This is a genomic window from Hydrogenophaga sp. L76 (assembly GCF_057654755.1).
Genome location: NZ_CM172807.1, coordinates 2331589 through 2387534, shown reverse-complemented (window position 1 = coordinate 2387534; position 55946 = coordinate 2331589). Strand labels below are relative to the sequence as shown.

General features: G+C 66.4%; 55 protein-coding genes (2 of these 55 only partly in view). 36 read left to right on the top strand and 19 right to left on the bottom strand.

What is annotated here, in order from left to right; translation table 11 throughout:
• A protein-coding gene (gene ychF, locus AC23D4_RS11435) for a redox-regulated ATPase YchF (protein WP_472887673.1) crosses the window boundary here: on the top strand, positions 1-858 show its 3' portion. Its footprint begins 234 nt before the window's first position; only the last 858 of its 1092 coding nucleotides appear in the window; its start codon lies beyond the left edge, outside the window; the stop codon is at positions 856-858.
• Between the two features lie 8 nt (positions 859-866).
• Positions 867-1640, top strand: coding sequence for an RNA pseudouridine synthase (locus AC23D4_RS11430; RefSeq protein WP_472887672.1), 774 nt, complete (start codon positions 867-869; stop codon positions 1638-1640).
• Here AC23D4_RS11430 and AC23D4_RS11425 read toward each other — a convergent pair.
• Both AC23D4_RS11425 and AC23D4_RS11420 read right to left on the bottom strand, forming a co-directional pair.
• Entirely contained in the window at positions 1625-2803 is a 1179-nt protein-coding gene (locus AC23D4_RS11425; protein WP_472887671.1) for an MFS transporter, read from the bottom strand. The genes AC23D4_RS11430 and AC23D4_RS11425 overlap by 16 nt on opposite strands.
• Positions 2804-2857: 54 nt before the next feature.
• Positions 2858-3343 (bottom strand): YqaA family protein, encoded by a 486-nt coding sequence (locus AC23D4_RS11420; protein ID WP_472887670.1) that lies wholly within the window; start codon positions 3341-3343, stop codon positions 2858-2860.
• A 136-nt stretch (positions 3344-3479) separates the two neighbouring features.
• Between AC23D4_RS11420 and dusB the strand changes: the two genes are divergently transcribed.
• The 3 genes from dusB to purH are packed head-to-tail and all read left to right on the top strand — an operon-like array spanning position 3480 to position 6395.
• Positions 3480-4520 carry a tRNA dihydrouridine synthase DusB gene (dusB, locus tag AC23D4_RS11415; protein ID WP_472887669.1) on the top strand — a complete coding sequence of 347 codons (1041 nt, stop codon included), beginning with the start codon at positions 3480-3482 and terminating at the stop codon, positions 4518-4520.
• Positions 4517-4756 (top strand): helix-turn-helix domain-containing protein, encoded by a 240-nt coding sequence (locus tag AC23D4_RS11410; protein WP_472887668.1) that lies wholly within the window; start codon positions 4517-4519, stop codon positions 4754-4756. Before dusB ends, AC23D4_RS11410 begins: the two co-directional genes overlap by 4 nt.
• A gap of 52 nt (positions 4757-4808) precedes the next feature.
• On the top strand, positions 4809-6395 hold the full coding sequence (gene purH / locus AC23D4_RS11405) for a bifunctional phosphoribosylaminoimidazolecarboxamide formyltransferase/IMP cyclohydrolase (RefSeq protein ID WP_472887667.1): 1587 nt from the start codon (positions 4809-4811) through the stop codon (positions 6393-6395).
• Positions 6396-6460: 65 nt separating this feature from the next.
• Here the strand turns inward: purH and hemL are convergent, their stop codons facing one another.
• Entirely contained in the window at positions 6461-7762 is a 1302-nt protein-coding gene (gene hemL / locus AC23D4_RS11400) for a glutamate-1-semialdehyde 2,1-aminomutase (protein WP_472887666.1), read from the bottom strand.
• A gap of 9 nt (positions 7763-7771) precedes the next feature.
• Positions 7772-8710, bottom strand: coding sequence for a bifunctional hydroxymethylpyrimidine kinase/phosphomethylpyrimidine kinase (gene thiD, locus AC23D4_RS11395; protein ID WP_472887723.1), 939 nt, complete (start codon positions 8708-8710; stop codon positions 7772-7774).
• Between the two features lie 144 nt (positions 8711-8854).
• On the opposite strand from thiD, the gene AC23D4_RS11390 reads away from it, so the two are divergent.
• From AC23D4_RS11390 to AC23D4_RS11365, 6 genes are all read left to right on the top strand, one after another.
• Entirely contained in the window at positions 8855-9028 is a 174-nt protein-coding gene (locus AC23D4_RS11390) for a rubredoxin (RefSeq protein WP_305361420.1), read from the top strand.
• A gap of 81 nt (positions 9029-9109) precedes the next feature.
• The gene (locus tag AC23D4_RS11385; protein ID WP_305361419.1) at positions 9110-9505 is read left to right on the top strand and encodes a response regulator; all 396 of its coding nucleotides are present in this window, start codon (positions 9110-9112) and stop codon (positions 9503-9505) included.
• Positions 9505-9870: a response regulator transcription factor gene (locus tag AC23D4_RS11380; RefSeq protein ID WP_305361418.1), complete on the top strand. Its 366-nt coding sequence runs from the start codon at positions 9505-9507 to the stop codon at positions 9868-9870. The genes AC23D4_RS11385 and AC23D4_RS11380 overlap by 1 nt, the downstream gene beginning before the upstream one ends.
• A gap of 40 nt (positions 9871-9910) precedes the next feature.
• Entirely contained in the window at positions 9911-10447 is a 537-nt protein-coding gene (locus AC23D4_RS11375; protein WP_472887665.1) for a chemotaxis protein CheW, read from the top strand.
• A gap of 87 nt (positions 10448-10534) precedes the next feature.
• The gene (locus tag AC23D4_RS11370; protein ID WP_472887664.1) at positions 10535-12784 is read left to right on the top strand and encodes a methyl-accepting chemotaxis protein; all 2250 of its coding nucleotides are present in this window, start codon (positions 10535-10537) and stop codon (positions 12782-12784) included.
• A gap of 34 nt (positions 12785-12818) precedes the next feature.
• The gene (locus AC23D4_RS11365) at positions 12819-19004 is read left to right on the top strand and encodes a hybrid sensor histidine kinase/response regulator (protein ID WP_472887663.1); all 6186 of its coding nucleotides are present in this window, start codon (positions 12819-12821) and stop codon (positions 19002-19004) included.
• 87 nt (positions 19005-19091) lie between these two features.
• Here AC23D4_RS11365 and AC23D4_RS11360 read toward each other — a convergent pair whose 3' ends face one another.
• Positions 19092-20603 (bottom strand): cryptochrome/photolyase family protein, encoded by a 1512-nt coding sequence (locus AC23D4_RS11360; protein WP_472887662.1) that lies wholly within the window; start codon positions 20601-20603, stop codon positions 19092-19094.
• A 63-nt stretch (positions 20604-20666) separates the two neighbouring features.
• On the opposite strand from AC23D4_RS11360, the gene AC23D4_RS11355 reads away from it, so the two are divergent.
• From AC23D4_RS11355 to AC23D4_RS11330, 6 genes are read left to right on the top strand one after another with little or no spacing between them, the layout of a single operon-like run.
• On the top strand, positions 20667-21257 hold the full coding sequence (locus AC23D4_RS11355; RefSeq protein ID WP_177131934.1) for a YqgE/AlgH family protein: 591 nt from the start codon (positions 20667-20669) through the stop codon (positions 21255-21257).
• Positions 21254-21661 (top strand): Holliday junction resolvase RuvX, encoded by a 408-nt coding sequence (ruvX, locus tag AC23D4_RS11350; protein WP_472887661.1) that lies wholly within the window; start codon positions 21254-21256, stop codon positions 21659-21661. The genes AC23D4_RS11355 and ruvX overlap by 4 nt, the downstream gene beginning before the upstream one ends.
• Positions 21658-22173 (top strand): bifunctional pyr operon transcriptional regulator/uracil phosphoribosyltransferase PyrR, encoded by a 516-nt coding sequence (gene pyrR, locus AC23D4_RS11345; protein WP_472887660.1) that lies wholly within the window; start codon positions 21658-21660, stop codon positions 22171-22173. Before ruvX ends, pyrR begins: the two co-directional genes overlap by 4 nt.
• 3 nt (positions 22174-22176) lie before the next feature.
• The gene (locus AC23D4_RS11340; RefSeq protein WP_472887659.1) at positions 22177-23133 is read left to right on the top strand and encodes an aspartate carbamoyltransferase catalytic subunit; all 957 of its coding nucleotides are present in this window, start codon (positions 22177-22179) and stop codon (positions 23131-23133) included.
• A 1-nt stretch (position 23134) separates the two neighbouring features.
• A complete protein-coding gene (locus tag AC23D4_RS11335; RefSeq protein ID WP_472887658.1) occupies positions 23135-24463 on the top strand; it encodes a dihydroorotase in 1329 nt (442 codons plus the stop codon).
• Positions 24460-25224 (top strand): lysophospholipid acyltransferase family protein, encoded by a 765-nt coding sequence (locus AC23D4_RS11330; protein WP_472887657.1) that lies wholly within the window; start codon positions 24460-24462, stop codon positions 25222-25224. The genes AC23D4_RS11335 and AC23D4_RS11330 overlap by 4 nt, the downstream gene beginning before the upstream one ends.
• A gap of 142 nt (positions 25225-25366) precedes the next feature.
• Here the strand turns inward: AC23D4_RS11330 and AC23D4_RS11325 are convergent, their stop codons facing one another.
• Positions 25367-26011, bottom strand: coding sequence for a glutathione S-transferase family protein (locus tag AC23D4_RS11325; protein ID WP_472887656.1), 645 nt, complete (start codon positions 26009-26011; stop codon positions 25367-25369).
• A gap of 96 nt (positions 26012-26107) precedes the next feature.
• On the opposite strand from AC23D4_RS11325, the gene AC23D4_RS11320 reads away from it, so the two are divergent.
• From AC23D4_RS11320 to AC23D4_RS11255, 14 genes are all read left to right on the top strand, one after another.
• Complete coding sequence (locus tag AC23D4_RS11320) at positions 26108-26500, top strand: DUF2946 domain-containing protein (protein WP_472887655.1); 393 nt, start codon at positions 26108-26110, stop codon at positions 26498-26500.
• A gap of 62 nt (positions 26501-26562) precedes the next feature.
• The gene (locus AC23D4_RS11315) at positions 26563-27216 is read left to right on the top strand and encodes an SCO family protein (protein WP_472887654.1); all 654 of its coding nucleotides are present in this window, start codon (positions 26563-26565) and stop codon (positions 27214-27216) included.
• A gap of 40 nt (positions 27217-27256) precedes the next feature.
• Positions 27257-27751, top strand: a complete 495-nt coding sequence (locus tag AC23D4_RS11310; RefSeq protein ID WP_472887653.1) for a copper chaperone PCu(A)C — start codon at positions 27257-27259, stop codon at positions 27749-27751.
• 32 nt (positions 27752-27783) lie between these two features.
• Positions 27784-28221: a hypothetical protein gene (locus tag AC23D4_RS11305; RefSeq protein ID WP_487623608.1), complete on the top strand. Its 438-nt coding sequence runs from the start codon at positions 27784-27786 to the stop codon at positions 28219-28221.
• 30 nt (positions 28222-28251) lie between these two features.
• A complete protein-coding gene (locus tag AC23D4_RS11300) occupies positions 28252-28641 on the top strand; it encodes a DUF2946 family protein (protein WP_472887651.1) in 390 nt (129 codons plus the stop codon).
• Positions 28642-28720: 79 nt separating this feature from the next.
• Positions 28721-29356, top strand: coding sequence for a cyclic nucleotide-binding domain-containing protein (locus AC23D4_RS11295; RefSeq protein WP_472887650.1), 636 nt, complete (start codon positions 28721-28723; stop codon positions 29354-29356).
• Positions 29357-29604: 248 nt separating this feature from the next.
• Positions 29605-31899: a TonB-dependent receptor gene (locus tag AC23D4_RS11290; protein ID WP_472887649.1), complete on the top strand. Its 2295-nt coding sequence runs from the start codon at positions 29605-29607 to the stop codon at positions 31897-31899.
• 46 nt (positions 31900-31945) lie between these two features.
• Positions 31946-34246 carry a TonB-dependent receptor gene (locus AC23D4_RS11285; protein WP_472887648.1) on the top strand — a complete coding sequence of 767 codons (2301 nt, stop codon included), beginning with the start codon at positions 31946-31948 and terminating at the stop codon, positions 34244-34246.
• Between the two features lie 9 nt (positions 34247-34255).
• The gene (gene exbB / locus AC23D4_RS11280) at positions 34256-34681 is read left to right on the top strand and encodes a TonB-system energizer ExbB (RefSeq protein WP_068167248.1); all 426 of its coding nucleotides are present in this window, start codon (positions 34256-34258) and stop codon (positions 34679-34681) included.
• 7 nt (positions 34682-34688) lie between these two features.
• Positions 34689-35054, top strand: a complete 366-nt coding sequence (locus tag AC23D4_RS11275; protein ID WP_472887647.1) for an ExbD/TolR family protein — start codon at positions 34689-34691, stop codon at positions 35052-35054.
• The gene (locus AC23D4_RS11270; protein WP_472887646.1) at positions 35051-35773 is read left to right on the top strand and encodes an energy transducer TonB; all 723 of its coding nucleotides are present in this window, start codon (positions 35051-35053) and stop codon (positions 35771-35773) included. Before AC23D4_RS11275 ends, AC23D4_RS11270 begins: the two co-directional genes overlap by 4 nt.
• 1 nt (position 35774) lies before the next feature.
• Entirely contained in the window at positions 35775-39962 is a 4188-nt protein-coding gene (gene cobN, locus AC23D4_RS11265) for a cobaltochelatase subunit CobN (protein WP_472887645.1), read from the top strand.
• The gene (locus tag AC23D4_RS11260; protein ID WP_472887644.1) at positions 39959-40474 is read left to right on the top strand and encodes a MotA/TolQ/ExbB proton channel family protein; all 516 of its coding nucleotides are present in this window, start codon (positions 39959-39961) and stop codon (positions 40472-40474) included. Before cobN ends, AC23D4_RS11260 begins: the two co-directional genes overlap by 4 nt.
• The gene (locus AC23D4_RS11255; protein ID WP_472887643.1) at positions 40467-40838 is read left to right on the top strand and encodes a DUF2149 domain-containing protein; all 372 of its coding nucleotides are present in this window, start codon (positions 40467-40469) and stop codon (positions 40836-40838) included. The genes AC23D4_RS11260 and AC23D4_RS11255 overlap by 8 nt, the downstream gene beginning before the upstream one ends.
• 43 nt (positions 40839-40881) lie before the next feature.
• On the opposite strand, the gene AC23D4_RS11250 is transcribed toward AC23D4_RS11255, so the two are convergent.
• The 3 genes from AC23D4_RS11250 to AC23D4_RS11240 form a co-directional block, all read right to left on the bottom strand.
• On the bottom strand, positions 40882-41556 hold the full coding sequence (locus AC23D4_RS11250) for a DUF2202 domain-containing protein (RefSeq protein ID WP_472887642.1): 675 nt from the start codon (positions 41554-41556) through the stop codon (positions 40882-40884).
• Positions 41557-41629: 73 nt separating this feature from the next.
• The gene (locus AC23D4_RS11245) at positions 41630-41992 is read right to left on the bottom strand and encodes a hypothetical protein (RefSeq protein ID WP_472887641.1); all 363 of its coding nucleotides are present in this window, start codon (positions 41990-41992) and stop codon (positions 41630-41632) included.
• Positions 41993-42014: 22 nt separating this feature from the next.
• Complete coding sequence (locus AC23D4_RS11240; RefSeq protein WP_472887640.1) at positions 42015-42428, bottom strand: hypothetical protein; 414 nt, start codon at positions 42426-42428, stop codon at positions 42015-42017.
• Between the two features lie 242 nt (positions 42429-42670).
• Here AC23D4_RS11240 and AC23D4_RS11235 point away from each other — a divergent pair, with 242 nt between their 5' ends.
• Both AC23D4_RS11235 and AC23D4_RS11230 read left to right on the top strand, forming a co-directional pair.
• Positions 42671-43429 (top strand): response regulator, encoded by a 759-nt coding sequence (locus AC23D4_RS11235; RefSeq protein WP_472887639.1) that lies wholly within the window; start codon positions 42671-42673, stop codon positions 43427-43429.
• On the top strand, positions 43426-44724 hold the full coding sequence (locus tag AC23D4_RS11230) for an ATP-binding protein (RefSeq protein WP_472887638.1): 1299 nt from the start codon (positions 43426-43428) through the stop codon (positions 44722-44724). Before AC23D4_RS11235 ends, AC23D4_RS11230 begins: the two co-directional genes overlap by 4 nt.
• A 7-nt stretch (positions 44725-44731) precedes the next feature.
• On the opposite strand, the gene AC23D4_RS11225 is transcribed toward AC23D4_RS11230, so the two are convergent.
• The gene (locus AC23D4_RS11225; RefSeq protein ID WP_472887637.1) at positions 44732-45856 is read right to left on the bottom strand and encodes an ABC transporter ATP-binding protein; all 1125 of its coding nucleotides are present in this window, start codon (positions 45854-45856) and stop codon (positions 44732-44734) included.
• Between the two features lie 196 nt (positions 45857-46052).
• Between AC23D4_RS11225 and AC23D4_RS11220 the strand changes: the two genes are divergently transcribed.
• Positions 46053-47660, top strand: coding sequence for an ABC transporter permease (locus tag AC23D4_RS11220; RefSeq protein WP_472887636.1), 1608 nt, complete (start codon positions 46053-46055; stop codon positions 47658-47660).
• 25 nt (positions 47661-47685) lie between these two features.
• On the opposite strand, the gene AC23D4_RS11215 is transcribed toward AC23D4_RS11220, so the two are convergent.
• From AC23D4_RS11215 to AC23D4_RS11180, 8 genes are all read right to left on the bottom strand, one after another.
• Positions 47686-48108, bottom strand: a complete 423-nt coding sequence (locus AC23D4_RS11215) for a VOC family protein (protein WP_472887635.1) — start codon at positions 48106-48108, stop codon at positions 47686-47688.
• A 149-nt stretch (positions 48109-48257) separates the two neighbouring features.
• Entirely contained in the window at positions 48258-48800 is a 543-nt protein-coding gene (locus AC23D4_RS11210) for a DsrE family protein (protein WP_472887634.1), read from the bottom strand.
• Positions 48801-48838: 38 nt separating this feature from the next.
• Positions 48839-50269, bottom strand: a complete 1431-nt coding sequence (gene cls, locus AC23D4_RS11205; protein WP_472887633.1) for a cardiolipin synthase — start codon at positions 50267-50269, stop codon at positions 48839-48841.
• A 193-nt stretch (positions 50270-50462) separates the two neighbouring features.
• Positions 50463-51308: a nucleotidyl transferase AbiEii/AbiGii toxin family protein gene (locus AC23D4_RS11200; RefSeq protein WP_472887632.1), complete on the bottom strand. Its 846-nt coding sequence runs from the start codon at positions 51306-51308 to the stop codon at positions 50463-50465.
• Positions 51305-51922 (bottom strand): type IV toxin-antitoxin system AbiEi family antitoxin domain-containing protein, encoded by a 618-nt coding sequence (locus AC23D4_RS11195; protein ID WP_472887631.1) that lies wholly within the window; start codon positions 51920-51922, stop codon positions 51305-51307. Before AC23D4_RS11195 ends, AC23D4_RS11200 begins: the two co-directional genes overlap by 4 nt.
• 110 nt (positions 51923-52032) lie before the next feature.
• Positions 52033-52494: a hypothetical protein gene (locus AC23D4_RS11190; protein ID WP_472887630.1), complete on the bottom strand. Its 462-nt coding sequence runs from the start codon at positions 52492-52494 to the stop codon at positions 52033-52035.
• Positions 52491-53192, bottom strand: coding sequence for a StbB family protein (gene stbB, locus AC23D4_RS11185; RefSeq protein ID WP_472887629.1), 702 nt, complete (start codon positions 53190-53192; stop codon positions 52491-52493). Before stbB ends, AC23D4_RS11190 begins: the two co-directional genes overlap by 4 nt.
• Positions 53189-53554, bottom strand: a complete 366-nt coding sequence (locus AC23D4_RS11180) for a hypothetical protein (protein ID WP_472887628.1) — start codon at positions 53552-53554, stop codon at positions 53189-53191. The genes stbB and AC23D4_RS11180 overlap by 4 nt, the downstream gene beginning before the upstream one ends.
• Before the next feature lie 315 nt (positions 53555-53869).
• Here AC23D4_RS11180 and AC23D4_RS11175 point away from each other — a divergent pair, with 315 nt between their 5' ends.
• Both AC23D4_RS11175 and AC23D4_RS11170 read left to right on the top strand, forming a co-directional pair.
• Positions 53870-54445, top strand: a complete 576-nt coding sequence (locus AC23D4_RS11175; RefSeq protein ID WP_472887627.1) for a hypothetical protein — start codon at positions 53870-53872, stop codon at positions 54443-54445.
• 16 nt (positions 54446-54461) lie between these two features.
• Entirely contained in the window at positions 54462-55430 is a 969-nt protein-coding gene (locus AC23D4_RS11170) for a relaxase/mobilization nuclease domain-containing protein (protein WP_472887626.1), read from the top strand.
• Positions 55431-55709: 279 nt separating this feature from the next.
• On the opposite strand, the gene AC23D4_RS11165 is transcribed toward AC23D4_RS11170, so the two are convergent.
• On the bottom strand, positions 55710-55946 hold the final stretch of the coding sequence (locus AC23D4_RS11165; protein WP_472887625.1) for a LysR substrate-binding domain-containing protein. It continues 672 nt past the right edge of the window; only the last 237 of its 909 coding nucleotides appear in the window; the start codon falls outside the window, past its right edge — the gene reads right to left on this strand; it ends in the stop codon at positions 55710-55712.

Sequence of the window (55946 nt, the reverse complement as noted above, 5' to 3'; positions counted from 1 at the left end):
GGTGCCAGCACCGGCGAAGGCCTGGGCAACAAGTTCCTCGCCCACATTCGCGAGACGGACGCCATCGTCAACGTGGTGCGCTGCTTCGAAGACGACAACGTGATCCACGTCGCCAACAAGATCGACCCGATCGCCGACATCGAGGTCATCCTCACCGAGCTCTGCCTGGCCGACCTGGCCGCTGTCGAGAAGGCCTTGCACCGCGTGCAGAAGACCGCGCGTTCGGGCGACAAGGAGTCCATCAAGCTGGTGGCGATCCTGGAGAAGTGCCAGGCGGCGCTCAACGACACCAGGCCCGTGCGCAGCATCGATTTCAGCAAGGAAGAGTTGCCGCTGCTCAAGCAGTTTTTCCTGATCACGGCCAAGCCGGCGATGTTCGTGGCCAACGTGTCGGAAGACGGCTTCGAGAACAACCCGTTCCTGGACCGCCTGCGCGCCTTCGCCGAGAAACAGAACGCGCCCGTGGTGGCCATCTGCGCCAAGATCGAGGCCGAGCTGGCCGAGATGGACGACGCCGACCGGCTCGAATTCCTGAAGGAACTGGGTCAGGACGAGCCCGGCCTGAACCGTCTGATCCGCGCAGCCTACAAGCTGCTGGGCCTGCAGACCTACTTTACCGCCGGTGTGAAGGAAGTGCGCGCCTGGACCATCCACGTGGGCGATACCGGCCCGCAGGCGGCCGGCGTGATCCACACCGACTTCGAGAAGGGCTACATCCGCGCCCAGACCATCGCCTTTGACGACTTCATCACCTACAAGGGCGAACAGGGGGCCAAAGACGCCGGCAAGATGCGCGCCGAAGGCAAGGAATACGTCGTCAAGGATGGCGACGTGATGAACTTCCTGTTCTCGTCCTGAACGCGCCCATGTCCGATACCGGTCGGTCCGAACCCCAACGCCTGGCCAAACGCCTGGCCGCTCAGCTGCCCTGTTCGCGCAGCGATGCCGAACGCTACATCGCGGGGGGCTGGGTGCGCGTGGACGGCGCGGTGGTCGAAGAGCCCATGGCGCGGGTGCACGACGGCCAGACCGTGGCGCTGGACCCCAAGGCCAAGCTGGAGTCGCTGGACTCCGTGACGCTGATCTGGCACAAGCCCGCGGGCCGGGCGCTGCCGGAAGGCTCTCCGCTGCCCGATGCGCTGGCGGTCGAACTCTTCACCAACGCCAACCGGTTCAAGGGCGACCGTTCGGGCGTGCGCCCGCTCAAGGCACACCGCCACAAGCTGCTGCCCGTGGCGCCGTTGTCCACGCCCATGAGCGGCCTGATGGTGTTTACCCAGAACCCCGGTGTGGCGCGCAAGATCAGCGACGAGTCCGCCCAGCTGGAACACGAGTGGCTGGTCGAGGTGGCCGCCGATCCTGAACTGGACGACGAAGCCCGGCGCGAAGCGGTGCTGAAGTCGATCGGCAAGGCCCTGTTTTTTGACGGCTGGAGCCTGCCCTCGGCGCGCGCCAGCTGGCAGAGTGAACACCGCCTGCGCCTGGCCATCAAGGGCACACGACCGGGCCAGGTCGAACACCTGTGTGAACGGGCGGGCCTGCAGCTGGTGGCGGTCCGGCGCCTGCGCATGGGCCGGGTTGCGCTCACGGGGCTACCCGTCGGGGAATGGCGTTACCTGCTGGGTTACGAACGCTTCTGAGCCCGAGCGGCCCACACGCTCAGGGCCATCGCGAGGATCAGCACCACCAGACCCACCTGGTGCAGACGCAGCATGTGCCCTTGCGCGATCAGGATGCCCCCCAGCGCGGCGCCCAGCGCCTGTCCGCCGTACATGGCCGATGTGTTGAGTGCGACCGTGGCCGGGGCCAGAGCCGGTGACAGGTGGACCAGCCGGGCCTGCTGCGCCGAGTTGCAGGCGAAACAGCCCAGCGCCCAGGGCACCAGGACCAGCGCCTGTTGCCAGATGCCGGCCTGACCCAGCGGCCAGAGCAGCAGCGTCAGCACCATGGCGCCGAGCGTGAGCAGCACGGCGCGCGGCGCGCCGATGCGGTCGATCCAGCGTGAAAGCCCCACGTTGCCGGCCAGGCCAAAGGCGCCGAACCACAGGAACATCAGCGAGAGCGCAGCGCCGCCCAGGCCGAGGGTCTGGAAGAAGTAGGGTGCGAAGTACGAAAACAGCGTGAACTGGCCGAAGGCCGAGAGCAGCGTGACGCCCACGGCGAGCATGAGGGGCGCCGAGCCCAGGGTCTGCCCCCAGGCCTGGCGCGACAGCGCCGCCGGGCGGATGCCGTTCGGCATTTCGCGCCACACCCAGGCGGCGCTGACCAGCGACATCAAGGCCACCAGACCAAAGGCCCAGCGCCAGCCCAGCGTGCCACCAATCCAGGCCGACAACGGCATGCCCATGACCGACGCCACCGACCAGCCCAGGAACACGAAGGTGATGGCGCGACCGCGCTGGGCCGGGGACACCAGCAGGCCCACGCTGGCGGCGGCCTGGGGCGTGAAGACGGCGGGCGCGATGACGGCGAGAACCCGCAGCGGCAACAGCGTGGCGTAGCTCGGCGCCAGTGCGCAGATGGCTGTGAGCAGGGCGTACCACACCAACGAGAGCGTGAGCAGGCGCCGCCGGTCCCAGCCCGCCACGAGCGTGGCGAAAGCGGGAGCGCCCAGGCCCATCAGGATGGCGGCCGCGGTGATGAGTTGGCCGGCCTGGGGAATCGACACATTCAGCGAGGCGCTGATGTCGTTGAGCGTGCCGGGTACCACCATGACCCCGGTGCCGATGACGAAGTTGCCCATCATCAGTGCCCACAGCGAGCGGGGCAGGGGATTGTCGGGCGGTGGAGCGGGTGGGGTCATGCCAGGGGATGTGAGGTGCAGCGCCCGAGTATCGGCGGCGACACCCCGGCCGTGTCAGAACGGCAGTCCCCCAGGGAACACCCACAGCAGGCCGGCGGTGAGCGTGAGGTAGCGCGCGAACTTGCCGATCGCCATGTAGCCCAGGCATGGCCAGAAGGGAAACCGCAGCCAGCCGGCCACCGCGCAGATCGGATCGCCGACGCCGGGCAGCCAGGACAGCAGGCAGGTCTTGGGGCCGAAGCGCTGCAACCAGTCCAGGGCGCGCACGTGGGTGGCATGCCCGTGCCGTGCTTTATCGACCACTCGGTGCGCGCCATAGCCCATCCACCAGCTGACGGCGCCACCCAGTGTGTTGCCCGCAGTGGCGACCAGGATGGTGGGCCAGAACAGCTCGGGGTTGAGCTTGATCAACGCAAACACGGCAGGCTCCGAGCCCATCGGCAGCAAGGTGGCCGAAATGAACGCGACCAGGAAGACCGTGCTCAGGCCGACCTCGGGCAAGGCCAGTGTGTGCAGCAGAGAAACGATCCAGGCGGGCATGGGCAGAAGAAGAATCTGTGGAATGCGAGAGCATATCGCCTGCTGAAAAAACAGGCAGATACAATGCCCATCCCCGCCTGCGAAATGTCCGCTCCGCGGGGGTCCCACCAAACCCACCATCCGAATCGCTCCCGCCATGCAACTGGGTCCGTTCACCCTGTCCAATGCCCTTTTCGTCGCGCCCATGGCCGGCGTGACGGACCGGCCGTTTCGCAAGCTCTGCAAACGGCTGGGGGCGGGTTATGCGGTGAGCGAAATGGTGACCTCGCGCCCGGACCTGCAGGACAGTCTGAAGACCTCGCGCCGTGCCGACCACAGCGGTGAGCCCGGTCCGATTGCGGTGCAGATCGCCGGCACCGACGCGGCCATGATGGCCGACGCCGCGCGCTACAACATCGACCGCGGTGCGCAAATCATCGACATCAACATGGGCTGCCCGGCCAAGAAGGTCTGCAACAAATGGGCCGGCTCGGCCCTGATGCAGGACGAAGCGCTGGCTATCGACATTGTTGAAGCCGTGGTGGCCGCCGCTGCGCCGCACGGCGTGCCCGTCACACTCAAGATGCGCACCGGATGGTGCGCCGACGTCAAGAACGCACCGACGATCGCGCTCGCCGCCGAAGCCGCTGGTGTGCAGATGCTGACCGTGCACGGCCGCACCCGCGAGCAGGGCTACAAGGGCTTTGCCGAACACGACACCGTGGCCCACATCAAGAGCCGCGTGAAGATTCCGGTGGTGGCCAATGGCGACATCACCAGCCCGCAGCAGGCGCGTGAGGTGCTGCGGCACACCGGCGCCGACGCCCTCATGATCGGCCGCGCTGCGCAGGGCCGACCCTGGATCTTCCGCGAGATCGCGCACTTCCTGGCCACTGGCGAAGCGCTGCCACCACCCGAGCTGATGGACGTGAAATTCTGGCTGCTTCACCACCTGGAAGACCACTACAACCTCTACGGCGATTTCACCGGCGTGCGCAGTGCGCGCAAGCACCTGGGCTGGTACGCGCAGTCGCTACCCATCCCGGCGGTCGAGGCGCAGGCTTTCCGGCAGCGCATCAACGTGTTGACGACGGTCGAGGCTCAGTTGCAGTGTGTGAGCGAAAGCTTCGACGCATGGGATGCCACGGGTTACGACAAGATGAATTATCAAGAAGAAAACTGGAAACTGGCCGCATGAGCTCCCACAACAACCTGCACGACTGTGTGCGTGCCAGCCTGGAAGAGTATTTCCGAGACCTCAACGGCACCGACCCCGCCGGCCTGCACGACATGCTGGTCAAGGCGGTCGAGAGACCGCTGCTTGAGGTCGTGATGCAGCAATCGCAGAACAACCAGTCGCGCGCCGCGCAATGGCTGGGCCTGAACCGCAACACGCTGCGCAAGAAGCTGCTGGAGCACAAGCTCATCGATTGAGCATCTGCGCTTTTGTACGAACCGAATTCAAAACCTCCCGAGACCCCTTCCCATGCGCGCACTCATCTCCGTCTCCGACAAGACCGGCATCGTCGAACTGGCCCAGACCCTGCACGGCCTCGGCGTGTCACTCATCTCCACCGGCGGCACCGCCAGGCTGCTGGCCGAGCAGGGCCTGCCCGTGACCGAAGTGGCCGAGGTCACAGCCTTCCCCGAGATGCTCGACGGCCGCGTCAAGACCCTGCACCCCAAGGTGCACGGTGGCCTGCTGGCGCGCCGCGATGTGCCCGAGCACATGGCGGCTTTGAAGACGCACGGCATCGACACCATCGACCTGCTGATCGTCAACCTCTACCCGTTTGAAGCTACCGTGGCCAAGCCCGGCTGCACGCTGGAAGACGCGATCGAGAACATCGACATCGGCGGCCCGGCCATGGTGCGCAGCGCGGCCAAGAACTGGAAAGACGTGGCGGTGCTGACCGACGCGGCCCAGTACCCGGCCGTGATCGATGAACTCAAGGCCAGCGGCAAACTCAGCGACAAGACCCGCTTCGCCCTGTCGGTCGCCGCGTTCAACCGCATCAGCCAGTACGACGGTGCCATCAGCGACTACCTCTCGTCCATCGAGTTCGAAGAGGGCGCCAGTGTGCCCAAGCGCGCCGAGTACCCCGGCCAGGCCAACGGCCGCTTCGTCAAGCTGCAGGACCTGCGCTACGGCGAGAACCCGCACCAGACCGCCGCCTTCTACCGCGACCTCTACCCGGCCCCGGGCTCGCTGGTGACAGCGAAGCAACTGCAGGGCAAGGAGCTGAGCTACAACAACATCGCCGACGCCGACGCGGCCTGGGAATGCGTCAAGAGCTTTGACGTGCCCGCCTGCGTCATCGTGAAACACGCCAACCCCTGCGGTGTGGCCGTGGGCAAGGATGCGCTGGAGGCCTACAGCAAGGCCTTCCAGACCGACCCGACCAGCGCCTTCGGCGGCATCATCGCGCTGAACCGTGTGCTCGACGGTGCCGGTGCCCAGGCCATCAGCAAACAATTCGTCGAGGTGCTGATGGCACCGGGCTACACGCCCGAGGCGCTGGAAGTCTTCAAGGCCAAGGCCAATGTGCGCGTGCTGGAAATTGCATTGCCGCCCGGTGGTCCGACCGCCTGGGACCAGGGGCTGAACCTCACCGACATCAAGCGCGTGGGCTCGGGCCTGTTGATGCAGAGCGCCGACAACCACGTGCTGCAGCGCGCCGACCTGAAGGTCGTGACCAAGCTGCAGCCAACCGAGCAGCAACTGGAAGACCTGCTGTTCGCCTGGAAGGTTGCGAAGTTCGTGAAGTCCAACGCCATCGTGTTCTGCAAGGACGGCATGACCATGGGTGTGGGCGCCGGCCAGATGAGCCGCCTCGACTCGGCCCGCATCGCCAGCATCAAGGCCGGCCACGCGAACCTGACGCTGCAGGGCACCGCGGTGGCGAGTGACGCCTTCTTCCCGTTCCGCGACGGTCTGGATGTGGTGGTGGACGCGGGTGCTTCGTGCGTGATTCAACCCGGTGGCTCAATGCGCGATCAGGAAGTGATCGACGCGGCGGATGAGCGTGGTGTGGTGATGGTGTACAGCGGCGTGCGCCACTTCCGTCACTGAGTCCACGGACTCTTTGCGAGAAAGGCCTTACTCACTCTCCCTCTGGGAGCGTGAGAAAACCCCGCTTACTTGCCCAGCAGCTTGAACACGTCCCGCGCAGCCGAAACGGTGTCGGCAATATCCTGCGCCGTGTGCGCCGCGCTCACAAACCCGGCTTCGTAAAGGGCGGGGGCGATGTACACGCCCCGGTCCAGCAGGCCGTGGAACAGGGTGTTGAAGCGCGGGCCGTCGGTGGTCATGACCTTGGCGTAGTTCTGCGGCAGTTCATCGAACAGGAAGAAGCCGAACATGCCGCCCTGGCTGTCGCCGCACAGCGTCACGCCTTCGGCCGCCGCAGCGGCTGTCAATCCACTCACCAGCGACTGCGTGGTTGCCGACAACGCCTCATAGAAACCGGGCTTCTGGACTTCTTTCAGTGTGGCCAGGCCGCAGGCCGTGGCCACCGGGTTGCCGCTCAGCGTGCCGGCCTGGTAGACACCGCCCAGTGGAGCGAGCTGCTCCATCACCGCGCGCTTGGCGCCAAAGGCCGCCAGCGGCATGCCGCCACCGATCACCTTGCCCATCACCGTCATATCGGGCTCGAAACCGGGGATGAGCTGGGCGTAGACGCTCTGGGCGCCACCGAGCGCGACGCGGAAGCCCGTCATCACCTCGTCGAAGGCCAGCAGCGCACCGTGCTGCGTGCACAGCTCGCGGCAGCGCTTCATGAACGGCACGCTGGCGCGCACGAAGTTCATGTTGCCCGCGATCGGCTCGATGATCAGGCAGGCCACTTCAGGTCCGTGTTCGGTGAACGCGGCCTCCAGCTGCTCGAGGTTGTTGTATTCCAGCACGATGGTGTGCTGCACCACCTCAGGGGGGACGCCAGCACTGGTCGGGTTGCCGAAGGTGGCCAGGCCCGAACCGGCTTTCACCAGCAGCGCGTCGGCATGGCCGTGGTAGCAGCCTTCGAACTTGATGATCTTCTTGCGGCCGGTGGCGCCGCGCGCCAGGCGGATCGTGCTCATGCCGGCTTCGGTGCCCGAACTCACCAGGCGCACCATGTCGATGCTGGGCACCAGCTTGATGATCTCCTCGGCGAGATCGACTTCGCGCTCGGTCGGTGCGCCGTAGGAGAAACCTTCCAGCACGGCCTTCTGCACCGCTTCCACCACGGCGGGGTGGCCATGACCCAGGATCATCGGACCCCAGGAGCCGATGTAGTCGATGTACTTCTGGCCGTTGGCGTCCCAGAAATACGCGCCCTGGGCGCGCTGCACGAAACGCGGCGTGCCGCCCACCGCCTTGAAGGCTCGCACGGGCGAGTTCACGCCACCGGGGATCAGGGCTTTGGCGCGGTCAAACAGCTCTTGGTTGCGGTCGGTCATGGTGCTCGTTCAATGTCTTGTGGTGTCGAGGGGGAAATCATTGGCGTCCAGGGTGCTGTCGGACGAGGTGTCGGCTGAACCCGCCTCTTCTTCACCGTCGTCGTCGTGGGCCCAGAACAGGCGGTCCGGCACGGCATGGCCCATGCCCGGCTGAAAACCGGCATCCAGGCACTGGTCCAGGTAGGTGAGCGCCTCGGCGCAGGCCGATTGCAGGTCCGAACCACCCGCGATCAGGGCACACAGCGCCGCTGACAAGGTATCGCCGGCGCCGCTGAACGTGGCTTCAAAGCGCTCGTAGCGCGCCGTGGCCAGCACCGTCTCCGGGCTGGCCAGGTGGCTTTCCAGGTATTGATCGGCGGCATTGAAGCCCGTCACCAGCGTGTAGGGCACGCCGTGCACCGCGGCCGCCCGCGCCACTTCGCGTGCGTTGGGTGCACGATCACCCTCCCATTCCGGCAGCAGCCAGCGGCAGAGGGTGCTGTGGTTGCCGACCAATACGGTGGTCTGGGGCAGCAGCAACTCGGCGCAGGCATCCAGGTAGGTGTCGATGGCCATGTCGTCCCACCAGGACAGGTCGGGCATGTAGGTGATCACCGGCACTTCGGCGTAGTCGGTGGTGATGGCAGCGATCGCGCTCAGGTTCTCCGGGCTGCCCACGAAGCCGACCTTGAAAGCGAGCACCGGCATGTCTTCGAGCGCGCAACGCGCCTGGTCGGTCACGGCTTCTTCGTCGAAAGCGATGTGGTCGTGGATCTCGGAGGTGTCGCGCACGTAGGTGCCGGTGACCACGGGCATGACGTGGGCCGATGCACTGGACATGGCGGTCAGGTCCGCACTCAGACCGCCCGCGCCGCTGGGGTCGTTGGCGTTGAACACCATCACGCAGGGCAAGGACGCTTCGCCAGCCGCGATGGCGGCGTCGGTCAGGGACTCGGGGGTGTCGGGCATGGAGGTGGTCAGGGTGTTCTGGGCGGGTTGCGCAAGGGCCGGCAGACGGCTGCGCCCATCAGGGAAGCGGGTGGCCAAGGCCCGACGGCGGCTTCATGTGGCTCGATACAATGATTGCATTCTAAGACAATGCCCCCTATAACCATGACCGAAACCAAGACTTGGATGTGCCTGATTTGCGGCTGGATCTATGACGAGGCGGCGGGGTCTCCCGAACATGGCATCGAGCCGGGCACGGCTTGGGCACAGGTTCCGATGAACTGGACCTGCCCCGAATGTGGTGCCCGCAAGGAAGATTTCGAAATGGTGCAAATCTGAGGATTGCGTCCGGCCCCCTCTGGCTGGTCGGGCTTCAAGGTTGTTGCTTCCCCCTGACACGTTTTCTGGAGCCCATCTACCGTGAGTACGACGTCTGTGCTGAAAGTTCTGGTGGTTGACGACAGCAACACCATCCGCCGCAGCGCGGAAATCTTCCTCAAGCAGGGTGGCCACGAGGTGCTGCTGGCCGAAGATGGTTTTGACGCCTTGGCCAAGATCAACGATTACCAGCCCGACCTGGTGTTCTGCGACATCCTCATGCCCCGTCTGGACGGCTATCAGACCTGTGCCATCATCAAGCGCAATGCACGCTTTGCCAGCATTCCCGTGGTCATGCTGTCGTCCAAGGACGGCGTGTTCGACAAAGCACGCGGCCGGATGGTCGGATCGCAGGAATACCTCACCAAACCTTTCACCAAAGACCAACTGCTGCAAGCGGTGCAGCAGTTCGGTAACCACCTCACCGGAGCGGCGTGATGTCCATTAAGAAAATTCTCGTTGTTGATGATTCCAAGACCGAACTGATGGTTTTGTCGGACCTGTTGGGGGAAAATGGCTACACCGTACGCACCGCCGAGAACGCTGAAGAAGCCTTTCGTCGGTTGAGCGAAGAAAAGCCGGAACTCATTTTGATGGACGTGGTGATGCCCGGTCAGAATGGGTTTCAGTTGACGCGGGCGATCGCACGCGATCCCCAGTACTCCAGCATTCCCATCATCATGTGCACCAGCAAGAATCAGGAAACCGATCGGGTCTGGGGCATGCGGCAGGGCGCACGCGACTACGTGACCAAGCCGGTGAATGTTGAGGAGTTGCTTTCCAAGATCCGGGCCCTCGGCTGAGGCCGCCGCACACCGCCAGCGACCGACCCACACCGAGCACATGGCCAACCGACAGTCACTCAAAGATCTTCAGGAACGTCTGGCCAAGCGCCTGAGCGCCGCCAAGACCCAGGCCATCACCGCCTCGTGGCTGGCGGTGGAAGTGGGCGGTCAGAAGTGCCTGTTTCCGCTCGTTCAATCGGGCGAGATATTTCCCTGGACGGTCGTGCAAACCGTGCCGTATACCAAGCCCTGGTATGTGGGCGTGGCCAGTCTGCGCGGGGGTTTGCACGGTGTTGTCGACCTGCTGCAGTTGCCCGGAATGGGTGGTGCTGGCAGCGCGACGGGCACTGATCGGGTGTCTTCCGAATCCCGTCTGGTGAGTCTGCACAGCGCGCTGGGGGTCAATGCCGTGCTTTGGGTGGATCGCTTGCTGGGCTTGCGCAACCCGTCCACATTCACCGCGCTGGGCGTCCGTCCGCCCGGTGCACCGTTGTACCTGGCACGTTGCCTGATCGACCGCGACGGGCATACCTGGCAGGAACTGGACCTGCAGGCGCTGGCAGCGGAACCCGAATTTTTGACCATTGCGGCCTGACGATGGCGTGCAGCTGGCTGCGAACGCGCTGTCCGAGCTTGTTGTTGCCGCCGGTTGCGGCTTTGTTATTTTGTTGGAAGGTTTTTCATGGCCATGCTTGATCGATTCCAGGGACTGTTCAGGAAGCAAGGCGCGGACGAGCCCGATTTGAGCCACGTCACAGACCAGGAAATGGCAGAACTCGCTGCAGCCCGCCTGGCGCCGGACCGGTCAGATGACCTTGCCGAAAACCGCCTGGCGCCGGAAGACGTCGACGTGTCTTCGGGTGCCGGACTGGTGTCGCTGCCGCTGCTGGGGCGCAAGACGGCCGAGCAGCATCGGCGCAACCTGGGGACCTTGCTGGTTTTTGCGCTCGTGTTGCTGGTGGCGGTGATCTTTTTTGTGCTGAGCCAGACCGAGAAGATCAGCCAGCAGGTGGCCGCGAGCGGACAGGCTCTGATGCAGTCGCAGCGGCTGGCCAAGAGCGTGTCACAGGCCCTGGTCGGGAGTCCGGCCGCGTTCCCTGAAGTGCGTGAAAGTTCCGAGGTGCTCTCGCGCAACATGCGCGGGTTCAAGGAGGGCGACTCGGAACTGTCGATCGATGCACTGGGTGCCGCGTACACCGACCAGCTGACCGAGCTGACGCCCGGGATCGATGCCGCCATGAGCAACGCCACGACCGTGCTGGCCCAGCAGAGCATCCTGACGCAGGTGGGTGATTCGCTGCGTTCGATCAACCGCCAGTCTTCGGACCTGCTGGAAATTGCCGAAACGATTTCGGCGCTCAAGCTGGAGCGCAACGCGCCCGCCGCCGACATTTCTGCGGCTGGTCAGCTCGTGATGCTGACCCAGCGCATCGGCAAATCCGCCAACGAGTTCCTGACACTGGAGGGGGTGAGTCCCGAGGCGGTGTTCCTGCTGGGCAAGGACCTGAACACCTTCAAGGAAATCGCCGAGGCCTTGCTCAACGGCAGCGACGAGTTGCGGCTGAAAGCCACGAACGATCCACAGATTCGCGAGCGTCTGGAAGCGCTGCTCAAGCTGTACGACCAGACACGCACCGAAGCGGCGGCCATTCTGGGCAACCTGCAGGGTCTGGCGTCGGCGCGCGAGGCCCAGGCCAGCATCGTTGCCGACAGCGAACCGCTGCGCATCGGACTGCAAAAACTCCAGAGCGATCTCTCGGCCCGTGCCGGACTGGGTGGCCGCGAGCTGGCAGCGTTGCTGGCGAGTGCCTTGTTCGCCTTGCTTTGTGGTGCCGGACTGGCTTTTGTGCAACTGCAGGAAAGCCGCCAGCGTCAGCTGATGGCCGAAAACCAGCGGCTCACGGCCGAGTCGCAGGAACAGGATGCCAAGCGGGTGAACGACGCCAACCAGGCCGCCATTCTTCGGCTGATGAACGAGCTGCAGACGGTGGCCGAAGGCGACCTCACGCAGGAAGCCACGGTGACGGAGGACATCACCGGCGCCATCGCCGACTCGGTGAACTACACAGTGGAAGAACTGCGCTCGCTGGTGGGCAACGTGCAAGCCACGGCGACCCGTGTGGCGCAAACCACCTCGGCGGTGGAAAGCACCTCCACCGAACTGCTGGCCGCGTCCAACGAGCAGCTGCGCGAGATTCGCGAAACTGGCCAGTCGGTGGTGGACATGGCGCAGCGCATCAACCAGGTGTCGGGCCAGGCACAGGAGTCGGCCTCGGTGGCCCGCGTCTCGCTGCAGGCCGCCGAACAGGGTCTGCAGGCGGTGCAGGACGCCATCGGCGGTATGAATGCCATCCGCGACCAGATCCAGGAAACTTCCAAGCGCATCAAGCGCCTTGGCGAATCGTCGCAGGAGATCGGTGAAATCACCGAACTGATCTCGGACATTACCGAACAGACCAACGTGCTGGCCCTGAACGCCGCCATCCAGGCCGCATCCGCCGGTGAAGCCGGTCGCGGTTTCTCGGTGGTGGCCGAAGAAGTGCAGCGCCTGGCCGAACGTTCCGCAGACGCCACGCGCCAGATCGCGGCGCTGGTGAAGGCCATTCAGACGGACACACAGGATGCGGTGGCCGCCATGGAGCGCTCCACGCAAGGTGTGGTCGAGGGAGCCAAGCTGTCCGATAACGCGGGTACCGCGCTGTCCGAGATCGACCGTGTGTCGCGACGCCTGGCCGAGCTGATCGAACAGATTTCGGATGCAGCATCCCGCGAAGCCGAATCGGCCAACGAAGTGGCCGGCAACATTCAGCACATTTTTGCCGTGACCGAGCAGACCGGTGAAGGCACGCGTTCGACCGCGCAACAGGTGCGCGAACTCTCGGCCATGGCCGAAGAACTGCGCCAGTCGGTGTCCCGTTTCAAGATCGCCTGACAGACAGGTCGGGTCTTCATTTCCCTACATCGCCATGCTCGACACCACCACCGACAGTTTGCCGATGGACCCACCACTCGCCGACCTCGGTCCGCTCGCCTGGGTGTTCGACGAACTGCGCAAGTCGCTCGACGGTGCCAACAAGGCTGTCAAGCGGTTCGTCCGTGAGTCAGAACAATCGCGCCACAACGATCTGGAAGCGGTCGATCCGGGGTCGCTGCGTTTGGCCCGCCAGCAGTTGCACCAGGCCGTGGGCGCCCTGGAGATGGTGGGGCTGGTGGCACCCGCTCAGGTGCTCAGGGGCATGGAGGCCGCCGTGCAGCGTTTTGTGCAGCGCCCCCAGACCTGCACCGAAGCCGCTGCTGCCAAGGTGGAGCGTGCGGGTTTTGCGCTGATCGAATACCTCCAGGCGGTGTTGAACAACAAGCCGGTCCAGCCGATGGCCCTGTTCCCCCAGTACCGGGATGTTCAGGAACTGGCTGCGGCCGAGCGGGTGCATCCGGCGGACCTCTGGCCGTTTGAACGGCAGGCGAACAACATGGCCCCGCCAGAGGGTGCCAAGGCCCTGTTGCCGGATCCCCAGTTGCGCTCGATGTTTGACCGGCTGGTCCTGCTGATGGTCAAGACGCACAGTCACGCAGCCGCGCAACAGCTCGCGCGCCTGAGTGCTGGCCTGTCGGCGGGTGCCGCCGTGCCCCGGGTGAGCACCTTCTGGCGGGTGGCGGCGGCCTATTTTGAAGCGGTGGCACACGACCTGCTGCCCGCGGATGTGTATGTCAAAAGGGCCGCCTCGCGCATCCTGTTGCAGTTCGCCGGGTTTGCGCAGGCGGTTAAGCCGGCGGAAGTGTCCGAGACCCTGCTGCGTGACCTGCTTTTTTTCTGCGCCCAGGCGCTGCCGTTGGACGATGACAAGACGCCTCACCTGAGCGCTGTGCGACAGGCGTTTGTCTTGACCGATGCGTTACCGGTTGACTACGCGTTCGCGTCCCTGGGGCGGTTTGATCCTTCGGTGCTGGCGCAGGCGCGCAAGCGCATTGGTGCCGCCAAGGAGTCCTGGGCGCTGTTCTCCGGTGGTGATGCCAACCGGGCACGACAGGTGGTGGATCAATACGGCCTGATCGGCGATTCGCTGCTCAAGCTGCACCCCGCCAGCACCGCGCTGGCCCAGGTGATGGTCAAGGCTGTGGATCAGGCGGCGCGTGGACAAGCCGGCGTGATGCGTCCCGAACTCTCGATGGAAGTGGCCACCACCACGTTGTACCTTGAGGCGGCGCTTGATGATTTCGATCCCAGCGATGAGGAGTTCACCGAGCGCACCCAGGCGCTCGCGGTCCGGCTTGAAAACGTTCTGGGTGGTGCACCTGCGGAACCCCTGGAAGCCTGGATGGAGCAGCTCTACCGCCGGGTGAGCGACAGGCAGACCATGGGCAGCGTGGTCGGTGAGCTCAAGGTATCGCTGGGTGAGGCCGAAAAGTCGCTGGATCAATTTTTCCGCATGCCGCGCGAAAAAGCCTGTCTTCATGTTGCGGTCTCGCAGCTCGCACAGATGCGTGGCGTGCTCTCGGTTCTCGGTCTGGATCAGGCGGTTCAGGCGGTGAGCCGCATGCGCACGGTCGTCGAACAGATTCTGGACACCGAGGTGGACGAAGTCATGGCCCGCGAGGCGGGCACGTTCCAGCAACTGGGGGACAACCTCAGCGCCTTGAGTTTCCTGGTCGACATGCTCAACTACCAGCCCGCGCTGGCGAAGAAGCTGTTTGTCTTTGACGAAGAGACGGGTGAGTTGCGTCCGGTCATGGGACGCACGGTGAATCCCGCGTCGTCAGCGATGACCGACGAAGTCCAGGCCATCAGCGTTGGCGTGCAGCGGGTGGTGGAGGGTGCGCAGGGCGATGTCAATCTGGCCGATCTGAGCCAGCAGCTCGATACCCTGGCCGATCAGGCTCAGCTGGCCGAGCAGCCCGGCGTGGCGCGCGCTGCGCGCGAGGCCGCGCAAGCCGTGGTCAACCACGACGCCCAGGCGGGCGCGCAGGCCCTGGTCGGGCTGTCGCAGGTGGTGATGCCCTCGTCCGCTCCCGAGGTGATACAGCAGGCCCAGGACAACGACGACGAAGACCTGCTCGACATCTTCCTGGAGGAGGCCCGAGAGGTGGTGGTCAATGGACTGGACGCGGTGCACCAGTTGCAGGCGCATCCGGGCGAACTGGAGCAGCTCACAACCCTGCGCCGTGCCTTCCACACCCTCAAGGGCAGTTCGCGCATGGTTGGCTTGGCCGAGTTTGGCGAGGCTGCCTGGGCGATGGAGCAGTTGTTCAACGCGGTGCTGGCAGAGCAACGCCCTGCCGCCACCGGCCTGCTGACCCTGGCGCACGATGCGATGGGCGCGTTCAACCGCTGGGTGGACGCGATTGAGGCCCGCGCCAACCACGAGTGGAATGCCCAAGCTTTCGTCCGCAGTGCGCAGGCCTGGCGCGACCAGGCTCTGTACCTGCCGCTGGACGTGGCCGGTGCCGATGCCGAGTCGTTGACCGTGCCAGCCGAGCCCGAGCAGGAGGCTGCGCAGACCGTGACCGTGGTGGACTGGGATGAACCCGACGCGTTCGATGAACCGCCACCCGATTTTGCCGAAACGTCCTCTGTGGATATCGACTTCAGTCTGGAGCCCGAACCATCGATGAAGGGCGCCGAGGTGTCGTCGCCCATGTTGTCCGACATCGATTTCGACAGCCTCGCCCTGGTGTCATCCAAGGCCCAGGTGCCGGATGCTGCCGAAGAGGCGATGGAGCCGGAAGACCTCGCAGAGCAAACCGCCATGGGCGTGCCGTCGATGTTCGACGACATTTCGCTCGATCTGGACGATCTGTCGGCGTTGGACAATGCCGCGCCACAGACTGTTGAAACGGCAGCCGGGTCCGAGGGAACCGGGGCAGTCGCAACCGGAGAGCAAGAGGCGCCCGGGCAGATCGACGTGGACATCTTTGCCACGCCCGAAAAGGCCGAAGCGGCCGATGTGACGATCGAGGCCGTCGACTTCGAGGACGATCAGCTCGAACAGCCGGAGCCGGATCTTGCAGAGGACCTGGCAGACCTGGCGCTGGCCGAGGTGACACCGGAAGAGGCAACGCCCGATACACCGGTGACGGACCAGGAACCGGCGTTGCCGGAAGCCACGCCGGAAGAAGAACCGGTGGTTGATGCCACGACGGACGACATGCCCGATGACCAGACCCGGTTGATCGGACCGCTGCGCATCGGCATCAAGCTCTACAACGTGTACCTGAACGAAGCCGACGAGTGGTCGCGCCGCCTGTGCACCAGCCTCGCCGAGTGGTCGCTGGAGCTTCACGAGCCCGTACCCGACCAGGCCGAGGCCCTCGCACACTCGCTGGCGGGCGCTTCCGCCACGGTGGGTTTCCAGCCGCTCTCGGACATTGCCCGGGCGCTGGAGCATGCGTTGGGCGCTGTCGCCCTGCACCAGCAGGGCGGGGTGGTCGCCACCGCCGAACAGTCGCAGCTGTTTGTCGATGCCGCCGAAGACATCCGCCGCCTGCTGCACCAGTTTGCCGCGGGCTTCTTCAAGGAGCCCAGTCCCGACCTGCTGGCCGCGCTGGACCGGCTGCTGCACGCACCCGTGCCCAGCACGGAAGGGCTGGACATCGAACCACTCTCGGGTTGGGACGCCGAACTTCCATCGGACGCAGCGGCGGGTATCGAGAGCACGGTAGCCCCAGACGATGTGGCATCGGCTTTCGCCCCGCCAGATTTCGAGGCCACGGGTCTGGGTGATCCAGCGACCGTGATCGCACCCCTGGTCGAGGCGGAGAGCCAGGGACCGGTGCAGGACATCGACGACGACATCGATGTGCTCGACACCATTGACGTGGACCTGTTCCCCATCTTTGCCGATGAGGCGCTTGAACTGCTGCCCCGGCTGGGCGCAGCCCTGCGCCAATGGGTGGCACGGCCGGAAAACACGAGTGCCCGGGCCGAGGTGCTGCGCAACCTGCACACCCTCAAGGGCAGTGCCCGACTGGCCGGCGCGCTGCGTCTGGGCGAGATGGCGCACCGCATGGAAACCGATGCCGAGCGTCTGGGATCCGAGGTGCAGAACTCGGTCGAGGTCGAGCCCCTGATGGCTTCTTTTGATGCCATCAATGCCCGCTTCGAGTTGTTGCGCCGGACCGACCCCGAGGTGCCCGATGTGGTCCGGCACGCGCCCGAACAGGCGGTCACCGATGAGCTGCCGGCGACGCCAGCACCCGAGACAGTCGCCCCCCCGGTGGTCGAATCGGTCGACACGGCAGAAATGACTGGCCTGACCGGGCTGGATTTGCCCAGCGCACCCAAGGCCGTGATAGCCCGTGCTGGCGCTGCGGTGCGGGTGCGCCCGGAACTGCTCGACCGCTTGGTCAACCAGACCGGCGAGGTGATGATCACCCGTTCACGCATGGAGTCCGAACTGGTCGCCCTGCGCGGATCGCTCAAGGACCTGACGGGCAACCTTGACCGCTTGCGCCTGCAGCTGCGAGATATCGAGTTGCAGGCCGAGACCCAGATGCAATCGCGCCTGGCGCAAGCCCGCGATGCCGACCAGTCGTTTGACCCGCTGGAGTTCGACCGCTTCACCCGCGTGCAGGAACTCACCCGCATGATGGCCGAGTCGGTGAACGACGTGGCCACCGTGCAACGCAACCTTCAACGCGCGGTGGAAGCGACCGAAGACGGGTTGGTCGCCCAGGGTCGCCAGACGCGCGAGCTGCAGCGCGACCTGCTGCGCACCCGCATGGTGGAGTTCGAAGGCATTTCCGAGCGGCTCTACCGCGTGGTGCGCCAAGCCTCCAAGGAAACCGGCAAACAGGTGCGCCTGGACATCGTGGGTGGTCACATTGAAATGGACCGTGGTGTGCTCGACCGGATGACCGCGGCCTTTGAACACCTGCTGCGCAACTGTGTGGTGCACGGCATCGAACCGCCCGAGGTCCGTCTGGCCGCTGGCAAGGCGGCCGAAGGGCACATCGAGGTCCGGCTGGCCCATGAACTCAACGATGTGTCGTTGGTGTTCCAGGACGATGGTGCCGGGCTGGACCTGGCGCGTTTGCGTGAGAGGGCGCTGGCGATGGGCCATGTGGTCGCGGGCACCGAGCTCAGTGACGAGGAAGCGGCCCAGCTGGTCTTCATGCCGGGACTCACGACCGCCAGCGAGGTGTCTTCACTGGCCGGGCGCGGCGTGGGCATGGACGTGGTGCGCACCGATGTGGTGGCACTGGGTGGCCGTGTCGAAACCCGTACCCGCCCGGGCCATGGCACGGATTTCAAGCTCGTGCTGCCGCTGACCACCGCGGTCACCCAGGTGGTGATGGTGCGCGCGGGTTCGCTCACGCTGGGCGTGCCGTCGAACCTGGTGGAGTTGGTCCGCCGCGTGAGTGCCGACGAGCTGGCCCAGGCCTATGCCAAGGGCACGCTGACGGTGGTCGGGGAAGAGGTGCCTTTCTATTGGGCAGGCGCCCTGCTGCAATCGTCCGCCCGGTCGCAGGAGGCCAAGGGGCGGACGCTGCCGGTGGTGATCTTCCGCAGTGCGGCGCAGCGCGTGGCCATGCATGTGGACGAGGTGCTGGGCAACCAGGAAGTCGTGGTCAAGAACCTGGGGCCGCAGCTTTCGCGTTTGCCCGGTCTGGCGGGCATGTCGGTGCTGGCTTCGGGCGCGGTGGCGCTGATCTACAACCCGGTGGCGCTGGCCACGGTGTACGGGCCACAGGTGCGTGAGTGGGTGTCCACCCAGACACAGCAGTCGGTGCAGACCGGTGCGGAGGTGCCGCTGTCGATGGACATGGCGACCAGCGCCGTGCCGCTGGTGCTGGTGGTTGACGATTCCATCACCGTGCGCCGTGTGACGCAGCGCCTGCTGCAGCGCGAGGGCTACCGCGTGTCGCTCGCCGCCGATGGCCTGCAGGCGCTGGAGCGCCTGCAGCAGGAACGCCCGACGGTGGTGCTGTCCGACATCGAGATGCCGCGCATGGACGGTTTCGATCTGGTGCGCAACATCCGCAGCGATCCGCGCCTCGCGGCCCTGCCGGTGATCATGATCACTTCGCGTATCGCCGAGAAACACCGCGAACACGCGCGTGAACTCGGTGTGGACCACTACCTCGGCAAGCCGTATGCGGAAGATGAGCTGCTGGCGCTGGTGGCGCACTACACCAAGATCGCTGCCGAAGCTTGAATCAGGGGGCTGATCGGCCTAGGGGCGACCCGACGGCGGATCGGCTTGCACCATTTGAGACAACCCCGGCTCCCGTGCCGGGGTTTTTCATTTCGGGGTCGCGCCCGGTTTTTTCACCACCGCGTAGCGCAGCAGCGTGCGCTCGCGCGCTTCGGCGTGGTCCACCACCGGGTGCGGATAGGTCTTGCCGAGTTCCACGCCCGCGGCGGCCAGCTCCAGTTCGCGCGCCTGCCAGGGCGCATGGATGCAGGCATCGGGCAAGCTGGCCAGCTGGGGCAGGTAGCGGCGGATGAACTTGCCTTGCGGGTCAAAGCGCTCGCTCTGGGTGACCGGGTTGAAGATGCGAAAGTAAGGCTGGGCGTCGCAGCCGCTGGAACTGGCCCACTGCCAGCCGCCGTTGTTGGCCGCGAGGTCGAAGTCGATCAGGTGGTCTGCGAAATAGGCCTCGCCCCAGCGCCAGTCGATTCCCAGATCCTTCACCAGGAAACTCGCCACCACCATGCGCAGGCGGTTGTGCATGTAGCCGGTCTGGTTGATCTGCGCCATGGCCGCGTCCACCAGCGGGTAGCCGGTGCGGCCATCACACCAGGCGGCGAACAGCTCTTTCGCGTGTTTGCCTTGTTCGAACCGGATGTGGTCGTATTCGGGCTTGAAGGCCTTGTCCACCACGTGCGGGAAGTTGGCGAGGATCTGGTGGTAGAAGTCGCGCCAGATCAGCTCGCTCAGCCAGGTGCTGGCGCCGGTCATGCCCTGCAGGTGCATCTGGTACGCAACCGCCGCCACCTGGCGGATCGAGATGGTGCCAAAGCGCAGGTGCACGCTGAGGTAGCTGGGCCCTTTGATGGCGGGGTAATCGCGGGTCTCGTGGTAGCGGTGAATGCGCTGCACGAAATCCTCGAAGAGCTGGTGCGCGCCTTTTTCGCCGGGCGCCATCTTGAGCTGGGCGGGGTCGATGGGTTCGAAGTCGATGTCGGACAAACGTGGAACGGGCGCATTCCATTCACCACCCACCGGGCCGGGCAGGGCGCCCAGCGACGCCGCGTACCGGGCCACCGGGTAAGGCTTGAGCTGGAAGCTGTCGACTTGCTTGAGCCAGGCGTTTTTGTAGGGCGTGAAGACGCCGAATGCGTGGCCCGCCTGCGTCAGCACCTCGCGGCGCTCGAAGACCACGTGGTCCTTGTGACCATGGAACATGATGCCTTCATGGGCCAGTTGACCCAGCACGTGCGCATCGCGCGCGTGGGCGGCGGGTTCGTCGTCGTGGTTGGCGAACACCGCCTGCACCTGCAGCTGCCGGGCCAGGGCGGGGATTGCATCCCGCGCGCGCGCGTGGCGCACGATCAGTCCGGTGGCTTCGGTGCCGTGCTCGCGACCCATCGCACGCAGCCGGGCATCCAGCTGCACCAGCGATTCCCGGATGAACGCCACCCGCCGGTCGGCGGTCAGACCACGTGCCAGCAGCGGCTCCAGGATCTCGGTGTCCAGGACGAACACACACCACACCTGACGACAGCTTTTGAGGGCGTGGTAGAGCGCGGCGTTGTCTTCGGCGCGCAGGTCGCGGCGAAACCACATCAGGCCTTTGTCGTAGGTGTTCATGCGCTGGACGGTCGGGTTGCAAGGCGGGGCGCTGCGAACGGGGCGGCGGCTTAAAATCCAGCCATGACCGACGATTTTGCCCCCATCAACCTGACCAATCATTTCCTGATTGCGATGCCCGGTCTCAGCGACGAGCTTTTCGGTCGCAGTGTGGTGTTCATGTGCGAGCACAGCGAGCGCGGTGCCCTCGGTCTGGTGATCAACAAGCCCAGCGACATCCTGTTGCCGCGCCTGTTTGAAAAGGTCGACCTGCCCATGGGCCGCGAAGACCTGGCGCTGTTGCCGGTGTTCCAGGGCGGCCCGGTGCAGACCGAGCGCGGCTTTGTGCTGCACGAAGCGATCGAGGGCGGCGAGGGCGAATCGGTCTACGCCTCCACGCTGTCCATTCCGGGCGGGCTGGAAATGACCACCTCCAAGGACGTGCTCGAAGCCATGTCCTCGGGTGCAGGCCCGCGCAAGGTGTTTGTCACGCTGGGCTATGCCTCGTGGGGGCAAGGGCAGCTTGAATCCGAGATCACCGAAAACAGCTGGCTCACCGTGGAAGCCGATCCGAGCCTGATTTTTGACGCGCCCGTGGCCGAGCGCTACGAGCGGGCCATGGCGCTGCTGGGCTTGCAGCCGTGGATGCTGTCGCCAGATGCGGGCCATGCATGATGGCGGTGGAAGTTCCGGTCAACGGTCAGAGTTTTTTAGCCTTTGATTACGGCCTGAAACGCACGGGCGTGGCCAGCGGCAACCGCATCACGCGCACCGCCACCCCGCAGGCCACGATCGCTGCCGAAGGGGATGCGCGGTTGGCCAAAGTCGCCGAACGCATCCGAGAGTGGCAGCCCGACGCCCTGGTGGTCGGTGTGCCCTACCACCCCGACGGCGCCGCGCACGAAAACACCGCCCGCGCGCTGAAGTTCGCGCGCCAGTTGCGGGGCCGTCACGGCCTGCCGGTCTATGAGGTGGACGAGCGCTACAGCACCACCGAAGCCCATGCGCTGGGCGCGAAAGATGCCGACGCCGCATCGGCCTGCATCATCCTGGAACAGTTTTTGAGGAGCCTGCCTTGAGTGCATTGCAACTGGACGCCGAACAGCTCTACCTGGCGTTGCTGAGGGGGGTGAAAAACCTGATCGCCTCCACCCCGGAGCCGGCGTACCTGGCCGGCATCACATCGGGTGGCGCCTGGCTGGCCGAGCGCCTGCAGCGCGATCTCGGGCGCGACGGCGATGCCGGCGTGATCTCGTCCAGCATGCACCGCGACGACTTCGCCCAGCGCGGTCTGGCGCTCAGTGCCCAGACCGTGCTGCCGTTCGACGTGAACGGCGCGCATGTGATCCTGATCGACGACGTGCTCTACACCGGCCGCACCCTGCGCGCGGTGATCAACGAACTGTTCGACTACGGTCGCCCGGCCAGCGTGCAGCTGGCGGTGCTGGTGGACCGCGGCGGACGCGAACTGCCGATCGAGGCCCGGGTCTGCGCGGCCACGGTGGTGTTGGCACCGACGCAAACGCTTGAACTCGCGCGCGACGACGAGGGGCGCCTGAGCTTCGTGCTGGAAAACAAGAAGGAAGCCTGAAACGTGGCCAAGAACCCCCAACTCAACAAGAACGGTGAACTCATTCACCTGCTGTCCACCGAAGGCCTGTCGCGCGACATCCTCACCAAAATTCTCGACACCGCGGCCAACTTCGTGAGCGTGAGCAACCGCGAGGTCAAAAAGGTGCCGCTGCTGCGTGGCAAGAGCGTGTTCAACCTGTTCTTCGAGAACAGCACCCGCACGCGCACCACTTTCGACATCGCGGCCACGCGCCTGTCGGCCGACGTGTACACGCTGGACATCGCGCGCAGCTCCACCGCCAAGGGCGAGTCGCTGCTCGACACCATCGCCAACCTCTCTGCGATGGCGGCCGACATCTTCGTCGTGCGGCACAGCGAGTCGGGTGCTCCCTACCTGATCTCGCAGCACGTGGCGCCGCACGTGCACGTGATCAATGCCGGTGACGGCCGCCATGCCCACCCCACGCAGGGCCTGCTGGACATGTACACCATCCGGCACTACAAAAAAGACTTCACCCAGCTCTCGGTGGCCATCGTGGGCGACGTGCTGCACTCGCGCGTGGCGCGCTCCGACATCCATGCGCTGACCACGCTGGGCTGCCCGGACGTGCGTGTGGTCGGCCCGCGCACCCTGGTGCCGGGTGATCTGTCGCAGATGGGTGTGCGCGTCTGCCACACCTTGGAAGAAGGCATCAAGGACTGCGACGTGGTGATCACGCTGCGCCTGCAGAACGAACGCATGAGCGGCGCGCTGCTGCCGTCGAGCCAGGAGTATTTCAAGAGCTTTGGCCTCACGCCCGAGCGCCTGCGCTGGGCCAAGTCGGACGCCATCGTCATGCACCCGGGGCCGATCAACCGCGGCGTGGAGATCGATTCGGCGGTGGTCGATGGACCGCAGAGCGTGATCCTGCCGCAGGTCACTTTTGGTATTGCGGTGCGCATGGCGGTGATGGGCATCGTCGCCGGGAACGAGGCATAACATGAAAATCCTGATTCAAAACGGCCGTGTCATGGACCCGGCCACCGGCCGCGACGAACTGGCCGACATCGCCATCGCAGCCGGTCGCATCATCGCCATCGGCAACGTGGCGCCCGATTTCCATGCCAACCGCACTATCGACGCCAGCGGCTGTGTGGTCGCCCCTGGCCTGGTGGACCTGGCGGTGCGCTTGCGCGAGCCTGGCCAGGAGCACGCCGCCATGCTGGAAAGCGAAATGGCCGCGGCCGTGGCCGGGGGCGTGACCTCGCTGGTCTGCCCGCCCGACACCGATCCGGTGCTGGACGAACCCGGCCTGGTGGACATGCTCAAGTTCCGTGCCGAAAAACTGCACCAGGCGCGCGTGTTTCCGCTGGGTGCGCTCACCCGGGGGCTGAAGGGCGAAGAGCTCACCGAGATGGCCGAACTCACCGAGTCCGGCTGCATCGGCTTCGGCCAGGCCGAGGTGCCGATCGTCAACGTGCAAGTGTTGCAGCGCGCGCTGCAGTACGCCGCCACCTTTGGCTACACCGTCTGGCTGCGTCCGCAGGACTTCTGGCTCGGCAAGGGCGTGGCCGCCAGCGGCCCGCTGGCCACACGCATGGGCCTGGCCGGCATTCCGGTGATGGCCGAGACCATCGCGCTGCACACGCTGTTCGAACTGCTGCGCTCGGTGCACGGCAAGGGCAGCGAAGCGCGTGTGCATCTGTGCCGCATCAGCAGCGCCGCCGGGCTGGCGCTGGTGCGCCAGGCCAAGGCCGAAGGCCTGCCCGTGAGCTGCGACGTGAGCGTGCACAACCTGCACCTGACCGATGTGGACATCGGTTATTACGACAGCCGCCTGCGCCTGCAGCCGCCGATCCGCCAGCAGCGCGACCGCGATGCGATGCGAGCGGGCCTGGCCGATGGCAGCATCGATGCGCTGGTGTCCGACCACAACCCGGTGGACGCCGACGCCAAGGTGTTGCCCTTCGCCGAAGCCGAACCCGGCGCCACCGCCGTCGAATTGCTGCTCGGCCTGGCCTGCAAATGGGCGCAACAGGATGGCCTGGGCCTGATGCAGGCCCTCACCGTGCTGACCACCGGTCCGCAGGCGGTGCTGGGCAACAGCCTGGGCACGCTGCAGCACAGCGTGGGCCAGCTGACCGTGGGGGGGCAGGCCGATCTGTGCATCTTCGATCCCAACGCCAGCTGGCGTGTGGAGCCGGAGGCGTTGCGCAGCCAGGGCAAACACACGCCGTTTGGCGGCCATCAAATGCCGGTGCGTGTGCGCGCCACGCTGGTGGCCGGCTATGTCGCGCACGAGCGGAGCCCGGCCGCGGCACCGGTGTGAGCGAACGCGGGTCGCGCCTGGCAGCGCTGTGGCGGGCCGTTCGCGCCCTCGGCCATGTGCTGCGCGGCCTGTGGATCATCCGCAGCGAGTTCGGGCAGCTCACGCCCGACCAGTGTGCGCTGATGGTGCGCGAATGGTCGCGCCAGATGTTGCGCATCATGGGCGTGGAGCTGGTGGTGCGTGGCACGCCGCCCGCGAACGGGCCGGTGCTGCTGGTGGCCAACCACATTTCCTGGCTCGACATCGTGGTCATGAACGCCGCGCAGCCGGCGCGCTTCGTGTCCAAGGCCGACGTGAAACACTGGCCGGTTCTGGGTGCACTCATCACCGGCGCGGGCACGCTCTACATCGAGCGCGAGAACCGGCGTGACGCCATGCGGGTGGTGCACCAGATGGCCGAACGCCTGCGCGCCCACGACACCATCGCCGTGTTTCCCGAAGGCACCACGGGCGACGGCCGTTCGCTGTTGCCCTTTCACGCCAACCTGTTCCAGGCGGCGATCTCGGCCAATGCGCCGGTGCTGCCGGTCGCCATGGCCTATGCGGATGGCGCCAGCGGCGAGCGCAGCGACGCCCCGCTGTTCATTGGTGACACCACGCTGGTCGCCTCGATCTGGAGCACGCTGCGCGCCCAGGATCTGCAGGCCGTGGTGCACTACGGCGAACCCCAGTTCTTTCAGGGGCGCGACCGGCGGGCCTGGGCGCAGGACGTGCGCACCGAGGTGGAGCAGATGCTGGGGCTGGCGCCACTAGAAATGTGAACCGACCCGTTTTCCATGGCACCGGAGATCCACCCCGACGCATGAAAGGGTGCAGCTCAGGGCACCGCCGGGCCGGCTTTGCCGGACGGCCAGTGCCGCCCCCTTGAGGGGGTAGCGCGAAGCGCTGCGGGGGTGTTTCAGTTCAGCCCTTCACGCGCTGCATCATCAGTTCGGTGTTGGTCTTGCGGTCGGCGTTGACCTTCTGCACGGCGGGCCGTTCGCCCAGGCGCTTGAGGTAGTCGCGCACGGGCAGGTCGGCCAGGTAGTCGCGGCCATAGATGATCCGGGTCGCGCCACTCACCAGGGGCAGGTGCACGGCAGCAGCCACATCGGCCAGGGTGAAGCTGTCGCCTGCGATGAACGGTGAAAACTTCGCCAGCTTGGCGAAGGCCGCGATGTTCTTCTCCAGCTGCTGACCGGTTTTTTCCTTGGCCGCGTCGCTGATCTTGCCGCCGAAGAAGGCCTCGGGGTAGAGGTTGCGCGCGACCAGCTCCAGGTGCAGTTCCAGGTAGCGCAGCAGTTCGCGGACCTTGGCCGCGGCAAACGGATCGGCGGGCAGCAGCGGTTGCTGCGGGTACTTGGCCTCGATGTATTCGAGCATCACGGTGGACTCGCAGAGCGTGCCCTCGTCGGTCTTCAGATAGGGCACCTTGCCCAGCGGGCTGGCGGCCTGGTCGGTCTCGCCCACCCAGGCCAGTTCTTCCTCAAAAGGCACGCCTTTTTCGAGCAGGGCGAGCTTGACTTTGTTGTAGTAGTTGCTGGCCGCGAAGCCGCAGAGTGTGAGCATGAAAGTCTCCGTTGTGGTCTTGTCGAGCGCCCATCGTATCGGCGACCCGGACACCGCAGGGTCGCGCATTTGACCCGTCGCTGATAGACTCTCGGCATGCATTTCGTACGCGCCCACCGCCGACTGACCTCATGGCTTGCCATGCTGGTCATGGTGTTTGGTGCGCTGGCGCCGGCCGTGGCCCAGGCCATGGTGGCCTCTTCGGACCGCGCCGATTGGGTCGAGGTCTGCAGCGCCAGCGGCATGCTCTGGGTCAAGGCCGACGGGTCCGGGGCGGTCGATGCGGGCATGGACGAACCCATGTCCGACGCGTCCCAGCATTGCCCCTGGTGCAACCTGCACGGCGGGGCTGCCGGCCTGCCACCCGTGGCCCACGTTGCGGGCTTTTTGGATGCCCCGGCCGATCCGGTGCCGGCTTTTTCTCGCTCCTCAGAGCCTTCCGTCGTCTGGGCCGCGCCCCAGGCCCGCGGCCCCCCGCTCGCTTCCTGACTTCACCACGGCTGCGCACCTTGACCGGTGCTGCGTGTGTTCCATGACGTTCAGGAGGCCCCATGCCTCAACGCTCCCGTTTTGCTTCTCAGGCGCTCCAGGCGCCGTCCCGCCGCCGCGTCAACGCCTGGCTGGCTGCGGCCGCGCTCGGTGGCCTGCTGGCCGGCTGTGACCAGCCGCTGAGCAAACCGCCTGCCGCCGCCTTCAAAGGCATCGACATCAGCGGCGCGCCCTATGGCCGGGGATTCACACTGACCGATTTCAACGGCCAGTCGCGCACCCTGGCCGACTACAGCGGTCGGGTGGTGATGCTGTACTTCGGCTTCGTGCAGTGCCCGGACGTGTGCCCCACCGCACTCACGCGGGCCGCTGCCGTCAAGCAGCAGCTCGGCGCCGACGCCGCACAGCTGCAGGTGATCTTTGTCACCGTGGACCCGGAGCGCGACACGCCCGAGCTGCTGCGCGACTACATGGCCGCGTTCGACCCCTCGTTCATGGCGCTCACCGGCAGCCCCGCGCAGATCAAGGCGGTGGCCGACGAATTCCGGGTCTATTACAAGAAGGTGCCCACCGGCAGCACCTACACCATGGACCACACCGCGCTGAGCTACCTGTTCGACCGTGAAGGCCACATCCGCGTGGTGCTGCGCCACGAACAGACCGCCGACGACTACACCGCCGACATCCGGCAACTGCTGGCCGACAAGCCGGTCTGACGTTTTCCTTTTTCTCAACGCCAATTCAACTGGAGTCATCATGAAAAAACTGCTCATCGCTTCGCTGCTCGCCGTCACCGCCGGTGCCTGGGCGCAAACCACGGTCAAGGTCGAAGACGCCTGGGTGCGCGGCACCGTGGCCACGCAAAAGGCATCGGGCGCCTTCATGCGCCTCACGCCCTCGGCCAACGCCCGTCTGGTGGCGGTCGAGTCGCCCGTGGCCGGCGTGGTGGAAATCCACGAAATGGCGATGGAAAACGACGTCATGAAGATGCGGCAGATACCGGGTCTGGACCTGGCCGCTGGCCGCACCACGGAGCTCAAGCCCGGCGGCTTTCACGTGATGCTGATGGACCTGAAACAGCCGCTCAAGGGCGGCGAGAGCGTGCCCCTCACCCTGGTGTTCGAAGACGCCAGCAAGCAGCGCTTCAAACAGGAAGTCAAGGCGCCGGTGACCGCGCTGGGAGGCGGCAATGCACCCATGCCCATGAAGCCGGGCGCCGACATGAAGCCCGGCATGGAACACAAACACTGAGCATGTCCTACGACCACTCCGGGAGCGACTCCATGAACTTTTCATCTTCCACCCTTCGTCATGCCGCCCTTGCTCTGGCCCTGGTGCTGGGCAGCGGGCTGGCCGTGGCCAAATCCGTGCCCGGCGACGGCGCCATACCCGTGGTCGAGCTGATGCCGCTGACCCTGAAGCACGAGGCCGACCTCAAGCTCACAGCCGAGCAGATCCAGGCGCTGGACGACTACCGCAAGCAGGCCATGCCCGGCCGCGTGGCGCTGCAGAAAAAGATCCTGACGCTGCGCGGCGAACTGCGCATGGCGATCCTGGACAACCAGCCCCCCGCGAATCGTGAAGCGCTGATGAAGCAGATCGCCGAAGCCGAGGTCGAGCACTTCAAGGGCCGTGAGCGTTGTGTGGAGGCCCTGCGCAAGATCATGAGCGCCGAGCAGTTCACCCAGATCAGCCAGCTCTACCTCGACGGCCTGCGCTGACCGGCATCTGCGCTGACTGAAACGCCACCCATGTCCACCCGTCTGATGCGTGCCCTGGCGCGCGGCCTGCTGGCCGCGATGCTGCTGGCCGTGCTCGCGCCCGCCGTCTCGCGCGCGCTGGCCAGCACTGGGGTGGCGGGCGACTGGGTGGAGCTTTGCACCTCGCAGGGCATGCAATGGGTCCAGTTGACGGCCGAGGAGGTTGGGGCCGATCCGCTCAGTGCCGACGACCTGCTGCACGCCCTGGACGATTGCGGCCATTGCGCTCTGGCGGCCGAACGTTTTGCGCCCCTGTTGCCCACGCTGCCGGTGCTGCCAACGGCAGAAGGCGCCTGGGCTACCCCGCGGCACCTGGCCGCCATCCAACACGACCTGGCCGCGCCCAGCCCCGGCGCACGCGGGCCCCCGCTGCTGAGCTGAACCCGTCGCGCGACCCCAAGGAGTGGGGTCGCTGGTTCAGAGGCCGGTGGGTTCCACCGGCATGTCTCAGGAGCTTTTCATGACTTCAACCGTCTCTTCCGTGGCGCTGGACTGCGCCAGCAACCAGTCGATTTTTCTCGCCGGTGAATCCGGTCCTGTGTGGCGCGTGGTCGAAGGTGTCGTGCACCTGGACCGCGACAGTGGCCCGATCCGCCAGCCGGTGCAACTGGCCCTGCCGGGCGACCTGATCGGCGCCGAGTCCCTGTGTGGCCAGCCCTACCAGCTCAGCGCCAGCGCGTTCACGCGTTGCCGCCTGGAGCCGGTGCGCCCGGATGCCGCGCCCGAACCCTTGCTGCAGCAGGCCCTGCTGCAGCAACTGGACCGCAGCCAGGACATGGCCCAACTGCGCAGCGGCAACGTGCAGCAGCGTCTGACCCATCTGCTGGGCCTGATGGGGCTGGACCGCGCGGTTCATGAAGCCGGCCGGATGGGCCAGGCTGATGCGGTGCGCGAGGCCCTGCCCACGTTGCGCGAGGTGGCCCTGCTGGTGGACGCCAAGACCGAAACCGTCTGCCGCGCCCTGGCGCAACTGCTGCCCCCGCGCAGCCGCAAGCGCGGACCGGTGCGCGCCGTTCGCGACTGGTCGAGCACAGCGCCCGCGCGCTTGGCCACGGCCTGGGCGGCCAACGCGGCACCGCTCGGCGTGGCCGCGTGACGCCCCTCTGACCACACACCTCGGCCACTGACGCTCCGCTGTACGGATCGTGCGCGCAGCACGCGGGGCGATCCACCGGATGCGGATGGACGGTGACGCCGGGTGCCTGTGCACCGTCCCTGCGCGGGAGCTGCCCGCCCGGAGCGAGGTACCACTGCGCCCGCACCGCGCCCAGGCATGTTCGCCGCTGACCACGTCGCTGCATCCATTCGCTTTCCTTTTTTTGACTTCAACAACCAGGACTCTCCATGACCGATCTCCGCCCGTCCCACTTCCACCGCGCCATGGCGCTGGCCATGCCCGCACTGAGCCTGCTGTGCAGCCAGGCGCTGGCGCAGGACGCCGCCGTCAGCACCTTGCCAACCGTGACCGTCCGTGCCGACCAGGACGCGCTGCCCGGCGCCACCCCCGTGGACCCGGCCAGCCTGCAGTCGCAGCGCGCGGCCACCAGCGACACCGCCCGCCTGCTGCAGGACACCCCCGGCGTGAGCCTCAATGGGGCGGGTGGTGTGTCGAGCCTGCCTTCGATGCACGGTCTGGCCGACGACCGGTTGCGCATCCAGGTCGATGGCATGGACCTGATCGCTTCCTGCCCGAACCACATGAATCCCGCGCTCTCCTACATCGACCCCTCGCAGCTCGGTTCGCTCAAGGTGTACGCTGGCATCTCGCCGGTGAGTGCTGGCGGCGACAGCATCGGCGGCAGCATCCTGGCCGAGACGCGCGCGCCAAAATTTGCGCAGCCCGGGCAGGCGCCCCTCCGTGAAGGCGAGGTGGGCGCCTTCTACCGCAGCAACAACAGCGCGCGGGGCCTGAACCTCTCAGCCACGCTGGCCACCGAGCAGCTCAACGTCAGCTACAGCGGCGCCACCAGCCAGGCCGACAACTACACGGCGGGCGGTGACTTCAAGACCTACGACTTCACCGGCCGGCCGGGCCACACGCTGGCGCGCGACGAAGTGGGCTCCACCGCCTACGAGACGCGCAACCACACCCTGGGCCTGGCCTTCAAGCAGGACGCGCACCTGTTCGAGGCGAAGCTGGGGGTGCAGGACATGCCCTACCAGCTCTACCCGAACCAGCGCATGGACCTGCTCGACAACGACCAGAAGAGCATCAACCTGAGCTACACCGGCCAGCTCGACTGGGGCACGCTGGAAGCGCGCGTCTACCACGAGACCGTGGACCACTTCATGGACTTCGGCGCCGACAAGCGCTACTGGTACGGCACCGCTTCGGGCGGACCGATGGTGGTCAACGGCGCCCCCTGCAGCCCCATCAGCGCCTCATGCGCCGCCGGCATGCCCATGTTCACCGAGGGCAAGACCACCGGCTTCAGCGTCAAGGGCGAGCTGCCCCTGGGCGAAACCGACCGCCTGCGCGCGGGCGCCGATCTGCAGCGCTACCGCATCAACGACTGGTGGACGCCCTCGGGCGGCGGCATGTACCCCGGCACCTTCTGGAACATCCGCGACGGCAAGCGCGACCGCACCGGGCTCTGGAGCGAATGGGAGTCGCGACCGAGCGCGCAGTGGATGACGCTGGTCGGTGCGCGTGTGGAGCAGGTGAAGATGGACGCTGGGAGCGCGGTCGGCTACAACCCGGCCGGCATGGGCTTCCAGGCGCGCGACGCCAACGCCTTCAACGCCCGAGATCACCGCTCGACCGACACCAACGTCGACGGCACAGCCCTGGCGCGCTACACCGCCAGCGAGCAGGTCGAGATCGAGTTCGGTTTCGCCCACAAGGAGCGCTCGCCCAACGTCTACGAACGTTTCCCCTGGTCCACCTGGCAGATGGCGGCACTGATGAACAACTTCGTGGGCGACGGCAACGGCTACGTCGGCAACCTCGACCTGAAACCCGAGAAGGCCAACACGCTGTCTGCCACGTTCGACTGGCACGCTGCCGACAAGACTTGGGGCTTCCAGGCCACGCCGTACTACACGCGCGTCAGCGACTACATCGACGCGGTGCAGTGGGACGCTGTTTCTAACAAGGCCGTAGCGACCCCGGTGAAAAACAAGTTCAGCGTGCTGCGCTACACCAACCAGACCGCGCGCCTGTTTGGCGTGGACCTGGCCGGACACGCGCCGCTGGCCAACAACGCGCTGGGTGACTGGGGCGTCAAGGGCCTGGTGAACGTCACCAACGGGAAAAACCTCGACACCGGCGATGGGCTCTACAACGTGATGCCGCTCAACGGCAAGCTGGCGCTGACCCACAAGACCGGCGGCTGGGACAACAGCCTGGAACTGGTGGCGGTGAAGGCCAAGACCACCGTGTCATCGGTGCGCAACGAAATCCGGACGCCGGGCTACGGGCTGGTCCACCTGCGCGGCAGCTATTCGTGGAAAACGGTGCGGCTGGACTTCGGCATCGAGAACCTGTTTGACAAGTTCTACGGCCTGCCCACGGGCGGCGCCTACGTCGGCCAGGGCACCACGATGAGCAACCCCATGCTGCCCAACTACCCGCAGTGGGGCACGGCGGTGCCGGGCATGGGCCGCACGCTGTACGCGGGCGTGAACCTGAAGTTCTGAGCCTCAAAACCCAAACCCTTCCCCCAAAAACCAGACAGGTTTCCAGATGAAGACCACCCAAATAACCCTCCTGGCCGCCGCCGTCGCGGCCTTGGCCGCCCCGGGCACCTGGGCGCAGACCGGCCCGACCCCGACGCAGACCCTGCGCCAGACCACCGTGACCGGCTCCACCATCGACGACCGCTTTGGCGACAGCACACGCGAACCGACCAGCACGGTGAGTCTGTCCGGGCGCGAGATCGAGGCACAGCATGCCGACAACCTGGTGCAGGTGCTCAAGGCCATTCCGGGCGTGACCATCGACACGCAGGGTGGGGACGACCTGAAGATCAAGTTCCGCGGTGTGGAGAACCAGCGGTACATGGGCGAGAAGCCGGGCGTGGCCATCGTCATCGACGGCGTGCCGGTGTTCGAGCGCACCGGCAAGGTCAACATCAACCTGGACAACATCGAGAGCATCAAGGTCATCAAAGGCGGCGCGTCCTACCTGTTCGGCGAGGACGCGCTCGCTGGCGCGGTCATCATCACCACCAAGCGTGGCGCCACCAACAAAGGCGTGTCCGTCGAGACCGATGTGGGGGCCTATGGCTACCAGCGCGAGCTCGCGCGCATCGGCCGCGCGAGCGACGACTGGTCGGGCCACCTGCAGTTGTCCCAGCGCAAGGCCGATGACTACCACTTCCAGTCGAACTACAAGTCCCAGGCGATCGCGGGCAACCTGCGCTGGTTGCTGAATGGCCACTCCGACCTGACCCTGGGCCTGGAAAAGGAAGACCGCTTTCGCGACAAGCACGGCACCGTGACCGGCGTGACGCAGGCCGCGCTCGACCCCAAGGGCACGCTGGGCCGCGACTACGCGCGCCACTTCGACGTGGACCTGGAGCGTGTGAACCTCACCTATTCCAACGACCTGTCCGACCGCACCAACCTGCTGGCGCTGGCCTACCAGTACCGGGATCACACCCAGTTCTGGTCGGCACCGCAACGCTTCAGCTCCACCGGTGCCCCCGTCTCCAGCCCCGACGCCTACACCACGTTCAACGACTACCACCAGACCCAGCGCGGCGTGAAAAGCGAGCTGCGCACCACCACGGGCCCGATGGCCTGGATGGGCGGCGTGGAGTTCAAACGCAACGAATACCTGAACAAGACCCATGCCATGGTCGGCTACAGGAACAGCCCGAGCCCCATGGAAAGGCCCACGGCGGCGGGCACCGTGTTCTCCGACGACCGCACCGGCGAAAACGTGCAGGCGCTCTACGGCGAAGGCCAGTGGCGTCTGGCCACGGACTGGACACTGACCGGCAACCTGCGCCACGACCGCATCGAGCTCGACTACGACGCCAAGCCGGTGTCCGGCAACCGCAACTCGGCCATCGCCGAACGCAAGACCTTCGACGCCGACAGCGCGCGCCTGGGCCTGAGCTGGAGCGGCCTGGCCAACACCGTGCTGTTCGGCAACATCTCCACCGGCTTTCGCGCCCCCACGGTGGACCAGCTCTACCGCGGCAGCCAGAACCCCTCGGGCAGCGTGGCCAACAACCCCGACCTGAAGACGGAGCAGGCCACCAACTTCGAGGTCGGCATGCGCAAGACCTTCACGCTGCTGGAGCGCGAGGCCAGCCTGCAGGCCGCGGTGTTCCAGATCGACCGCAAGGACTTCATCCTGGACACCAACGGCCAGTATTCGAACGGCAACGCCGCCAACATCGCGCGCTACGAAAACATCGGCGGCGCGCGCTCGCGTGGCCTGGAACTGGCGCTGCAGTCTTCGATCTCGCCGGCCTGGAGCTGGGACCTGGCTTACACCTACCTGGACTCGACCTTCACCCGGTACGACCAGTTCCTGCTGGCACAGGGCAATCCGCGCGGCACGCTGGTCGGCACCGGCGCGTGCGCGGGTCCCAACCCCAACTGGAACAACTGCTACCAGCTCGTGCCCTACAACAACACTGGCAACAAGGTGCCCCGCGTGCCGCCCCATGCCGTCAACCTGCGCACGTCGTGGAAGCCGGACCCGGCCTGGAAGCTGTCGGCCGAACTCGACCACCGCGCCACCGCCTGGGCCGACGAAATCAACCAGGAAAAATGGCCGGGCCGCACGGTGTTCAACCTGATGGCCGACTACGTGCGCAAGACCAGCTGGCTCAGCGGGGCCACGCTGAGCGCCTTCATGCGCATCGACAACGTGTTCGACAAGCGCCACTACACCATCGCCCGCGGCACCAACGACTCGCAGAGCTATGCCACCAACTTCCGGTACGACGGCCGGTACAACGCGGAGGACATGTCCATCACCGTCGACCCGGGACGCGTCCGGCGCGTCGGGATGGCCCTGCGTTTCTGAGGAGGTTCCATGCAAGGACTTCGCCCCCTCGTGGAATACGCCGTGTTCGGCATCCTGCTGCTGCTCAGCGTGGCGGTGGTGGCCATCGCGCTGGAGCGGCAGCGCTTCTTCCGCCGGATCGATGCGCGTGGCTACACCAGTCGCGCCCGGCTGGAGAGCGACCTCACGCGGCGCCTGAACGTCATCGGGACCGTGGCTTCGAACGCGCCCTACCTCGGGCTGCTGGGCACGGTGCTGGGCATCATGCTCACCTTTCAGACCCTGGGCGCCACGGGCGAGATGGACGTGAAATCCATCATGACCGGGCTGGCACTGGCGCTCAAGGCCACAGCCGCGGGCATCGTGGTCGCGATCCCCTGCGTGGCGCTGAACAACGCCTTGCGCCGCCGCGTGCGGGAGCGCCTGACGGACTTCGACGAGGCCCACGGGGGCTGACGGCGCCATGGACGAGATCGACGAAATCAACGTCGTGCCCCTCGTGGACGTGATGCTGGTGCTGCTCACCATCGTGCTCACCACGGCCACCTTCGTGGTGAACGGGCGCATCCCCGTGGACCTGGCGGTCGCCAGGTCCGCTGCGGCTTCCCCCACCGCACCACTGGTGCTGACCTACACACAACACCAGACCCTGTACCTGAACGACCAGCCGGTGAGCGACCTGGCGGCGGCACTCGACCCGCAGCCGCGCAGCACGCCGGTGGTGGTGCGCGCCGACGGGCGCCTGGCGCTGAGCAGCTTTGTGGACCTGGTGGACAGGGTCAAGTCGCTGGGTTTCAAGCAGGTCAGCCTGGAGGTCAAGCGCTCATGAATGCCACCGCATCGCACCGCTTGCATTGGCACGACTGGGGCCGCTCGGTCGTGTTGCATGCCGCGCTGGTCGCGGCCCTCGCCTGGGGGATGGCCCACAGCCCGGCGCCGATCCCGCCGTCCACGCAGTTGGACATGGCCATCCAGTGGGCGGCGGAGCAACCGCCCGAGCCGGCAGTGCAACCGTCACCGCCTGCCCCCGCGCCGCCCGAGGTCAAACCACGACCCCCCGCCCGTGTCCAGCCGGCGCCCCAGCCGCCGGCGCCGCGGGTCGCGCCCGCCATCCAGCCCTACCCCGATGCCGTGGCAACGGCCGCCGACACGGTGATCCCGGCCGCGCCCGTGGCGACGGTGAACACCGAGGCTCCTCGCGCCGCCACACCGGCGCTGGTGGCGCCAGCACCGCCCAGCGCCAATCAGTTGGCGGGGCAGCAGGCGCGCTGGGAAGGCCTGCTGGAGGCCGCCCTGCTCCAGCACAAGCAATACCCCCTGGTGGCGCGGCGCATGGGTCAGGAGGGCCTGGTGACGGTAGAGGCGCATTTTTCCGCTCAGGGCGAGTTGCTGGATTGTTTCGTGGCCAGCGGCTCGGGCTTCAAGGCGCTGGACGAGGCCGCGTTGCAACTGGTGCGCCAGGCCGCGGATGTGGTCCGCGCCACGCACCAGCCCGGCCGCGTGGCGCAACTGCGCATTCCCATTGCTTACGAATTCAAGGAATCCTGAGATGAAACGTCTCTTCTTGTGCGCCCTGCTGGCGCTGCTGGCGCTGGTGGGGCCCTGGGCGCAGGCCGCGGACAAGGTGGCCATCCTCTCCACCCAGTTCGTGCTGGAACGCAAGTTCAAGCTCATGGAAGCGGTGGCCAGGGAGCAAGGCATCGAGCTCGCGTGGACGCAGGTGGACGCCGAGGGCGAGGCCGGCGCGCGGCGTGTGCTCGACGGCGCGCGCCTCGTGCTGATCGACGCGCCGCGCAGCGACGATCAGGCACAGATCGAGCGCGTGGCCGGCCAGCGGCTGCGCGAGCTGAGCCTGCCCACCGCCAGCATCAACGTCATGAGTCCGCCGGTGCGCCTGCGTGCCATCCACATGGACAAGGAACAGGCGCAGCGCGTGTTCGACTACTACGTGGGCGGCACGCGCATCAACCACCAGCGGCTGTTTCAGTACCTGCAGGCCATCCTCCAGGGCGGCGACCCGAGCGCCATCGCGCCACCACTGGCGCTGCCCGATGGCGGCATCTACCACCCCGGCCACGACAGGCTGGTGTTCGAGCAACTGCCGCAGTACCTGGCGTGGTGGGCGACCAAGGCGGGGCGCTCATGGCAGGGCCTGCCGGTGATCGGCATCGAGATGTCGTCCAGCCACATCTCCGACGGCCAGCAGCGCATGCTGGACGAAACCGTGCAGGCCATCGAGCAGGCCGGTGCCCTGCCACTGATGTTCTACCGCAGCTCGCGCGTGGCCCGCGCAGGGCGTGAGGCAGCGGCCACGGGCCAAGCCGAGGCTGCCGGTCGACCGCCGCGTGGCGGTGGCGGCGGGCGCCCGGCCGCGGCAGGGGCCAGCGGGGTGCCCGCGGTGGCCGTGCAGGGCGCTGGCTTTCCCAATCCCAGGGAACTCGCCGCCGTGGCCGTGAACGAGCCACTCATCACCCACGAGGGCAAGGTCTTGCCGCAGGTGCTGCTGGTCAACACCTTCCTGGGCGTGGACCCCGAGGCGCGCAAGGCCTGGCACAAGGCCATGGGGGTGCCGGTCATCAACGTGCTCGCCTACCGCAGCGGCACGCGTGCCGAGTACCGCAAAGATACGGTGGGCGTGAACAGCTTCTACCTGCCGTTCACGCTGACGAACGCCGAGTACATCGGCCTGCAGGACCCGGTGGTGCTGACCGCCAACGAAGGCGGTGAACTGGTGCCCATGCCCGAGCAGATGCACATGCTGGTGGGCAAAGCCGTGAACCTGGCGCGCCTGCAGACCACGGTCAACGCCGACAAGCAGGTGGCGCTGTTTTTCTGGAACCACCCGCCGGGGGAAAAAAACCAGGGCGCCTCCAACCTGAACGTGCCGCGCTCCATCGAGCACCTGGTGGCGCAGCTCAAGGCCGAGGGTTATGCCTTCGACAGCACCACCGAGAAGGACATCATTGCCGCCGTGGGCCAGATGCTGCGCCCGGGCTACCGCCCCGGCACGCTGCCGGAACTCATGAAGACGGCGCACTGGGACTTCCTGCCGCTGGCCGACTACCAGCGCTGGTTTGCCATGCTGCCGCCCGAGGTGCGCCAGGCCGTGAACCAGTTCTGGGGTCCGGCCGACCAGAGCGTCTGGATCGCCAGGAAGAACGGTGTGACAGGCTTCGTGATCCCGCGCATGAAGCTGGGCAAACTCGTGGTGCTGCCGCAGCCCATGCGCAGCGAGAGCGCCGCCGGGCCGCACGACGAGAAGAAACTGTTTCACGACACCAAGGTGCCGCTGAACCACTTCTACATGGCGACCTACCTGTGGGCGCGCGAGCAGTTCAAGGTCAGCGCCATCGTGCACTTCGGCACGCACGGCACGCAGGAGTGGACGCCCGGCAAGGAGCGCGGCCTGTGGGCGTTTGACGACCCGAACATCCTGGTGGGCAACACGCCCATTGTGTACCCGTACATCGTGGACAACATCGCCGAGGCCATCCACGTCAAGCGCCGGGGGCGCGGCGTGATCGTGAGCTACCAGACGCCCGCGTTCGCGCCGGCCGGTCTGTCCGACGACTTCGTGAAGATCAACGACCTGATCCGCGAGTACCAGTCGCTGGACAGCGGGCTGGTGAAGGACAACAACCGCAAGCTCATCATCGAGCAGGCGGTGAAGATGAACATGCACAAGGACATGGCCTGGCAGGTGGCCGACCTGGAGCGGAACTTCGACAAGTTCCTGCGCGACATCGAGGACTATCTGGAAGACCTGGGTTCGACCATGCAGCCACTGGGGCTGCACACCCTGGGCCAGGACGCCGAGCGTGCCCACCTCATCAGCAACGTGATGCAGATGCTGGGCCAGCCCTTGTACGAACAGACCGGCGTGAAGAACGCGAAAGCCGCGTTCAAGGGGGACTACCAGGCGCTGCAGCAGACCCGGCCCTACCGCTTTGTGGAGGACCACGTGTTCTCCGACCGACCGGTGGACGAGCTCACCGACACGCGGCTGCGCGCGCTGGCGCTGCGCGGGCGCAAGTTCCTGGTGGACCTGCGGGCGGCCTGGGAGATCGAGGGCGTGAGTCAGGGACTGTCGGCGCGCTGGATCGACCCGTCCTACGGGGGTGACCCGATCCGCAACCCGGACGCGCTGCACACCGGGCGCAACCTGTACGGCTTCGACCCCGGGCGTGTGCCCACGCGTGCCGCCTACGAGGCGGGGCGCCAGGCGGTGCAGCAGCTCATCACCAGCTACCAGGCCACACACGGCAAGTTCCCGGAGAAGCTGGCCTTCTCCATGTGGAGCACCGAGACCATGCGCCATCTGGGCATGCTGGAAGCGCAGATTCTCTACGCCATGGGCGTCAAACCCCAGTGGGACGAAGGCGGGCGTGTGGTGGGCATGGAGGTGATTGCGTTGGCGGAACTCGGGCGCCCCCGCATCGACGCGGTGATCTCGCTCACCGGCCTGTACCGCGACCAGTTCCCGAACGTGATGGAGCGCTTCAACGAAGCCGTGGTCATGCTGGCGGCCTTGAAGGAAGACGGTCAGCAGAACTTCATCAAGGCCAACACCGAGCGCATCCAGGCCGCGCTGCTGGCCCAGGGGGTGAAGCCCGAGGAAGCCCGCGAGTTCGCGCTGACGCGGGTCTTCGGCAACGAAAGCGGCGACTACAGCACCAAGCTCACCGACGCCTCGCTGGCGTCCGACACCTGGGACGAGGGCGATGGCAAGCTGGAACGGCTCTACCTGTCGCGCATGTCCTGGGCCTACGGCCCCAACACCGCGAACTGGAGCCGCAAGCTCACCGACGGCAAGGGCCAGGAGATCAACGCCTACGCCGAACACCTGCGCGGCACCAACGCGGCCGTGTTCTCGCGTTCCAGCAACCTGCGCGGCCTGCTGGACACCGACCATCCGTTCGAGTACCTGGGCGGCATCTCCAAGGCGGTGAAGTTCCTGGACGGCCAGAACCCGCAGCTCTACATCTCCAACATGCGCGACCCGAACAAGGCCAAGCTGGAGACGGCGGAGCGCTTCATGGCCACCGAGCTGCGTTCGATCTACCAGCACCCCAACTGGATGAAGGAGATGCAGAAAGAGGGCTATGCGGGCACGCTGCAGATGCTCAACACGGTGAACAATTTCTGGGGCTGGCAGGTGATGGACCGCAATGTGGTGCGCGATGACCAGTGGCAGGAGTTCCATGAGACCTATGTCAAGGACCGCTACCAGCTGGGCATGCGCGAGTGGTTCGAAAAATCCAACCCGACGGCGCTGGCCCAGGTGGCCGAACGCATGCTGGAGGCCATCCGCAAGGACTACTGGAAGGCCGACGAACAGACCCGGCGCGAGCTGGTGCAGGTCTACCAGGAGGTGGCGGCCCGGCACGACGTGTTCACCGCCAACGACGCGTTCAAGGCCTACGTGAAGGCGCTGGCGCAGGGCTTTGGGCTGGCCAGCCAGGCGGGATCGCGCGCACCCGGCAAGCCCGCCGCGCCCAGGCCCGCCGCCGCCCGGCCGCCCGATGTGCCCCAGAAACCCCCGCTGGTGCCCGAGCCACCCACCGTGCGCGGGCAGGAGCTGCGCGAAGTGCGGCACGACACCCCGGTGCAACAGCTCATCTGGATCTATGGCTGGATGGCCGCGGCCATCGTGCTCGCCGGGATGCTGTTCCAGACCTGGCGCGCCCGCCGCACCGCCCGCTTCACCCCCCCTGTTTCACTGAAAGCCCAGCCATGAATGCCATTGAGAGTTTCCTGTACGAGATTTCGAAGTTTTTCCTGACGCCCGTGCTGGTGCTGTTGTGTCTGATGTTCGTGTATGCGCTGTTCAGCCTGGGACAGGTGAGCATCGACCTGCTGGCGCGCACGCGCCGGCCCCACGGACTGCGGCCTCTGCACCGTTACTGGCAGCGCCACGCCCACCTGGGTGAGGATGGGCTGGAACTGCATGTGTTGAAACAACTGGAGGTGCAGCGCATCGTCAGCCGCGTGGCCCCCATGCTGGGGCTGGTGGCCACCATGATTCCCATGGGGCCGGCGCTGGTGGCGGTGGCCGCGGGCAACACGAAGGGCATGGCCGAGAACCTGGTGGTGGCCTTTGCCGCGGTGATCGTGGCGCTGCTGGCGGCGGCCATCACCTTCGTGGTGCAAACCGTGCGCAGGCGCTGGCTGATGGAAGAGCTCAACGCCTTGCTGCTGGCCCTGCCCGACAGCGGCGCCGCCGTTGCGGGGGACGTGGCCCATGTCTGATGCCCGACGCATGAAGCTCGACATCCTGGGTGACTCGGACGAGGACGATCCCATCCTGTCGGTGGTCAACATCATCGACGTGTTTCTGGTGGTGATCGCCGTGCTGCTGATGGCTGTGGTCGAGAACCCGCTGAATCCGTTCGCCACCCAGGACGTGGTGGTCATCAAGAACGCCGGCAAGCCCAACATGGAAATGCTGGTCAAGCAGGGCAACGAACTCAAGCAATACCAGTCGTCCGGGCAGATCGGCGAAGGCCAGGGCATGAAGGCGGGGGTGGCTTACCGCATGAAGGACGGCAGCATGGTGTACGTGCCGGAAACCACGCCGCCGACTGACACCGCCGCGCGGCTCGGTTCGCGTTGACAGCATCGCGGGGCGCGCCTGGCATGTGGCCACGCGCCGGCGATCACCCCCGCTCCATCGCCGAGTTCACGATGGCATCGAACTCGGCCTGGCTCAGGTACTGCGGCGTGTAGCTGCCACCTTGTTTCAGCAAGGTCTGGTAATACGCCCGCAGGTGGTTGCGGGAACCTTGCAACAACGATTCGTAGACCCGTCGGATGTCCTGGTTGTCCACACTGGCCAGGTGGGTGTTGATGTCGACCATGTCCAGTTCTTCGATGTGGACGCCGACCTTCAAGGCCTCGATCAGCGAGACCGAGCCATCGGCAACCAGCTGGTTGTGCAGCGCTTGCAGGTCCGGGTTCTGGAACACGCCCACCGCGTTGCCGGCGGCCGGGTCGGGCAGGCTGTAGCGCTGCAACAGCTGGCGCACCGCTTCGGTGTGGGTGGCTTCGCTGGCGGTGATGTTGCTGAACACCGGCACGCTGCGGCCCCACAGTGCGTCCATCCGTATGTACACGTCACCCGCCAGTTTCTCTTCTTCGCGCATGTAGAGCAGGGAGTCGATCTCCGCCTGGCTCAGCGCTGCGATGGGCAGTGTGGCGAGCGTGGCATTGACCGAGTTGGAGTTGGGGGTGCCGCGTTTGTCCAGGTCATCGTCGGTTCCACCGCCGCACGCGACCAGCGCCAGGGAGGCCAGGAAGATGGCGGAGAAACGGGTGATCGTGGGGTGGTTCATGGTGTCTTTCCATTAAAGAAGAAGGTGGAGATGGATGTCTTGTGGCGGAGCGAGCCGGGTGACCGCGGACACGTCACCGGCCGCGCCCCGCGCCGCCGTTGCCGCGACCACCCGAGCCACCCGAGCCGCTGCCGGATCCGTTACCCGATCCACTACCCGAACCACCGCGCGAAGCACCCGAGCCCTGTGAAGCGCCGCCGGCCGCGTGGTTGGTCGCGCCGTTCTGCGATCCCGCGGCGCGCAGGCGTTGTTCGTAGCCCGCCCCGTAGGGCAGGACCCTGCCCGGTGAGACTTCGTCGCTGCCGAGCAACGCAGGCACCGGGGTTTCATTCGGCTGAACCGGCGGGCGTTCAGGTTCCGCGGCCAGGGCGGACTGCGCCTGCAGGCACAGCAGCGCGCAGATACCCAGACCGGATGTCCATCGGGAGAGCGTCATGGTCGGTGGTGGATGAGGTGGATCAGCGCTTGTTCATCCGGCCTTGGCCCTGGCCCATGCCCCCCGCGGCGCCAGGCCCTGTTCCGGCACCTGCGCCGCTGGCGCCAGGGCCGGGGCCGGGGCCTTGACCTTGACCCATACCTTGGCCGGTGCCTTGACCCAGTCCCAAGCCCTGACCTTGTGCTGGCGGGGTTTCAGGCAAGGTGATGCCCTGTGCCGCAGCGCGTTCGCGGATCAGCGCATGTTCCTCGGCCCGGATGCGCGCGCGTTCTTCCTCGGTGGTGGCGTTGCGCATGCGGGTGCGCATCTGTGCCTGTTCCTGCTCGGTCATGAGCTGGCGGCCAGCGACAGGCACCGGGTCGGCGGCCATGGCGGAGCCGGCGGTCAGCGTGAGGGTGGCCAGCAGGGCGGTGAGGAGCTTGGAGGCGGGGGTCATGATGTTCCTTTGCAACCAGGTTGGGGGGTGTGGGACCGGGCCGCTGCAACCTGGACAGCGGCTGGGCCGACGACGCCCGGCATCGAATGCCGGAGCCGATGGCTGAATCCTGGGCCCGCTCTGTCGCCAGCACATGCCGGTTCGGGCCCGGCGTGTGGCGTGTGGTGCCGGTGTGTGTCAGCCGGTGTCAGGAGGCGGCATCGCGGGCCCTGGCGCGCGGTGGCCGGCCTACACTCCAGCGCATGAATGCGCCTATTCCTTCTGCGCTGCGCGTGCTCGTGGTGGACGACGACCCCGATCTGTGTTGCCTCTTGTCGGACTACCTGTCGGCCAACGGCTTTGTGGTGCAGACCGTGGGCGATGGCGCGGCGATGCGCGAAGCCCTGGCCAGGGAGCTGCCCGATGCCATCGTGATGGACCTGATGCTGCCGGGTGAAGACGGCCTGTCGCTCACGCGCGGCATCAAGGCGCAGTGGGACATGCCGGTGCTCATGCTCTCGGCGCGCGGCGAAGAGATGGACCGCGTGATCGGCCTGGAGGTGGGCGCCGACGACTACCTGCCCAAGCCGTTTGGTCCGCGCGAGTTGCTGGCGCGTCTGCGCGCCGTGCTGCGGCGCGCGCACGCACCGTCCCCGGTGGTGGCCGAGCGTCCGCCCGACGCGCAGACGGGCGCACCCGCCGGGGCGCAGCGGCCGGCTTTTGGCCCCTACCAGCTCGACACGGCGGGCCACCGCCTGCTGCGCGACGGCCACGAGGTGCCCCTGACCAGTGCGGAATACGCGCTGCTCGCCGCCTTTGTCAGCCACCCCGGCCGCGTGCTGTCGCGCGATGTGCTGGTGGACATGCTCAAGGGCTACGACCGCGACCCCTTCGACCGCAGCGTGGACAGCCGCGTGACCCGTCTGCGCCGCAAGATCGAAGCCGACCCGGCGGCACCGCAGTTCATCCGCACGGTGCGCGGCGAAGGTTATCTGTTCAACCCGCAAGGAGATCTGGCGTGAAACGGCCCGCGGGTCTGGTGCGTCAGAACACGGTGTTGCTGGCCCTGGCCTTCATCGGCGTCGAGCTGCTGGTGGTGCTGGCCTTTGTCTGGCTGGTGATGCTGCCCATGGCGCGCCGCTCGGCCGACGACCTGGCGGGCCTGATGGTGCTGTCGGCCCAGACCTGGGCCGAGCTGCCCCCGGCCACGCGCCCGGCGTTTGAAACCGAACTGCGTTTGCGGCAGTCGCTGCTGATCCGGCCCGCGGTGGACGGCGCCAGCGTGGACGAATGGCACCCGCCCTTTTTCTACCTGCTGGAGGCGGCCCTGGCCGGGCGCGTCGGGCTGGACCGGCACCTGATTCGCGCCACCGACGACGCCGGTCTCGACTGGTACTGGGCGCGTGTGCCCGCGGGTGGCGGCACGCTGGCGGTGGGGCTGTCCAGCGCGCGCATCAACAGCCGGCCACTGGCCGTGTTGCTCATCGGTCTGGCCGCCGGGCTGGCGGTGGCGGTGGGGCTGGCGCTGCTGCTGGCCCGCCGTGTGGTCGCGCCGCTCGCGCGCCTGGAGCAGGCCAGCGCCCAGCTGGGGCAGGGCGTGGCGCCCGACCTGCTGCCCGAGACCGGTCCGCGCGAGATCGTCGCGCTGAGCCGGCGCTTCAACACCATGGCGACGCAGGTGCGCGAGCTGCTGTCGGCCCGCACCACGCTGCTGGCCGGCGTGTCGCACGATCTGCGCACACCGCTGGCGCGCATGCGGCTGGCGCTGGAGATGCTCAGGACGCAGCCCAGCCCCACGCTGCTGGACCGGCTGGAGCGCGACATGGAGCTGATGAACCAGCTGATCGGCAACGTGCTGGACCTGGCGCGCGGGCTGGAACACGAACCCGCCACACCGGTGGACATGGCGGCCCTGCTGCACGAGCTGGCCGCCGAACACGCGACCGCGGCCAGCCCGGTGCAGGTGCGTTGCGAACCCTGTGTGCGCCCGGTGCCTGCCATTGCCCTGCGCCGGGCGCTGGGCAATCTGCTGCAGAACGCCTTGCGTTACGCGCCCGCCGGCCCGGTGGAACTGGTGTGCGAGCAGGACGGTGCGCATTGCCGCGTCGGCGTGCTCGACCGTGGCCCCGGCATTCCGGCCGATCAGGTGGAAGCCATGTTCCAGCCGTTCCAGCGCCTGGAGCCCTCGCGCAGCCCCAAGACCGGTGGCAGCGGACTGGGCCTGGCCATCGTGCGCGAACTGGCGCAGGCGAACGGCTGGCGCGTGTCGCTCGGCGAGCGGGCCGGCGGTGGCATGGAAGCCTGGGTGGTTCTTTAAGACCTGTTCACAGCGGGGCGTCGACGGGTGGCTTCCGGGCGCCTGGCGCGGGCGGCGAAGTCGCCGAGGCACCGCGCGCGAACGTGACCACGTGGTCCACCTCGGCGCGGATGCCGATCCACTCGCCCACCGCGTGGTTGTGGTGCGAGGGCACGTGCGTCATCAGCGTCTCGCCGCTGGCCAGTCGCAGCGTGTAGAGGAACTCGGAGCCGCGAAAAGCCTTGCGGACGATCTGCGCCTTGGCGGGCGCCAGGTCGTCGTGCACGATGTCGTCCGCACGCAGCAGCACGTCGCACAGGCCCGACTCGTAGGCGCTGGGCAGCGGGCACTCTTCCACGTCGTGCAGCGCGCCCAGCGGGGTCTGCACCGAAACCTCGTTGCCCACCAGCCGGATCTGCGCCGGCGCGAACACGCCGTGGCCGATGAATTCGGCCACGAAACGCGTGGCCGGCCGGTGGTAGAGCGCGTAGGCGTCGTCCCACTGGTGCAGATGGCCCTGGTGCATGACACCGATCACGTCGCCGATGGCAAAGGCTTCGAGCTGGTCGTGGGTGACGAAGAGCGCCGTGGCGCCCGCGGCCTTGAGGATGGCGCGCACCTCGTGCGCCAGGCGCTCGCGCAGGTCCACGTCGAGGTTGGAAAACGGCTCGTCGAGCAGCAGCAAGCGCGGGCGCGGCGCCAGCGCACGCGCCAGAGCCACGCGCTGCTGCTGGCCGCCCGAGAGTTCGTGCGGATGGCGGTCCTGCATGCCGTCGAGGCCGACGAGCTTGAGCACCTCGGTCACGCGCTTTTCGCGTTCGTTGCGGGAAAGCTTGGCGATGCCAAAGCCGACGTTGCGCGCGATGTCCAGGTGGGGGAAGAGTGCGTAGTCCTGGAACACCATGCCGATGCGCCGCTGTTCGGCCGGCATGTGGTGTTGCCCGTCGCTCACCGTCTCGCCCTGCAGGGTGATGCTGCCGCTGCTGGCCCGCTCCAGCCCCGCCACGGCGCGCAGCAGCGTGGTCTTGCCACAGCCCGAAGGGCCGATCAGCACGCCGATGTCGCCGGCGCGAAGGCCGAACGACACGCCGTCCACCGCGGCCGGCTGTTGACCGGTGTAGCGCACACTGAGCTGGGAGACGTTGAGGAACATGGCTGATCCTGGCGGTGGGCTGTTCGGGGCCGCGGCCTCAAACAGCCTGCGGACAGGTTTAAATTGTAGATGACTACAATTCTCATTTGTGTTGATGCGGGTCAAATGACCTGTCCGGCGGGGTCTGCAACGCCCGTGCCATGATGGGCACCGTTCACACCCCTTACTCCCCGTCCCCTTCCTGACCTGACTGCCCATGCCGCGTTGGATGGCCTTTGCCCTCTTGCTCCTGCTGGCCCTGCTGCTGACGCTGCCGGTGCTGTCGCTGGGGGCTTCGTGGCTGCAGTTCGACGCCGCGGCGCGCGACGTGCTGCACCAGATGGCGCAGACGGTGCTGCCGGACTACGCGCTCACCACCGTGCTGCTGTGTCTCTGCGTGGCCCTGGGCGTGGCGCTGGTGGGCATGGGCACGGCCAGCGCGGTGACGCTGTTCGATTTCCCCGGTCGCCGCGTGTTCGAGTGGGCGCTGCTGTTGCCGCTGGCCATGCCGGCCTACGTGGTGGCCTACGCCTACACCGATTTCCTGCAGTTCAGCGGGCCGCTGCAGGTGGGCTTGCGCGAGGCCTTCGGTCTGCGGGGGCGGGTGTTCCCGGAGATCCGCAACACGCCGGGCGCGGTCTGGGTCTTCACCTTCTCGCTCTATCCCTATGTGTACCTGCTGGCGCGCACCGCGCTCTCCGAGCGCGCCTCGCAGCTGATGGAGGCCGCGCGCCTGCTGGGCGCGCCGCTGTCGCGCCGCATCCGCGAGGTGGCGCTGCCGCTGGCGCGCCCGGCGGTGGCTGCGGGTGTGGCGCTGGCGCTCATGGAGACGCTGGCCGACTTCGGCGTCGCCAGCTACTTCGGTATCCAGACCTTCACCGCCGGCATCTACAAGGCCTGGCTGTCCATGGACATGCCGCTGGCGGCCGCGCAGCTGGCGACCATGTTGCTGGCCATCGTGGCGCTGCTGCTCTGGCTGGAACACCGGGCCCAGCGGCGCATGCGGTTTTCCTCCCAGCGCGGCCAGCGCGCGGGCAGTGCCGAGGCGCAGCCGGTGCGGCTGGTGGGTGCACGCTCTGTGCTGGCGGTGCTGGTGTGTGGCCTGCCGGTCCTGTTCGGTTTTGTGCTGCCGGTGCTGTTCATGCTGCGGCCGCTGATTGGCGGCTGGGAAGACCTGCCCTGGGCCATGTTCGTGCAGTGGTCGCGCAACAGCGTGTGGCTCGCGGGCCTGAGCGCGCTGCTGGCCACCGCGCTGGCGCTGGTGCTGGCGTTTGCGCTGCGCACCCGGCCCAGCGCGGTGACGCGCGGCGTGGTGCAGCTCGCCAGCCTGGGTTACGCGGTGCCGGGGGCGGTGATCGTGGTGGGCCTGTTGCTGCCGGTGGGCTGGGTGCAGGCGGTGCGGCCCGAGTCGAGCGTTGGCTACTGGATCACGGCCACGGCGCTGGGCATCGTCTGGGCCTACATGGTGCGCTTCACCGCGGTGGCCCTGCAGTCGGTGCAAAGCGGCTACGCGCGCGTGCCCGCCAGCCTGGACGATTCGGCGCGCATGCTCGGCACCACCGGCGCCGGCCTGGCCGCCCGGGTGCACTGGCCGCTGCTCAGGCGCTCCACCGCCGCGGCCGCGCTGCTGGTGTTCGTCGATGTCATGAAGGAGCTGCCCGCCACCCTGGTGCTGCGGCCCTTCAACAGCGACACCCTCGCGGTGGTGACCTACCAGCTGGCGCGCGACGAGCGCCTGGGCGAGGCGGCGCTGCCCGCGCTCACGCTGGTGCTGGTGGGGCTGGTGCCGGTGATCATGCTCAGCCGCACGCTGCGCCAGCGCTGAGGGTCCGCAGCCAGACCTTCAGGGCCTACGACATCGCCTTCGGTCCCCCGTTGATCCCCCAGGGCGTACCGAAACGGTCGGTCACCATGCCGAAGGCCTCGGCCCAGAAGGTTTCGCCCAGCGGCATCTGCACGCTGCCGCCCTCGGCGAGTGCGCCGAAGATGCGCCGTGCTTCGTCGGCGCTGGGGTAGGTCAGCGCCAGCATCGCGCCCTTGATGCCTTCGAACGGCACGCCCGGCGGCGTGTCGCCGGCCATGAGGGCGAAGTCGGGGTGCACCAGGTGGGCGTGCATGATCCGGTCGGCGTGTTCGGGCGGCACCGGGTCGCCATCGGGCATCTGCGCGTAGGTGATGAGGGCTTCGACCTTGGCGTCGAGCACGCGCGCATAGAAGGCCATGGCCTCGGCGCAGTTGCCGTTGTAGGACAGGTAGGCGCACAGTTGCGTCATGTTGATCTCCTGATCAGGGGTGGAGGAACCCCGGGCCGGGGTCCGGGTGCGTTCAAGGTCACGACGGACGGGCCACCCGGGTTTCGACAGGCCCCGTCACCGGGCCGACGAACGGTTCGCGGCAGCGGCGCCGCCGGTCTCTCAGCCTCTCAGCGGATCTCTTCGATCGAAAAGCGCTTGTCGGTCACCAACGGCGTGATCAGGCCGTAGCCCTGGTTCTGCCAGTGCACGAGTTCGGTCATGGCCGAGGGCGTGACCTCGATGAAAGGCTGCATGTCGGCCAGCGTGTACCCGAAGTCCTTCAACGCCAGGCCGCAGACCTTGAACTTCACGCCCTGCCCGGCGTAGTAGCGCATGCGCTGCACCACCTCTTCGTATTTCGCCTCGTTCTTCTTCGCCACCGTCACCAGCTCGGTGCCGTGCAGCAGCACGATCACGCTCATGTCGTCGTTGAAGAAGCTGTAGGGCGCCTCGGTCAGCGGGTTCACGAACGAGCGCAGCCAGTACAGCGCCGCGCCCATCTTGGCCGGGTTGTCGAGGTAGAAGTCGAACAGCACTTTCGGGTTTTTGTAAGGCGTCTGCACGAAGGTCGCCTGGGCCTGCGCGGGCCACGGGGCCAGCAGCGGCACCGCGCCCAGGCAGGCGGTCAGCACGGCGTGGGGCCAGAGGCGGGTGATGGGGGCGGTGTACATGGGGTGGTCTCCTGGAGTGTTGAACACACAGTCTTGCGCTACAGCCAGTATTCGGCGAGCCGCGCGGCCCATTCCTGCAGCCGCAGCAGGATCGAGCGGTGCTCCCACTGTTTCAGATCGATGGCGTTGGATTCGGCCAGGTCGCGGGCAAACATGGCGTCCAGCTGCGCCGAGAAATCGCGGCCCAGCACCGAGGCATTGATCTCGTCGTTGTGCAGGAAGCTGCGCCAGTCCAGGTTGGTGGAACCGACGGTGGACCACACACCGTCGATGGAGGCGGTCTTCGCGTGCATGACGGCGCCCCGCCGTTCGTAGATGTGCACACCGGCGCGCAGCAGCGCGGCATAGTGCGAGCGACCGGCGTGGAACACCGCCCACGAGTCGGTGTGGCTGGGCAGGATCAGCTTCACATCGACACCGCGCTGCGCCGCAGCGGTCAGCGCCGCGATCAGCTGCGGATCGGGCACGAAATACGCAATCGTGAGGTAGATGCGCTGCTCGGCATGCTCGATCGCCGACAGCAAGGTGAGGTAGATCAGGCTGCGCGGATCGCCGGCGGCGCTGCCGATCGCACGCACGATGTTGATGCCCTGCGGTTCCAGCCGCGGGAAGGGTTGGCCGGTGGCCAGTGCCGGACCCTTTTGTTTGTGCCAGGTGTCCAGGAACAGTTTCTGGAACTCCGCCACCACCGGCCCCTCGATTTGCAGATGGGTGTCACGCCAGCCCGCATCGCCGGTGGCTTTGGGCCTGGTCAGGTGGATGGACGAGCCGCTGGAATAGGCTTCGCTGATGTTGATGCCGCCGATGAAGGCGATGCGGCCATCGACCACCAGCAACTTGCGGTGGTCGCGGTTGTTTAGCCGCCAGGCCTTCTGGTTGCTGGCCAGCGGATTGACGGGGTTGAATTCCAGCACCTGGATGCCGCCCGCGCGCAGGCGATCGAAAAACGCGCGGGGCGTGTTCAGGCAGCCCACGCTGTCGTAGATCAGGCGCACCGGGACGCCGGCCGCCTGCTTGGCCAGCAGCAGCTCGGCGAACTGCTGGCCCACCTCGTCGTCGGCAATGATGTAGGTTTCCAGGTGGATGTGGTCCCGGGCCTCGCGCATGACGGCAAACATGGCCGCGTAGGTGGCGGGACCGTCCTGCAGCAGCGTGAGCTTGTTGCCCAGCACCAGCGGGCTGTCGGCGTTGATCGCCTGTTCCACGGCCAGGTGTTTGTCGAGGATGTCGCTGTCGCCTGCGCTGCGTTCCAGCGACTGCACGATGGCCGCGCTCTTGCCGGCCGACACCTCGCCGCGGGCGTTCTCGAACGCCACCGCGGTCACGGGCTGATCGATCGGCTCCAGGGCCTCGGGCGACAGGCTGGTGCAACCGGTGGTGGTGAGCACACAGGCCACAGTCAGCGCGCCCAGCGCTGCGGCCTGCCAGCGGAGCCAGGTCGGGGTCGGAGCGCGGGGGAGGCGGGACATGCGCACGATTCTCGCGTGCCTGCTGCTCGGGCGTGCGACTTTTTTGCGTGCGGTCCGGGGGTGGTACACCAACAGGAATCGAAAATCAACCCGCAGCACTCATTGGGGCTGTATTTGTAGCAATGTGATTTTGAAAGTACCGTCAAAAGTACCATCAAGATTTCAGGTGCCGTCGGACCAGTGATTCGGTCCTTCATGTGCGGCCCAGATCCTGAAAAACATCGCGCAGCCGTTCGATGACGACGGCCAGATCCAGGGTTTGCAGTCGGTTCTTTTTCAAGAACGCAGCCCATTGCTTTTGCTTCTCGGCGTCCTGAACGAAGGCCTCGCTCAGGCCCGCAGGCGTGAGGTTGGGCAAGGTCAGTTGCCGGCGCGCGAAGGTGGCCTCGACCGCCTGACGCAGCAGTGCGGTGTCCAGGGCGTCATCGCTGAGCAGCACCCAGAGGTCGAAGTAGTCCTTCATTCGGGTATTGGCCATGCCGAGCAGGCACACGGCATGAAACTTCTCGGCCACCACGGTGTACTTCGGGTACGAGCGCAACTGCGGCGCGGGCAAGTCTTCCAACAGCACGGGGTAGCGCACCGATTCCGGCGCGGGCGTGACCGCGTCGCCAAACCCTATGTCCACCTGCAGCACGATGCGCGCACCGTCCAGTGTGGCCTGTAGGTCGATGCGCACGCCGCCATAGCCCGCGTCCTTGCGGATCGCTGCGCCCTTGACCGAGGCGGCGTCGAACGCGATGCCGTCCCCCACCACGATCTGGCAGATCTCGCGGAATGCCGACACGGCGGTGTCGATGTCGTCCGCTCCATATCCCAGCAGGTCCACATCGCGCGTCGGCCGATGTGGCTGGTCGTACCACAGTGAAAACAGCAGCGCGCCCTTGAGCAGGTAGTTGGTGGCGTGGGTCGAGATCGACAAGCGATACAACAGCCGCTCCAGCCCATAGTGGGTGAGCGTCAGGTTGAAATCCTGCTGGATGGCATCGGCGCGCTGCTTCAACCGCGCGCGGATGGATGCGGCCAGATTGCGACTCATGCCGAGACGCTTTCCAGATAGGGCCGCATCACATTGGCCACACGGTCGATCTCGGCGTAGTGCCACAACCCGTCCATCGACAGCTTGCGCTGTGCCCATCCATCGCGCAGCGCCTCCAGCGCCACATCCAGGCCGATCTTGTTGCGGTACTTGAAGCAATCGGCCACCGTCTTGGCCGCGTTGAACACGGGAACGTTCACACCATCGATGAGGACCGGTTCAATGCCCTCGCTCAGGGCCGCACCCGACATGCGCACCACACGCAATGCCGGCTGATCCAGCCGGGGTGTGGGTGAGTGATGGGGCATGGCCAGCCAGACCTCGAACGGCGCCTGGGTGCCGATGCCATGGACGCGCAGCGCCGACAGCAGACACACGACGCCACGCGGCACGCGCAGGGCCACCTCGGCCAGCGACCGGTGTTCGCTGAGCGCACGCCCGGGCAGGCTGTAGACACCACGGGCCACACGGTCAAGCTTGCCCGCCGCGACCAGCCGGCTGAGTACCACGGTCGGCAGGGCGTGCTCGGTCAGGTCGCGTGCGCGCAGCAGGGGCTGGTGCGCGGCGAGTGCGAGCACTGCTTGTTCGTGCGTGGTGTTGAAGCCTTCGGTCATCCGTGGAGGTTGTTGCTAAAGCTAGTATATAGTCAATATATGACTTTATATTGCAACAAGCCGAACGCCTGGTCCGCCTGACCAGGGGCATGGGCTGACCACGGCGTCCTTCAATGGCTCGGCAAGCAGTGGACAAGAAGTGCCATGAGATCCGCCCCCGTGCAAAAGGCCGTCAGGCAGTAGATCCACACCACGCGTGTGCTCACGCGTTTTTGAGCGAGCTCCTGCATCTGGGGCAGCACCCTGGCGGTGGCCGGATCGAATTCGGTGCGGACCAGCTCGCGTGCCGTCGTTTTCATCGCCATTGCCTGCGTTTCCAGCGATTGCCGGGTGATGTCCTCGGCGTGTCGAAGGATGCGCTTGAGCGCTTCAGACTCCGCTTCATTGATCGTGTTCTGGACCTGGTTGTCGAAACGGTTGATCCGGTCGATGAGGTTTTCATAGGCTCGCCAGGCCGTCTGACCCAATTCATCCGCGGCAGGAACCAAGGCCTCCAGGCGGTCGATCAGGGCGCCCACCTCGCCGAGTGCTTCGGCGATCAGCGCTTCGCGTGCCGTGCTCGCGCTGTTCATTTGTTCAATTCCAGTGCCGCAAAGCAGGCATCGAGCTCCGGTACCACGCCGCTGGCCAGACGCCGCGTGGCCAGCTTCTGGGCCCATGCCACTTTCTCTGTGGTGCCCTTGGCCTGGGCAATCAGGGCCTTGTAGTCCGTCGCATCGTTCACCAGCGTTTGCAGGTCCGCCTTGCTTCCCTTGATGCGCCCATAGATCTCATTGACCCCCAGCCGGCAGCTCAGATTCGCCTGCGCGACAGGCTGTTGTTGGACGAACGCCAGCAGGGGCGCAAAGGCCTGGGCCACCGTCACCCCGTCCTCGACCATGTTGAACACCAGCTTCAGGCGTGAAGCCGGCACGCCGATGCGACCCAGTTCGATCAGTGTGGCGATGGTGTCCTGCTGCTGCTTGAGCGCCGACACCGTGGGCACCACGAAACCGTCGAAGTCTTCGTGGCTGCCCCGGTAGCGCTGCATCTGTCCCAGCAGCTCCTCCACATTGCTCGCGCCGATGTCCACCACCACGCTGGCGACGGTCTGCAGGTATTCCTGCAGTTCACCGTACTGGCGGCCCCGCAAGGCCTGGCCCTGTGCCTCGTCAGCGTTCAGGCTCTCGATGGCGATGAGTTCGGCACCCTGGATGCGGGGCAGCAGCAGATGCCGGGCCACCGTGGACTTGCCCACGTTGCCGGAGAAGTTGATGACGGCGATTTTCATGGCGTGCTCCTTTGACGGAAGAGGGGGTTGGTGTTCTGGGTGGCGGTGAAGGCTTCGGCGATCTCCTTGCCGCTGCGCAAGTCGGAGACGGGCGATGGAGGCACAAAGGCGGACACGGATGCGACCTGCGCTGCGGGGTGCAAGGGCTCAGACGCAGTGGCCACCCCCGAAGGCGATCTCGAAGCCAGTCGGGTCACCTCGCGCTGCACCGTGCTCTTGCTGACGTTCACACCCGCATCGCCCAGGGCCTCGCGAATCGCCTCGAGGGTGTAGCCCTGCGCACGTAACAGCCCGATCTCGAACGCGAAACCTCGTGCGCGGCGTGTGCTGCGACCCGGTGGATCCTTCGGTGCCAGCTTCATGACGGTCCTCTGGTTCGGTGGTGATTCATTCCCGATCCGTTTCCGACCCGCCGCTGTATCGCTGGTGATCCGCTCTCAGACCGGTTGTCCTGGTCCTGTATCGACCACGGTTCGCTCAGGTCGGGGGATGTGGGAAATGAAGGCCATCTTCAGCCCAAAACAGCCCTGTTCGGCTGCTGGATTCGAGGCCAAATCCAGCAGCTTGACGGACCGATTCCTGAAGCACCATAGAGAGAAGGTTAGTGCAGAGATAGGCGGCCCGCCGCCGTTTTCACAAACGACTCGCTTCGCTCACGTTTGACCTTTGGGGGACCCATGAACACCCGCAACCCTGACTTCATCACGGTCGACATGCGCGGCCTCAAGGCCGCGCTGGTGAGCTGCGCTCAGACCCGCAGGGAGAGCGTGTCGGTGCTGGTTCGTCGGGCTGTGGCCCGTGAACTCGGACAGTCCGAGTCCGCTCCTCAGGTGGTCGTCGATACCGGGTGCCTTGGCGCGTTGCAAGTGCCTCGGGTCAAGTTGTCAATCAGATTGACAGCCCCCGAGGCCAGGCGGCTGGCCGTCGGTGCGCACATCGCGCAGATGTCCCGCGATGCCTACCTGGCGGGTTTGATCACGGGTGTGCCTGCCTTGACCACAGGCGCAAGCCGCACCGCGGAAATCGTTGAACTCATCAAGTCCAACGCGAAGCTCTCCAGCCTCTGCCGGAACATCCACACCCTCTCGCGTCTGCTGGCCCAGAGCAACGTGCAAAAAGCAGTGGCCTACCGCGAGATGCTCGACACGCTGGACGGAGACGTCCGGCGCCACCTCGCCCAGGCGGCGGCCCTGATGGCCGATCTGCGCCCGCGTGGGTCATCCACAGAGACCATCCACCGGTCCAACCGGTGACGTCAAGGAGAACACCATGAGCCAAGCGCCGAACATCGATGGGGTGATCGTCCAGTGGGGTGATCGCCTGTTCCACCCGGGCAACCGGGTGGTCAAGGTCAGGCCGCAGCCCAAGCTGGGTGATGGAGGCATGCATCAGCGCGCGGACGCCATCCGAAAGCGCATTGAATCCACCGTGGTGAAGAGAGCACCCCAGGTCATGGTCAAGGTCACCGGGGGAGGGCGGGGCATGCTGGCCATTGCGGCGCACTTCCGGTACATCAGCAAGAACGGCCTCCTCGGCATGGAGAATGAACAGGGCGAGGTCCTGCAAGGTCGATCCGCTGTCTACGAGCTGAGCGAAGAGTGGCGCTATGGCGGCAGCCTGATCGGAGACGAAGGACACCGGCGCGAGGCCTTCAACATCATGCTGTCCATGCCCAGGGGCACGGACCCGCTGATCGTCCAACGGGCGGCGAGCGAGTTTGCAAAGACCGAGCTGGCCAACCACAAGTATGTGATGGTGCTGCACGACCACCAGGCGAACCCGCACGTGCATCTCAGCGTGAGGGCAGAGTCGATCTACGGCAAACGACTCAACCCGCGCAAGGCCGACCTGCAACGGTGGCGCGAGAGCTTTGCCGAGAAACTGCGCGGTTATGGGGTGGAGGCCGAGGCCACCCGGCAGGCCACACGGTTCCAGACCAGGAACTCGGAACATCTTTGGCGGCTGAAGGCCAGGGAGGACGGGCGGTTGAGGAAAGCCAGACCAGAGGACAAGAGCAGTACGAGATCGCGAACCACCCGGACTGAGGCGCTGCGTGCCTGGTTGCACATTGGCCAGGCCCTGGCCAAGTCGCCGGATGCCAGAGACGTGAAGCTGGCCGGATCGATCGCATTGTTCCTGCAGGGATCATCCCTTCCGGTCGGGCTGTCCAGGATGCCGCCAGACCGTACACAACCGACGCGAATGGGGGCGGTTGTTGATCATGAGGTCAGGAGATGAAGGGGGTTCCACTTTGAAGTTGGCCTGAAACGAGGGGTCACCGGCACCAAGATATATGCCCGTTCCAGGCGGCGCGCGGCCACTCAAATTTGAGGGCTGTGTTTTTCAACGCACCGCAACCGGTCGTTCACCGGGCTGGATCTCAAGCGACCGCTTGCCGACCGGGACCGGTCGCTCGACCGGGGGCGGCTTTTACAAGTCCCAGGAATGACCGCTCACGCCGTGTAGATCATCGAAGCTTTGCTTCGGGTACCCCTTGGGCCGCAGGCGCGCCAATGCTCAAAGCACCTCATCCGCCACGACTTTGAGCAACCCGCGCAGCCAAGTATGGGCCGGGTCCCTGTCGTTGTGATGGTTCCATTGCATAACCAGATGCAGGGGCGGGATCTCAAAGGGCGGTGGCAACAGCCGCAGCGGCAGCATGCGGGCATACATGCGTGCCAGGCGCGCATGCATGGTGGCGATGCGTTGCGTGCCCACCACCAGCAGTGGCAGGGCGTTGAAGGTGCTGGCCAT

Coding starts and splice junctions, on each gene's coding strand:
- AC23D4_RS11430 (WP_472887672.1), top strand. CDS start 867: ATGTCCGATACCGGTCGGTCCGAACCCCAACGCCTGGCCAAACGCCTG.
- AC23D4_RS11425 (WP_472887671.1), bottom strand. CDS start 2,803: ATGACCCCACCCGCTCCACCGCCCGACAATCCCCTGCCCCGCTCGCTG.
- AC23D4_RS11420 (WP_472887670.1), bottom strand. CDS start 3,343: ATGCCCGCCTGGATCGTTTCTCTGCTGCACACACTGGCCTTGCCCGAG.
- dusB (WP_472887669.1), top strand. CDS start 3,480: ATGCAACTGGGTCCGTTCACCCTGTCCAATGCCCTTTTCGTCGCGCCC.
- AC23D4_RS11410 (WP_472887668.1), top strand. CDS start 4,517: ATGAGCTCCCACAACAACCTGCACGACTGTGTGCGTGCCAGCCTGGAA.
- purH (WP_472887667.1), top strand. CDS start 4,809: ATGCGCGCACTCATCTCCGTCTCCGACAAGACCGGCATCGTCGAACTG.
- hemL (WP_472887666.1), bottom strand. CDS start 7,762: ATGACCGACCGCAACCAAGAGCTGTTTGACCGCGCCAAAGCCCTGATC.
- thiD (WP_472887723.1), bottom strand. CDS start 8,710: ATGCCCGACACCCCCGAGTCCCTGACCGACGCCGCCATCGCGGCTGGC.
- AC23D4_RS11390 (WP_305361420.1), top strand. CDS start 8,855: ATGACCGAAACCAAGACTTGGATGTGCCTGATTTGCGGCTGGATCTAT.
- AC23D4_RS11380 (WP_305361418.1), top strand. CDS start 9,505: ATGTCCATTAAGAAAATTCTCGTTGTTGATGATTCCAAGACCGAACTG.
- AC23D4_RS11375 (WP_472887665.1), top strand. CDS start 9,911: ATGGCCAACCGACAGTCACTCAAAGATCTTCAGGAACGTCTGGCCAAG.
- AC23D4_RS11370 (WP_472887664.1), top strand. CDS start 10,535: ATGGCCATGCTTGATCGATTCCAGGGACTGTTCAGGAAGCAAGGCGCG.
- AC23D4_RS11365 (WP_472887663.1), top strand. CDS start 12,819: ATGCTCGACACCACCACCGACAGTTTGCCGATGGACCCACCACTCGCC.
- AC23D4_RS11360 (WP_472887662.1), bottom strand. CDS start 20,603: ATGAACACCTACGACAAAGGCCTGATGTGGTTTCGCCGCGACCTGCGC.
- AC23D4_RS11355 (WP_177131934.1), top strand. CDS start 20,667: ATGACCGACGATTTTGCCCCCATCAACCTGACCAATCATTTCCTGATT.
- ruvX (WP_472887661.1), top strand. CDS start 21,254: ATGATGGCGGTGGAAGTTCCGGTCAACGGTCAGAGTTTTTTAGCCTTT.
- AC23D4_RS11335 (WP_472887658.1), top strand. CDS start 23,135: ATGAAAATCCTGATTCAAAACGGCCGTGTCATGGACCCGGCCACCGGC.
- AC23D4_RS11325 (WP_472887656.1), bottom strand. CDS start 26,011: ATGCTCACACTCTGCGGCTTCGCGGCCAGCAACTACTACAACAAAGTC.
- AC23D4_RS11320 (WP_472887655.1), top strand. CDS start 26,108: ATGCATTTCGTACGCGCCCACCGCCGACTGACCTCATGGCTTGCCATG.
- AC23D4_RS11315 (WP_472887654.1), top strand. CDS start 26,563: ATGCCTCAACGCTCCCGTTTTGCTTCTCAGGCGCTCCAGGCGCCGTCC.
- AC23D4_RS11310 (WP_472887653.1), top strand. CDS start 27,257: ATGAAAAAACTGCTCATCGCTTCGCTGCTCGCCGTCACCGCCGGTGCC.
- AC23D4_RS11305 (WP_487623608.1), top strand. CDS start 27,784: ATGAACTTTTCATCTTCCACCCTTCGTCATGCCGCCCTTGCTCTGGCC.
- AC23D4_RS11300 (WP_472887651.1), top strand. CDS start 28,252: ATGTCCACCCGTCTGATGCGTGCCCTGGCGCGCGGCCTGCTGGCCGCG.
- AC23D4_RS11295 (WP_472887650.1), top strand. CDS start 28,721: ATGACTTCAACCGTCTCTTCCGTGGCGCTGGACTGCGCCAGCAACCAG.
- AC23D4_RS11290 (WP_472887649.1), top strand. CDS start 29,605: ATGACCGATCTCCGCCCGTCCCACTTCCACCGCGCCATGGCGCTGGCC.
- AC23D4_RS11285 (WP_472887648.1), top strand. CDS start 31,946: ATGAAGACCACCCAAATAACCCTCCTGGCCGCCGCCGTCGCGGCCTTG.
- exbB (WP_068167248.1), top strand. CDS start 34,256: ATGCAAGGACTTCGCCCCCTCGTGGAATACGCCGTGTTCGGCATCCTG.
- AC23D4_RS11275 (WP_472887647.1), top strand. CDS start 34,689: ATGGACGAGATCGACGAAATCAACGTCGTGCCCCTCGTGGACGTGATG.
- AC23D4_RS11270 (WP_472887646.1), top strand. CDS start 35,051: ATGAATGCCACCGCATCGCACCGCTTGCATTGGCACGACTGGGGCCGC.
- cobN (WP_472887645.1), top strand. CDS start 35,775: ATGAAACGTCTCTTCTTGTGCGCCCTGCTGGCGCTGCTGGCGCTGGTG.
- AC23D4_RS11260 (WP_472887644.1), top strand. CDS start 39,959: ATGAATGCCATTGAGAGTTTCCTGTACGAGATTTCGAAGTTTTTCCTG.
- AC23D4_RS11255 (WP_472887643.1), top strand. CDS start 40,467: ATGTCTGATGCCCGACGCATGAAGCTCGACATCCTGGGTGACTCGGAC.
- AC23D4_RS11250 (WP_472887642.1), bottom strand. CDS start 41,556: ATGAACCACCCCACGATCACCCGTTTCTCCGCCATCTTCCTGGCCTCC.
- AC23D4_RS11245 (WP_472887641.1), bottom strand. CDS start 41,992: ATGACGCTCTCCCGATGGACATCCGGTCTGGGTATCTGCGCGCTGCTG.
- AC23D4_RS11240 (WP_472887640.1), bottom strand. CDS start 42,428: ATGACCCCCGCCTCCAAGCTCCTCACCGCCCTGCTGGCCACCCTCACG.
- AC23D4_RS11235 (WP_472887639.1), top strand. CDS start 42,671: ATGAATGCGCCTATTCCTTCTGCGCTGCGCGTGCTCGTGGTGGACGAC.
- AC23D4_RS11225 (WP_472887637.1), bottom strand. CDS start 45,856: ATGTTCCTCAACGTCTCCCAGCTCAGTGTGCGCTACACCGGTCAACAG.
- AC23D4_RS11220 (WP_472887636.1), top strand. CDS start 46,053: ATGCCGCGTTGGATGGCCTTTGCCCTCTTGCTCCTGCTGGCCCTGCTG.
- AC23D4_RS11215 (WP_472887635.1), bottom strand. CDS start 48,108: ATGACGCAACTGTGCGCCTACCTGTCCTACAACGGCAACTGCGCCGAG.
- AC23D4_RS11210 (WP_472887634.1), bottom strand. CDS start 48,800: ATGTACACCGCCCCCATCACCCGCCTCTGGCCCCACGCCGTGCTGACC.
- cls (WP_472887633.1), bottom strand. CDS start 50,269: ATGTCCCGCCTCCCCCGCGCTCCGACCCCGACCTGGCTCCGCTGGCAG.
- AC23D4_RS11200 (WP_472887632.1), bottom strand. CDS start 51,308: ATGAGTCGCAATCTGGCCGCATCCATCCGCGCGCGGTTGAAGCAGCGC.
- AC23D4_RS11195 (WP_472887631.1), bottom strand. CDS start 51,922: ATGACCGAAGGCTTCAACACCACGCACGAACAAGCAGTGCTCGCACTC.
- AC23D4_RS11190 (WP_472887630.1), bottom strand. CDS start 52,494: ATGAACAGCGCGAGCACGGCACGCGAAGCGCTGATCGCCGAAGCACTC.
- stbB (WP_472887629.1), bottom strand. CDS start 53,192: ATGAAAATCGCCGTCATCAACTTCTCCGGCAACGTGGGCAAGTCCACG.
- AC23D4_RS11180 (WP_472887628.1), bottom strand. CDS start 53,554: ATGAAGCTGGCACCGAAGGATCCACCGGGTCGCAGCACACGCCGCGCA.
- AC23D4_RS11175 (WP_472887627.1), top strand. CDS start 53,870: ATGAACACCCGCAACCCTGACTTCATCACGGTCGACATGCGCGGCCTC.
- AC23D4_RS11170 (WP_472887626.1), top strand. CDS start 54,462: ATGAGCCAAGCGCCGAACATCGATGGGGTGATCGTCCAGTGGGGTGAT.